Raw genomic sequence first — 57,671 nt, forward strand, 5'->3', positions numbered from 1 at the left:
ATTTTATTTCTGTTTATTTAATCAAAGCCTATTAAAATGGCTGTGCAATCGCTTGCTTGATTTTTACTTAGAAAACGCTTTATTATGAAGAGAATCATGTTTCTTTTGAAATAGATTTTTGGTACTTGAAAGAAGATTTAAAAACAGGTTATAGATCATCATTACCTATGGAAGGAATCAAACTTATGATTTTCTAATAATCTAGTGTCTACTTGTTGAATGCTTCCCTTTTCTGCTATAATAGACCTATGAACAAGCTAATCCAATCAAAGCTGGAACTGCTGCCGACCAGTCCCGGCTGTTACATTCACAAAGACAAAAATGGTACCATTATCTATGTCGGCAAAGCTAAGAATCTTCGCAATCGGGTCCGTTCTTATTTCCGTGGCAGTCATGATACCAAGACGGAGGCTCTGGTTTCTGAGATTGAGGATTTTGAGTTTATTGTCACCGAGTCCAATATTGAGGCTTTGCTTCTGGAAATCAATCTAATCAAGGAAAACCAGCCCAAGTACAATATCATGCTCAAGGACGATAAGTCCTATCCTTTTATTAAGATTACCAATGAGACCTATCCGCGCCTGATTATCACGCGCCAAGTCAAAAAGGACGGCGGACTTTATTTTGGTCCTTACCCCGATGTTGGTGCGGCCAATGAAATCAAGCGTCTCTTAGATCGGCTCTTTCCTTTTCGTAAGTGTACCAATCCGCCTGAAAAGGTCTGCTTTTACTACCATCTGGGACAGTGCAAGGCCCACACTATTTGTCAGGTAGACAGCCAGTATTTCAAAGAGCTGGCTCAGGAGGTCGCGGCTTTTCTCAAAGGACAAGATGACCAGATTATTGAGGATTTACGGGGGAAAATGGCTGGCGCTGCGCAAGCTATGGAGTTTGAAAAAGCAGCTGAGTACCGCGACTTGATTCAGTCCATTGGCACGCTGCGAACCAAGCAGCGGGTTATGGCTAAGGATTTACAGAATCGGGATGTCTTTGGTTACTATGTAGATAAGGGCTGGATGTGTGTACAGGTCTTCTTTGTCCGCCAGGGTAAGCTAATCGAGCGTGATGTCAACCTTTTTCCCTATTACAATGATCCTGATGAGGATTTTTTGACCTATGTTGGCCAGTTCTATCAGGAAAAATCCCACCTCAAGCCCAATGAAATTTTGATTCCGGCAGATATTGACGAAGAAGCTGTCCAAGCCATGGTGGATACCAAGGTGCTTAAGCCCCAGCGAGGCGAGAAGAAGCAGTTGGTCAATCTCGCTATCAAAAACGCCCGAGTCAGTCTCCAGCAGAAATTCGACCTTTTGGAGAAATCTATTGAAAAGACCCAAGGTGCTATTGAGAATCTAGGGCAGCTCCTTAACATTCCGACACCTGTTCGTATTGAGTCTTTTGATAACTCCAACATCATGGGGACCAGTCCTGTATCGGCTATGGTGGTCTTTGTCAATGGTAAACCAAGCAAGAAGGATTATCGCAAATATAAGATCAAGACTGTCGTAGGACCTGATGACTACGCCAGTATGCGTGAGGTCATCAAGCGGCGCTATAGTCGGGTGATTCGGGATGGACTGACTCCGCCTGATCTGATTGTCATTGACGGTGGACAGGGCCAGGTCAATGTCGCTAAAGAAGTGATTCAGGAGCAGTTGGGATTGGATATTCCCATCGCTGGACTGCAAAAAAATGACAAGCACCAGACTCATGAATTGCTCTTTGGTGACCCTCTTCAGGTTGTAGAATTATCTCGCAATTCGCAGGAGTTTTTCCTACTCCAGCGTATCCAAGATGAGGTCCACCGCTTTGCAATTACCTTCCACCGCCAGCTCCGGTCTAAGAATTCCTTCTCATCGCAGCTAGATGGCATTGAAGGTTTGGGACCAAAACGCAAGCAGAATCTTATGAAACACTTCAAATCTCTAACCAAGATTAAAGAAGCCAGTGTCGACCAAATCGTCGAAGTCGGCGTACCACGAGCAGTGGCAGAGGCAGTGCGGGAGAAGTTGAATCCAGTAGACCAGCAGAAAACATCCTTGTCAGAAGTAGCAGAGCCACAGGTGGATTTAGAATAGACAAATCTCATATGAGGACTGTGTATGCAGAATTTCTTTAATAATTAGGAAAAAATTAACAGAAATGGATGGACTATTATAATGCCTATAATGTTTGACAATAAAATAATTTTATATTATAATATGTCTATTCTTTATTAATAGGAGACAGTAATGAGAAAAATTATTACAGCTAGTGTAGCGCTTTTATCAGTTATAACTTTAGCAGCATGTTCTGGAAAAACAACATCAGATTCTTCTGAAAAAGCTTCAAGTTCTGTAGAAAAAACATCTACTTCAAAGAGTAAATCAAGTAGCTCTGAAACTTCATCAAAAACAGCTAGTTCAGATGCAGAAATCCCAGAAATTGTTCTTTTGACAGATGAAGAAATCGACAATGCTAAAACAATTGGTGACATGAAAGCCCTCTTTAGTAAGTTGATTGATAATTATAAAAAGTACATTGATGAAATTGGGAGCAAAGTACCAGAGGCTGGGAAAGAAGCATACAATCAACAAGTAGAACCAGCAATTCAGTCTATGGAAACTTCAAGAGAGACATTTAATGAAACCCTTTCAAGTGTTGGTTCAGATGATACAGAAGTTCCAGAACAAAATCGTGCTTTATTTGCTCAGCAATTGAAAACAGGACGTGATGCCATGAAGAAGGCGATTGAGGGCGCTTATAAAGCTCTTGCTCCACTTACGTCAGCTCAGTAATATCTACAAAGTAGGTGACTATCACCTACTTTTTTTATTCCTAAAATTTAAAATCAATCGAAGAAAGAGTATTTGAGAGAAAGCCTAAAATATTCATAACAGTTACGGTGTAAAGTTTCTCCCAGTGAAAAAACTCCTGCAAACTCTTACAAAATATGATAAAATGAAGCTAGTATATTAAGAAAAGGATGCGACTTATGAAATTTCTAGAACTCAATAAAAAGCGTCATGCGACCAAACATTTCAACGACAAACCTGTGGATCCAAAGGATGTTCGCACAGCCATTGAAATTGCAACTTTGGCACCCAGTGCTCACAATAGCCAGCCATGGAAGTTCGTTGTAGTGCGGGAGCGGAATCAGGCTCTAGCAGAGACAGCTTTTGGTGGAAATGTGGACCAGATTAAGGAAGCGCCAGTGACCATTGCCCTCTTTACTGATACTGATTTGACCAAGCGGGCTCGCAAGATTGCACGTGTTGCTGGAGTTAAGAATTTCTCTGATGAGCAGCTCCAATTCTATATGCAAAATCTGCCAGCTGAGTTTGCTCGCTATAGTGAACAGCAAAAGAGCGATTATTTATCTCTCAATGCTGGTCTGGTGGCCATGAATCTTGTTCTGGCTCTGACTGACCAAGGTATCGGCTCTAACATCATCTTAGGTTTCGATAAATCTAAGGTTAATGAGGTTTTGGAAATTGATGAGCGTTTTCGTCCGGAACTCTTAATTACGGTTGGTTATACTAATGAAAAACTAGAACCTAGTTATCGTTTGCCAGTTGATGAAATCATCGAGAAACGTTGATATAAACGTATTTACGATTTAATTCATAATAGAAATGATTTAAATCGAATTATAGATTGAGGTGAAATAATGACAATTGATTTTAAAGCAGAAGTTGAAAAACGAAGAGAAGATCTCTTAGCTGACTTGTTCAGTCTTTTAGAAATCAACTCAGAGCGGGACGATTCCAAGGCAGACAAGGAACATCCTTTTGGACCTGGTCCTGTTCAAGCTCTGCATAAGTTTTTAGAAATTGCTGAACGCGATGGTTATGAAACGAAGAATGTGGACAATTATGCTGGTCACTTTACTTTTGGTGAGGGTACGGAAGAACTTGGGATTTTTGCCCACATGGATGTAGTCCCTGCCGGGAGTGGCTGGAATACAGATCCTTACAAACCTGAAATTATTGATGGTAAGCTTTATGCGCGTGGTTCGTCTGATGATAAAGGTCCAACTATGGCTTGTTACTATGGTTTGAAAATCATCAAAGACTTGGGCTTGCCAGTATCTAAGCGCGTGCGCTTTGTGGTGGGGACAGACGAGGAATCCGGTTGGCAAGACATGGACTATTATTTCAAGCATGTTGGTTTGCCTGAGCCAGACTTTGGTTTCTCACCAGATGCGGAATTTCCAATCATTAATGGTGAAAAAGGGAATATCACAGAATATCTCCACTTTGGTAACAGTAATGATGGCAGCTTTAAACTCAAGAGCTTCACTGGAGGACTTCGTGAGAATATGGTGCCAGAATCAGCGACAGCCATTTTTACAGCGCCAATTTATGCAGCGGAATTGGATGTCAAATTACAAGACTTTGCTGCTGCCCACAAGGTTTCAGCTAGTCTGAAAGAAAATGGCGACGCTCTTGAAGTGACAGTCATTGGGAAATCAGCTCATGGTTCTACACCAGAGGACGGTATCAACGGAGCAACCTATTTAGCTCTCTTCCTTAACCAATTTGACTTTGGTGGTGACGCCAAAGCTTATCTGGAAGTTGCAGCTCAAGTTCTGCACGAGGACTTTGCAGGTGAGAAGTTAGGAATTGCTTATACAGATGCTAAAATGGGTGCTCTCAGCATGAATGCTGGTGTTTTCCATTTTGACAGTGCCAAGGCTGACAATACCATTGCTCTGAACATCCGTTACCCTCAGGGTATTGATCCGAAAACAATTCAGGCCGGTCTTGAAAAAGTTACTGGTGTTGTGTCTGTGAGCTTGTCTGAACACGGACACACTCCACACTATGTTCCAGCAGATGATGAATTGGTAGCAACTCTTTTGAGTGTTTATGAAAAACAAACAGGTCTCAAAGGGCATGAGCAAGTCATTGGTGGTGGAACCTTTGGCCGTCTTTTGAAGCGCGGTGTGGCTTTTGGGGCTATGTTCCCAGACTATGTCAACACTATGCACCAAGCCAATGAATTTACAGATGTAGAAGACCTTTTCCGTGCTGCGGCCATTTACGCGGAGGCTATCTACGAGCTAATCAAATAAAAAAAGAAGAACTCGTTTGGCCTTGCTGGATGAGTTTCTTTGCAAGGAGTTGTCATGCAAACAATAGAGGATATTGCCAAAGCCATCATGACCGATCCAGAAAATCAAGAATTTACGGAGCAGGGAATCAAGCCACTTTTTGCGGCACCAAAAAATGCTCGGATTAACATTATTGGTCAAGCGCCGGGGCTGAAAACTCAGCAGGCAGGGCTTTACTGGAAGGACAAGAGTGGTGACCGGCTGAGAGAATGGCTGGGTGTCGATGAAGAGATTTTTTATCATTCTGGCTATTTTGCGGTTTTGCCCATGGATTTTTATTTTCCGGGGCATGGGAAGTCTGGAGATTTACCACCTCGTAAGGGCTTTGCCGAAAAGTGGCATCAGCCGATTTTAGAGCTTTTGCCAGATATTGAGCTGACCATTTTGATTGGTCAGTATGCACAGAAATACTATCTGCATCAAACAGGAAATATCAAGCTGACCGAGACGGTTCAGCATTATCAAGATTACCTGCCTGACTTTTTTCCTTTGGTTCACCCATCGCCCCGCAACCAAATCTGGATGGCTAAAAATCCTTGGTTTGCAGAGCAGGTTGTGCCAGACTTGCAAAAATTGGTGAAAAATATCATGGAGAAATGAGGTAAGAAGCATGGATGCATATCAACAAGTAGCTAACAAGTTGCAAGAGTTGGGGATCACCTTTGATGTGGTGGAGCACCCTCCTGCATTTACGACAGAGCAGGCAGATAGGTATATTGAAGGCATGGAAGGTGTTCGGACCAAGTCCATGTTCTTGACCAATAAGAAGAAAACTCAGTATTATCTTCTAATTATGGATGACAAGAAGAGTCTGGACATGGATTTGTTTAAAGAGCTGGTTTCAGCCAACCGTATTCGCATGGCTTCAGCAGATTCTCTCTTTGAAAAAATGCAGCTGCCACCAGGAACTGTATCACCTTTTGGTCTGCTTAACAATGAGGAGAAGGACATCCATGTTTATTTCGATAAAGAGATCATCGACGAAGAACGCATGACTTTTCATCCTAATACCAATGAAAAGACCATCTTTGTCTCTACAACAGATTTGTTTAAATTCTTGCAAGATTTAGGTTATTCTTACCAAGTTCTTGAGCTTTAACTAACTGTTTTGCTGTGATAGAGGAGCAATATCTAGCTGCTCTTTCGGGTGGTCGAACCTAGCGAATTGGTATCACTCGTTTTCTAGAGTCTTGTCCCTCTATCCTGAACTTGGATGAAGGACGTATTCAACAACTTGTTTCCTATCAGGAGATTCTCCAACAGCCGGCTGATGGATTTTGTAAAAGAACTATTAGAACTTGCAGGAGTAGCTGACTGATTTTTTGATAAGTCTAAGCTTAGAATGCTAAACTTTGTAGAAAGCGAGGTGATTCTATGGAAACGATGAAAGCTATAGTCATTTACGAAGCGGGTGGCCCAGAAAAGCTTCTGCTGGAAGAAAGACCGATTCCAGAACTTCAAGAAGGCTGGACCTTGGTCAAGGTCAGAGGGTTTGGGATTAACCGATCGGAGATTTTTACTCGTGAGGGTTTATCGCCTAGTGTCACTTTCCCTCGGATTTTAGGCATTGAGTGTGTTGGCCAAGTTGCCGAGACGACTCGAGCAGATTTAAAGATTGGCCAGAAAGTGGTTTCCATCATGGGAGAAATGGGGCGAGCTTTTGACGGTTCTTATGCTGAGTATGTCCTTCTGCCGAACGATCAAATTTATACAGTTGAGACCAATCTGACCTGGACTGAGCTGGCAGCAGTGCCAGAAACCTATTATACTGCTCTAGGCTCCATGAAAAATCTGCGCATTGAGCCCAATGACAAGATTTTGGTTCGGGCTGCCACTAGCGGTGTCGGTTTGGCCTTCGCTCGTCTGGTCAAGGCACAGTTTCCAGACACACATATCGTGGGCTCGGTCAATAGCGGTTCTAAACAATTTCTGCTCAAACACCAAGCCTACGACGATATTATCATAGACCAGGATGGCCGACTGGAAACAGAGGATAAGTTTGATAAAATCCTTGAGTTGGTTGGTCCAGCAACTGTCAAGGATTCTTTTGACCATATCGCTGAGGGGGGGATTATCTGTGTGACCGGACTCTTGGGAGGTCAGTGGGAGCTGGATGATTTCAACCCAATTGAAGAAATTAAAAACAACAGTTTTCTGACAAGTTTTCACTCTGCTCATGTGAGCCAAGACTTGATGGATGAATTATTTGACTATATTGACCGCTATCAGGTCAATGTTACACCAAGGCGTGTCTTCTCCCTAGAGCAAGTGCCTAAAGCTCATGCTTTTATAGAGGGGACGGCAGGTTTTGGAAAAATTGTGATTATGAATGAATAGGAGAAAAATGATGCAAAAAATTAGTGCGAAAGATTTATATGACAAATTGCAGGCAGAAGAACTGCAGTTGATTGATGTTCGCGAGGTGGACGAATTCACAGCTGGACATGTCTCTGGGGCTCAGAATCTGCCTCTCAGCACCCTGCCTGAAAATTATGGAAAATTAGATAAACAAATCCCCTACCATATCATCTGTCAAAAAGGCGGACGCTCAGCTCGTGCCTGCGAATTTTTGGAAGCTAAGGGTTACCAAGTAACCAATGTCGAAGGAGGAGTGGAAGCTTTTCCTGCTAAATTGACGATATGACAAGCGATTAAGAAGAGCAAATGCCGGAATAGATTGAATTTCCGGCCCTTTTTTTGTATACTATAGTAGTATAATAATTTATAGATAGGAGATCTTTTATGTCAAAACAAGATTGGCTTGAATATTTTGAGGCCGTTAATGGACGCTCGGCTACAGAGGAAGAAATTGCCCAAGCATTGGCTGCCGGGGAATTTGTTGAAGCTGAACAGGTAAGTGCGGAGCAAGCCTCTAGTGAAGCTAGTCCGGCTTCATCAAGCTTTGAACAGCCGCAAAATTTCCAACAGCCTTTTGCTCAGCAGACTTCTCAACAATATCAAGAAGTTCCTCAGCAACAAGCAAATTCAAATCAATTTGCTAATCAGGGACAAGCTTATCAGCAACAAGGATTTCAGCAAGCGAACCCCTTTGCTGGACAGCCTCAGTCTTTTGGTCCGCAAGCTTATCAGAACAACCCGCAGCAAGGACAGTTCAATTCACAAGTACCTCAACAAGGACCACAGGCTTATTACAGTCAGCAACCTCCTCAACCCAGCGAGTTTTCTAAAACAATGAAAGGTTTCTGGGCTTGGCTTGTTTCAGCTTGGAAATCACCGACATCTGAAGTTGAGAGCAGTAAGGTGAATGGCTACCTATCTCTAGGTTTGACAGTGTTCTTTTTTGCTATTGTCGCAAATTCCAACGTTTACAGTATCATCAATATGTTTAGGGTATACAGTCTTAGTTTGTATGATGTTGTTCCGTCTCTTAATTTCAAAGTCTTTTTTGTTTCCCTGATAGCAGCGGCTCTCTTCCTTTTTTCTATTATTTTAGGTGGTTTTGTTGTGAAGCGTTTGGTCTATCAGGATGGAAGTTTTACCTTTAATAAGGCTTTTGATTGGTACGGCCGACTGTATGCTATAGTTCTTCCGTTTATTGCTATTTCAGCTCTATTTGCTCTACTAGGAGTCATTCAATTGTCCCTTTTATTCACATGGATTGGAATTTTGTTAATTGGAGTTGGAGCGACCTTTGCTTTGATTTATTCCAAGACAAACAACTCTATGGATCCTTTTTATAAATATCTATTGGCCATTATTATCAATGGTGTGATTACAATTATCTTCTCTTTCATCGCTTTTTCTCTACTAGCTAGTATCGCAATGATGTAATCTTGGAGGAGATTTATGGCAACAAAAGAAAAATGGGTTGATCTCTTTGAAAAAGTAATTGGTCGAAAACCAACTGCAAGTGAGTTCCAAGCTGGCAAACAATCTAACTTTGATCCAAAAAAGATTAAGGAGATTGCAGGCGAAGTAGAGGAAGCAACCACAGAAACTTCGTCAGTAGAAAATACTACTGATGAAGCTTCTGAGAATCAAGATATTGTTCAGGAGACACCTTCTGAAGATTCTGTCACAGAAGAATCGGTTCAACCATCTTCCCACCAAGATGATAAGCAAAGCTCATTTGAATCTAGCCAATATGAAGAGCTTCGTAAGAATTGGCTGCAAGCTTTTGAAAATAATATTGGTCGAAAACCTACCAAAGAAGAATTTGCAGAAGCTAAGAGTCAAGGATTCTCTAACTTGCCTATTCGGTCTGAACTGCTCGACTCGCAATTACCACAGAAACCGGTAAAAAAGGCTAAAAAGAGAATATCAAAGAAGCAAGCAATCATGATTGGGGCTCCAACCCTTTTAGTTGCCGCTTTGATTGGGGCTTTCTTCTATCTAAACTCTATAACTGGAGTTAAAGTGGTCACAGACCATTTTGCAAAAGCCGTCTCTAGTAAAGACTTCGATGAAGTGGCAAGTCTTCTTTCTACTCAATCCGATAAGTGGACGCGTGCTGAAGCAAGAGCATTGGTTGAGCACCTAGAGAGCCAAAAAATCAATCTCGAAACTGAGCTAGATAACATTGTTGAGTCAAATGGCAAATCTGCTTATATTGATGACAATAATAATAAGATTTTAGGTGTTACTGAAAAGAGTAAGAAATTTGGTATTTTCCAGGAATATCAAATGGTTTCCTATCCAGTCAAAGTTAAAGTCAATACAAATTTGGATAATGCTACCATTAAACCTGGTGAGAAAAAAACTATTACTCTTAAGAAAAATACAGACACTGAATTGGGTGAATATCACTTTATCAAACAAGACTTTACTCTCAAAGGTAAGACGGATGTTGGAGATGTAGAAAGTAAGGTTCAGCTTGATTTAGCCACGGCTAAGGATAATGAAATCAAACTGGATCTCAAGTCTGAAAAGAAACAGCTAAAAATTACGATGCCTTCTGAAACTTCAAAAGCAACAGATATTAAAATCGTTGTTAATGGTAAAGAAAGTGGTAGCAGTTTGACCCCTGAGTTGCAGCTTGTTCCTTATCAAGAGCTTGAAATTTATGCCAAGTTTACTATCTTTGATACTACCTTTACTACCAATAAAGAGACAGTGATTGTGGAAGATGATACCACGAATGTGAAATTATCGCTTCCTAAGGAAGTGGTTTCTAAAATTAGAGAAAAGAACGAAGAAGCGAAAAAGGTTGAGGCTCAAAAGGCAAAAGTCTCTACTTTCCTTAATGACTACCGCAGTGCTGTTTTTAGCTCTGTTTCTAACAGGAGCAACAACTATTCTCAATACTACGATACCTCTAGTGCAGTATATCGAGAAATGGTTGAGTGGACCACTGGTGGTGGTGTTAAGAAAGCGAAAATTAACTATTATGAGCCAGGAGCTTTGGATATCCGCGAAATCAAGGAAGAAAATGGTTCCTATATCGTGACAACATATGAGGACTATACGGTCCACTATACCGATAACACTCCAAATAGTGTAAATCGTAAAAATAAGACTTATTACTTGAAACCTAGCGGGGATTCTTTTGTAATCTATAATCTTGAAGTTTCAGAAGGTTGATATTATGACAATGAAATACAGTAAACTAATTTTTCTTGCGGCATCTGTTCTTGTTCTAGGCGCGTGTTCGTCTGGTAAAGACACTACTGGAGATAGCTCTGATAAACAAGCGGCTAGCTCAACTAGTACAGTTAAGAAACAAGATGCGGAAAAAGATAAAAACTCTAGCCAAGATACGGCAACATCTTCAGATAGCACTGATACTAAAAAGGAGCAAAATCACGAGGCCAAAACTCTTGATCAAAATGTTTCCTATAACGGTAGCTACTACAGTGTCAAAGGGAAATATGATGAGATTCTTCTTGTCAACAAACACTACCCTTTGTCTCCTTCCTATAACCCAGGTGAGAATGCGACTGCTAAAGCAGAATTGCTCAAACTGATTGCAGACATGCAGGCACAAGGCTATGCAATTAGCGACCAATACAGTGGTTTCCGTAGCTATGATACTCAGACAGAACTCTATCAAAATTATGTCAATCAGGATGGTAAGGCAGCTGCAGACCGCTATTCAGCTCGGCCAGGCTACAGCGAGCACCAGACTGGTTTGGCATTTGACTTGATTGACAAGAATGGTAATCTCGTACAAGAAGCTGGAGCAAGTCAGTGGCTTTTAGACAACGCCTATAAATACGGTTTTATCGTTCGCTATCTAGAGGGTAAGGAAGGTTCAACTGGCTATATGCCTGAAAGCTGGCATCTGCGCTATATTGGTCAAGAAGCCAAGGAAATTGTTCAATCAGGCAAATCTTTAGAAGAATATTTCGGCATTACTGGTGGAGGCTATGAAGATCAGTAGTCACATCATCCATTAGAAGGAGGAAGAAAATGAAATTTTTTGTTACCAATCCCAATAATGATTTTGCAGAAACACCTGTGCAAGAAGAAGGCAGAATCATCCATCATCTTCATCTTGCCAAAGGAAAAGAAGTACCAGAGCACAGTGCTGATGCACTGGTAACGGTTGTTTGTTTGTCGGGAGATGTAAGCTTTTCCGCTGGAGAACAAACCGTGCGGCTAGTGGCAGGTTCCTTTTTGACGATGGAGCCCAATGAGCCACACAGCTTGGTCGGGGAGGAAGATAGCCACCTCTTAGTTATCAAACAACTAAAATATTAATAAATTCAAAATACTAGAAGCTGGAATAAATGCTTCTAGTATTTTTTACTACTTTTTAACACTTATTCATTTCTGTAAATAAAAACCCATAAGAAAGGGATTCATAAACAGATTCTTTGATTCTTAAAACAAACTTAAGATAAGCTTAAAAAAGGCTTAAGATAAGCTTAAAATAAACTTAAATAAAAAATCGAAATGAGAGGGTGAGAAGTTTTTATAAATAAACAATAAAAATAATTTACACTATGTAAACCAAATTATAAACATTTTTCTATTGTTTTAGTTCATTAAAAATAAGATTTTATAGATATTTAAAGCTAAAAAATAGAAAAATAAACAAAAAGACGAACTATAAAAAATTACCCATAAAAATAATTTACACCTTGTTAACTAAAATGCTTGCATTCAAAAATTTCTTGTGCTATAATTCGTCTTGAGGGTGAGATATGCATAAAAAAGTATTTTCAAGCATATTGACTTCTTTGTTTCTAAATCAAATGTTATAAAAACATTTATGTGCAACCTTTAATCAGGTGGATTCACTAACTAGTGATTCGTTTTTTTGCGTTTGATAATGATGGAGTAGTCAACTGTCGGCTGACAGTATTTTCGTGAAATTCTTTTTTATGAAGTTGTGCACAAAAAATAAATTCCCCCCACAAAAAATAAAGTGATGTTGGTCACTTTGGAGGTTTAATTAATATGAACAATCGTTTCAGACTCTTATCAAGATCTGTTGTAGCGGCTGCGGCTATTATTCCAGCAATTGCTGTTGCGAATAATGCTCAGGCTCAAGATTATGGCTATAACTACTATCAACCAGGTTATAATTACTGGAATAGTGGTTACAACAATTATAACTATGGTTATAACAACTATAATTACCGTAACAACCGCAACTACCGTTACAACAATTACAACTATGGTTACAATAATTATAACTATGGTTACAATAACTACAATTATGGCTATAATAACTATAACTATGGTTACAATGGCTATAATTATGACTATGGTTATAATAACTATTATCCAGGCTATAACAACTGGAATTATAACTATAGCAACAACTACGGATATAATGGTTGGAATAACTACAACAATCTAGCAAATGATGAGAACTATATTTACTGGAATGGTAACCATTACTACCGTATGACAGATGGTTCTTACCGTATCTATCGTGATGGTGAGTGGAAGCCACTGACAAATACTAACAATAACAGCACATCCAATAACAATCTGGAAAACGATCCACATTATCGTTATGAAAATGGTTATCATTACTATGTATTGGATAATGGCGACTATTACTACTATCAAAATGGTAAGTGGGTATTTGTTAAGGATTCTACTGATAACGCAACTAATCCAACAACTCCAAGTCAGCCGGAAGAACCAAAACCAGAAGTTCCAACTCCGACTCCAGCGGAACCAGAACAACCAACGCCAGCTCCTACTGATAAACCAGATGAGCCTACTACACCAGCAGAACCAAAACCAGAGGTACCAAGTGTTGATTTGCCAGAAAATCCTCCAATTAACGGTGCAGAAGGTGATCTCAATCCATTTGCTCCGAAACCAGAGCAACCAGCAGAACCAAAACCAGAAACTCCAACAACACCTGCTGTACCAGAGACTCCTGGCTTGGTAACAACTGATAAACCAAGTGAAGATCAAATCCCGCCATATGTTGAAAAACCAGCAGAAGGTCTGGAACATTTGACATGGGCACCGAATGGACGAGCTCCAAAAATTATCTACCCAACTGGAAAACCAGGTGACAAGGCTCTTGAGTCAGATCCTAACTATTACTTTGATGGTTCTACCCATTATTACCGTATACCATCTGACTCAGAAGCGAATGGCTACTCTCCATATTGGAAATGGTTTGGTGACAAATGGAAACTTCAAGGTATGACTGATCCAAACGATCCAGCTCTTGATCCTAAACTTCACGAAAACACTGCAGATGATGAATACATGTACAGTGATAAAGACTCTAGCGTGAAATTGTACTCAACTAACCTAGTGACAACTGCTAAAGCAGGTCAACCGCTGCCATTCAAGAACGTTGAAGAGTTCAAAAACTACGTTATCGAAAAGATGAATCCTAAGTTCCTTGATAACGCAGGATGGGATGCTAAGGTTGAGTGGGAAATCGAAGATCCAGAAATCTTTGAGAAAACCAAAGAAGACCCATATGCTAAGGATTATGTCTTGATTGCAAACCTTAAGAGTGGTGTTGAGGACAAGAAATACAGTGATGTAGAATTTGGTTATGTTAAGTTTGTTTACCGTGTTGAAGCAACAAACGATACAAACTATGACTATGTTTCAAAAGCTAAAGAAGCTTTCGCTAAAATCAATGAAGAGCGTAAAGCTCAAGGCTTGAAAGAGTTGACTTGGTCAGAAGACATTTATCAAAATCAAGCACTTCCAAAAGTAAATGAAATCTCACGTCAATACGATAGCTCAGGCTTTGTTGGACGTCGTGATGAAGATCCATCTGTTGTCGTTAAGAAATGGGCTAACAGCGGTCTGAGAGAATTGCTTCTTGATCCTAACGTAACTGAAGGTGCAGTAGCGACAGTTGTAGACGGAAACGGTGTTTACTACTGGGCTTACAGCTATAAATAATAAGAATAAGGAATTTTATTCTTAAACATCTGTGTTCTTAATCTTTGGTTGCATATAAACCACACTCCAAAAGTTAGATTTTAATCGTCTGACTTTTGGAGTTTTTTTGTTGAATTAACTAGGAAGCAAAAGTGGCGGTTGTGCACAGATTTTAAAGTTCAAAAAAGGCGAAAAGAAATTTTTGAGTACAAAAAAAGCACCGATTGGTGCTTATGATTATTTGAGACCGTATTTTTTGTTGAAACGATCCACACGTCCATCTGCTTGAGTGAACTTTTGACGTCCAGTGTAGAATGGGTGTGAGTCTGATGAAATTTCTACACGGATCAATGGGTAAGTTTCCCCTTCGAATTCAACTGTTTCGTTTGAACGCTTAGTTGAACCACTAAGGAACTGGTAGCCGGTAGAAGTGTCCATGAAGACAACTGGGCGGTATTCTGGATGAATATCTTTTCTCATTTTACAAAAATTTCCTTTCTGCCATGGTCTCTTTGCGAGCCATAGATTAGTTACTTTGATAGTTTATCAAATTCTGATTGATTTGACAAGACTTTTAGACTAATTTCTTACTTTTTTGCCAATTCTTTCATCTCGGTGTAGATTTGCTCTATTTCTTCTTTAGAAAATGCATTGGCTCCGCTGGCTAGTGGATGTCCTCCGCCATGATGATTTTTAGCAATACCGTTGATAGGAATAACCTTGCTGCGCATGCGGACACGGTAGTGACCATCTGGCTGCTCAACAAAGATAGCCCACAGACCGACTTCTTCAATTCGTCCAGGTGCCCCGACGATGGCTGCTGTATCAGCATCGGTCAGTTGATAGGCTTGTAAAACTTCCTGAGGCAGAATGACCCGCGCAGTCCCATTTTTATCTATTTCCAACTGCTCATAGACATAGCCCTGCAGTTTAGCTACTTGTCGGCTGATAGAGTCCATTTTGCGAGACAAGGTTGATAAGTCGAAATCGTACTGGCGAAGCTTGGCAGCTACTTCGAATGTGCGGGCGCTCGTAGAAGGATAAAGGAAGCGGCCGGTGTCGCCAATGATACCAGCATAGAGGAGTTCTGCAGCTTCCTTGCTCAAGTCTAAGTTATTTTCAAAGGCAAAGAGAGCAATCATCTCACTGGCACTGCTAGAGCTTGTATCAACTAGAGAAATATCTCCGTAAACCTCATCATCAGGATGATGGTCGATTTTGATGAGGGAGTCGCCTGTCGTGTAGCGTTGGTCGTCAATGCGGGCTGTATTAGCAGTGTCACAGACGATGACTAGGGCCTCTTGGTATTCTTCGTCTGCAACTTGGTTCATTTGCGCCAACCACATGAGATTAGGCTCATCGTAGCCTGGCGCTTTGATTGTTTTTTCTGGGAAATGGTACTGAAGCAGCTTTTGTAGTCCGACCTGACTGCCAAGAGCATCAGGATCTGGCCGCATATGGCGGTGGATGATAATAGTATCGTATTCTTTGATCTTACTTAAAATATCATGATAAAGAGTCATAAATAACCTCGTCAACTTTCTTTACCCATTGTAGCATAAGAGTTTTTATTTTTAAAATAAAAAAGATATGATATAATGAGAGCAGATTAGAATTTGGAGGAAACTATGACCTTAGCGAAAATTGTATTTGCCAGCATGACTGGAAACACCGAGGAAATTGCTGATATTGTGGCGGATAAGCTAAGAGACCTGGATGTAGAAGTTGAAGTGGACGAGTGCACCACTGTCGATGCAGAAGATTTCTTGGAAGCAGATATTGCGATTGTGGCGACCTATACCTATGGTGATGGTGAGCTGCCTGATGAGATGATGGACTTCTACGAAGACTTGTCTGGTTTGGATTTGTCTGACAAGGTCTACGGAGTGGTCGGGTCGGGCGATACTTTCTATGACGAATTCTGCAAGGCTGTCGATGACTTTGATTCTGTCTTTGCTGCTACAGGAGCGGTGAAGGGTGCAGAAAGCGTTAAAGTAGACCTATCTGCAGAAGATGATGATATTGCGCGCTTAGAAGCTTTTGCAGAAGGCTTGGTTAGTAAAGTTTAAAGTGATAAATAGAGGAAACGGCTGCGGCCGTTTTTTTTGTGCGAAAGTGTTATTTTCTGACAATTCTCATGATTAGGAGTATAATGTAAGTAAGCGCTATCCATCAGATAAAGGAGGAGTCCCTATGAAAGAACGCGACTATGCCTTTGGCTTTCATGACGATGTCAAGCCGCTCTTTTCGACTGGTAAAGGCCTGACAGAAGAAGTGGTTCGAGAAATTTCAGAAATCAAGAATGAGCCCCAGTGGATGCTGGACTATCGTCTGCGATCCTTGGAACTCTTTCATAAGCTGCCTATGCCCGACTTTGGCCCTGATTTGTCAGGGATTCGCTTTGATGATGTTATCTACTATCAGAAGCTAAGCGGAGATCGGGCTCGCAGTTGGGATGAAGTCCCAGAAGAGATTAAGAAAACCTTTGACCGCTTGGGAATTCCAGAAGCCGAGAAGAGCTTTCTATCTGGAGCTGTGGCTCAGTATGAATCTGAAGTGGTTTACCACAATATGAAGGAAGAGTTTGCCAAGCTGGGGATTATCTTCACTGACACGGATACGGCTGTTCAGGAATATCCGGACTTGGTCAAGCAGTATTTTGGTACTGTGATTTCAAATGCTGAGCATAAATTTTCTGCGCTTAATAGTGCAGTTTGGTCCGGCGGCACCTTTATCTATGTGCCAAAGAACGTTCAGTGTCAAGTTCCTGTTCAGACCTATTTTCGAATCAATGGTGAAAATGCCGGCCAGTTTGAGCGCTCCTTGATGATTATCGAGGAGGGTGGCTCTATCCAGTATATCGAGGGCTGTACAGCACCGACTTACACAAGCAATAGTCTTCATGCGGCAAATGTCGAAATCATTGTCAAAAAGGATGCCTTTTTCCGCTATACAACCATTCAAAACTGGTCGGACAATGTCTATAACCTCGTAACCGAGCGGGGGATTGTTGAGGAGGGTGGCACCTTAGAGTGGATTGATGGGAACTTAGGCAGTAAGGTCAATATGAAATATCCTTGTAGCATTCTTAATGGCCGCAATGCAAGGACTTCTGTCCTCTCTATGTCATTTGCAAATTATGGCCAGCACTTGGATGCGGGTTGTAAGGTATTTCATAATGCACCCAAGACTTCCAGTACCTTAATTTCTAAATCAGTGGCTAAGGATGGTGGAAAGACAGACTATCGTGGTCAGGTCCGCTTTGGCAAGAATAGTGCAGGCTCCAAATCTCATATCGAGTGTGATACCATTCTGATGGATGGTGAGTCCAGTTCTGACACCATTCCTTTTAATGAAATCCATAATTCCAATGTTGCGCTAGAGCATGAAGCCAAGGTTTCCAAAGTATCTGAGGACCAGCTCTATTATCTGATGAGCCGAGGAATCAGCGAAGAAGAAGCCACAGCTATGATTATCAATGGATTTATGGAACCTATTACCAAAGAACTTCCAATGGAATACGCCGTCGAACTCAACCAACTCATCAACATGAGTATGGAAGGATCGGTTGGTTAAAAAGGTCCAGTGGACCTTTTTAATCTGCTGATGAGAACTCGCGAAAGAGAGTTCCCTTTAATAAGGCCCGGGGGACTGTTTTAGGTTGCGGATAATCACTCGGTTAAGCGAGTGCTCTTTAATAAGGTTTGGGGAACCTTTTTAATCTGTAGATAGGGGCTCGCCTTTGCAATTCCTCCTTAATCCGAGGTCCTTGAGACCTTTTTATTTAGAATTGAACTAGAAAATTTTACTATTTTTTGTTATGATAGATAGAATACAAGGAGGAAGTAGATGACGTTAGAAGAAATCAGACAGGAAATTGATCAAGTGGATGATGCGATTGTTGCCTTACTAGAGCAACGCATGAATCTGGTTGGCCAAGTCGTGGCTTTAAAAAAATTAACGGGCACAGCAGTCTTGGATAGCAAGAGAGAAGATGTGATTTTTGCCAGAGTTGCGGATAAGGTTGAAAACAAAGACTACAAGGAAACTGTTATTGCGACTTTTTCTGACATTTTAAAACGTTCACGTGAATTTCAGAATAAAAATATCTAATGAAAGAAGTACAGAACTCGATAGCTGTGGCTTTATCTGCAATGGCAGGCGGTTGGCTACGTTACCAAGTAGCGCTCTTATCAGTTTTTGCTGATTCATTTCCGCTGGCTACCTTATTGGTCAATTATTTGGGAACTTTTTTGCTAGTCTATATTATCAAGGGGTATCTTAGCAGTAAAGTTAAGTCTCAGCGCCTAATTCTAGCGCTTTCGACCGGTTTTTGCGGAGGTTTGACGACTTTTTCTGGTCTTCTGCTAGACAGTATCAAACTAGCAGATTCAGGACGCTATATGGAGCTTCTTATCTATCTAGTCTTAAGTGTAGGTGGTGGCCTTGCAATCGCTCTATGGGCTGGAAAGCAGGTGAAGCCATGATGTGGGCGATGTTAATCTGCTGCGGCGCTGGCGCTCTTTTGCGTTATGTTTTCTCCAAGGTCAATAGCAGAACATCTCTGCCGCTTGGGACTTTATTGGCAAACTTGCTAGGTGCTTTTCTCATTGGTTATTTTTATAATCATATAGAAGACAAGCAGCTTTATGTGATTTTGGCAACAGGCTTCTGTGGTGGTCTGACGACCTTTTCCACCTTGAATGATGAGCTGGCAGATCTCTTTTCGGAGCGAAAGAAATTTGTTCTCTACTTGGCTTTGACCTATATTCTTGGATTTTTAGCCATTCTTTTGGGAATTTTCATTTAAACATCTTTACATTTTTAGAAATTTTGATATAATATAGTTTGTGCCTAATGGAAGCACAAAAAACGGCTAATCCGCTGCGGTCATGAACCTTAAGATTAGTAAGATAGGAGTAGAAAAAATGAATCCATTAATCCAAAGCTTGACTGAAGGTCAACTTCGTACTGACATCCCTGCATTCCGTCCTGGTGACACTGTCCGCGTTCACGCAAAAGTTGTCGAAGGAACTCGCGAACGTATCCAGATCTTTGAAGGTGTGGTTATCGCTCGTAAAGGTGCGGGTATCTCAGAAACTTACACCGTTCGTAAAATCTCTAACGGTATCGGTGTTGAACGTACTTTCCCAATCCACACTCCACGTGTTGACAAGATTGAAGTCGTTCGTTACGGTAAAGTCCGTCGTGCTAAATTGTACTACCTTCGTGCATTGCAAGGTAAGGCAGCGCGTATCAAAGAAATTCGCCGTTAATCTTAGAAAGACTCTGTCGTTGGGCAGAGTTTTTCTCTAAGTCCCCTTAGTTCAATGGATATAACAACTCCCTCCTAAGGAGTAGTTGCTGGTTCGATTCCGGCAGGGGACATTCTAAAAGCCTGACTAAGGCTTTTTTCAATACTCTCAGGAGGAAAAGAGATGGCTTATTACTTTATTGGTGGTCTGGGATGCAATGTTTATTACCCACAAGACTTTTTAACAGCTCTAGAGCTCCCTATTGTATATCTGGATTTATATTGTCAAGAAATTCGCCAAGAAGCAGACTTGGAAGAGTGGTTTGCTCTGCAAGTTGATTTGACTCAAGAAATGACTCTGATTGCACATTCTCTAGGTGCTGATTTCGCGGTCTATCTAGCTTCTGTCTTTCCTTCTGTTAAGAAATTAATTCTGCTGGATGGTGGCTACTTAAACCTAGACAAAATATGTAATCTGGAAGAAGAGATAGCAGATGCTCTTGCCTATTTGGAGAAAACTTCCTATAGCAGTATTGAGGAAGCTGTTTCTTTGGAGCGAGACGAGGCAAAACATTGGTCAGAGAATTGTTCTAAAGCTGTCAAAGTCAATCTTGTCTTTAATAAAAAGGCTCAGGTATGGAAGTTGGAAATTTCTCAGCAAATTGTGAAGAACTTGCTGACGCTGAGAGGACTTATGTACGGACGTTTATCTAAACTTAGCGACCGCCAAATCCATTTATTTATTCCTCAGAAAACCGAATCGGATCCGAGTTGGAAAGTTCAGGCTTTACAAGGATTGCCTGCTTATGTTCAGCTGGCAGAGGTTAAAGATTGTGGACACAATATCTATGGAGACAATCCTTTGGGGCTGGCTAAGATGGTAAGGTCTGTTTTAGATTGAGAGTTATAATACTCTTTTTTATTTAAAACGATAATTAATGACTTTAAAGAATGAAACATTGCATTTGAAAAGAGACCTAAATTTTAGGTCTCTTGTTCTCTATTTCCCAAAGCAAAATTGGTTAGGTATGCTTTATTTTTACTCTAGTTGTTTGATGATTTGGCTTTTTCTATAATCGCGTCAATATCAGCAGTTCCAGAAACTCCAAATTTTGCATAGACGTCATTAACTGGACCAGGATCAACATCAATGCTATTGATATTTCTACCCTCTGATGTGATAGACATATATTGTCCATCGGTTCTAATCATTACCCAAAGGCCTTGCGAAGCGAATAGATAGCCATCATCTTTCTTCACGACTTTACCGATTTCAGGAAAAGTGATAAAAGCACCTTCGGAAGTAATAGAAACTTCCTTGCCATCTACTATAGTAGAGCTTGAGCTGCTGTTAGTGCTTGGAATGCTGCTGGAGTCAGAAGATGAACTGGATGAGGAAGAGCTATCAGATTTACTAGATGATTTAGAACTGACCTTACTGCTAGAGGATGATTTTCTGGAAGTTTTAGTCTTATCACTCGATTGAGCTGGCTTCTTTGATTGAGATTGGGCACAAGCAGCCAAACTTAATAGACTAGCTGCTAGTAAGAATACTTGAAAGGTTTTTTTCATGGAGAATCTCCTTTTTGATATGATAGAATCATTTTATATGAATTTGAAGATCTTAGCAATAGTTTTAATTAGAGTGCAATGGAACTTGATGGAATGAGGAACAGTAGTTCAAGTATAAGTTTGGAAATGACAGGTATTTATCGTTTCTCTATTTCCCCAAGCAAAATTGGCTGAAGAGTTGGGTGATAAGCTCGTCTGGTGCGGCGTCACCAGTGATTTCGCCGAGGATTTCCCAGGTGCGGGTCATATCGACTTGGAGAAGATCTACCGGCATACCCATTTCCAAGCCTTGGTTGACGGCTTGCAGACTTTCTAGGGCTTTTTCAATCAAGGAGATATGGCGGGCGTTGGACAGGTAGGTGGCGTCTTGTTCAACGATACCAGCATTTTCAAAGAAGAGTTGATTGATGCGTTCTTCAATTTTATCGATATTTTGATTGTGAAGGACAGAAATCTTGATGACATCAGTTGGCAGCAGGTCCAGCTCAATCTTTTCTTCAAGGTCAGTCTTGTTAAGCAGGACGATGCGATTACTGTCCTGGCTGATTTCCAGCAATTGTCTGTCTTGGTCTGTCAGAGGCTCGCTGGCATTGAGAACTAAGAGGACCAAGTCGGCTTCATGCAGGGCTTTTTTAGAGCGCTCAACTCCAATCTGTTCTACAAGGTCATCGGTTTCTCGAATTCCTGCAGTATCGATGAGCTTGAGCGGCACGCCCTTGATATTGACATACTCCTCGATCACATCACGGGTCGTCCCCTCAATATCAGTCACAATGGCCTTGTCCTCGCGCAGGAGATTGTTGAGCAGGCTGGACTTGCCAACATTAGGCCGGCCGATGATAGCAGTGGAAATACCTTCGCGTAAAATCTTACCTCGTCGTGCAGTATTGAGGAGATTACTCAGCAGAGTCTCGAATTCAGCTGTTTTTTCTCGCATAAGCTGGGTCGTCATCTCTTCCACGTCATCGTATTCAGGATAGTCAATATTGACCTCGACCTGAGCCAGTGTGTTGAGGATTTCCTGACGAGTATTGTTGATAAGGTTGGAGAGGGAGCCATCTAGCTGCTTGACAGCGTTATTCATAGCTTTATCAGTTTTGGCGCGGATGATGTCCATGACAGCCTCAGCCTGAGTCAAATCCACGCGCCCATTGAGAAAGGCCCGCTTGGTAAACTCACCAGGTTCAGCCATTCTAGCGCCCTCGCGGATAGCCAACTGCAGGATTTCATTCGTGACCGCAATCCCGCCGTGGGTGTTAATCTCAATGATATCCTCGCGCGTGAAGGTCTTGGGAGAGCGCATAGCACCAACCATGACCTCGTCCAAAATTTCCTGATTTTGAGGGTCAACGATATGGCCATAGTTGAGTGTGTGACTTTCTACTTTGCTTAGATTTTTCCCTTTGAAGATCTTTTGGGCAATAGCAAAGCTGTCAGTCCCGCTTAGTCTGACGATACCGATGGCTCCTTCGCCAAGAGGTGTAGAAATCGCAGCGATTGTATCAAATTCTCTGGTAATCATACTGTATTTTTCCTTGTGTTTTAAAATCAATTAATCTAATTGTAACGCAAAAATCAAGGAGGAGCAAGGCTTTCGATTATCAAGCAGAGTAAATGAATTTTAAGTCTGGTAAAGAAAACACTTTCATGTTAGTGAGAATCATGATATAATAAAAGTAGTGTGATTTGAGGAGGTGCTATGGAAAATCTAAAGAAACTGGCAGGAATCAAGGCTGCTGAATTTGTCCAAAGCGGGATGATAGTTGGTCTCGGGACGGGTTCGACCGCTTATTATTTTGTCGAAGAAATTGGCCGTCGTATAAAAGAAGAAGGACTACAGATTACAGCTGTGACGACTTCCAGTGTCACTAGCAAACAGGCGGAAGGTTTAGGTATTCCGCTCAAATCCATTGATGAAGTTGACTTTGTTGATGTGACAGTTGATGGTGCTGATGAGGTTGACGCCACTTTTAACGGTATCAAGGGCGGTGGTGGCGCACTTCTCATGGAGAAAGTCGTAGCGGTGCCTACCAAGCACTATATCTGGGTAGTCGATGAAAGCAAGATGGTAGAGAAGCTAGGTGCCTTCAAGCTACCAGTAGAAGTTGTTCAGTACGGTGCTGAGCAGCTCTTTCGTCGCTTTGAACGTGCGGGCTATAACCCAGCCTTTCGTCAGAAGGACGGTCAGCGTTTTGTTACAGACATGCAGAATTTCATTATCGACTTAGATTTAGGTGTGATTGAAAATCCAGTCGAGTTTGCGCAAGAACTAGATCATGTAGTGGGCGTAGTGGAGCATGGACTGTTTAATCAAATGGTAGACAAGGTCATTGTTGCTGGAAAATCGGGTCTTCAAGTTTTAGAGGCCAATAAATAGAAAGAGGTGTTTTATGCCAAAATTTAATCGTATTCACTTGGTAGTCATGGACTCAGTTGGTATCGGTGCTGCACCAGATGCTAATAATTTTGTCAATGCAGGGGTACCAGATGGTGCTTCAGATACTCTGGGACATATTTCCAAAACGGTAGGGCTGAATGTGCCAAATATGGCTAAAATCGGTCTAGGAAATATCGAGCGTCCTGTTCCTTTGAAGACAGTTCCTCAAGAAGAAAATCCTAGTGGTTACTATACCAAGCTGGAAGAAGTATCACTCGGAAAAGACACGATGACAGGACACTGGGAAATCATGGGTCTCAATATTACTGAGCCTTTTGATACTTTCTGGAATGGCTTCCCAGAAGAAATCCTGACTCAGATTGAAGAGTTTTCTGGTCGCAAGGTCATTCGTGAGGCTAACAAGCCTTACTCTGGTACAGCAGTTATTGATGACTTTGGTCCTCGTCAGATGGAAACAGGCGAGCTGATTATCTATACCTCTGCTGACCCAGTATTGCAAATTGCAGCACACGAAGAAGTGATTCCTTTGGAAGAGCTCTATCGTATCTGTAAATTCGCCCGCTCTATTACCTTGGAACGCCCTGCGCTTCTAGGACGTATCATCGCTCGTCCTTATGTAGGTGAGCCAGGCAACTTCACTCGTACAGCCAACCGTCACGATTATGCAGTGTCTCCGTTTAATCCAACTGTTCTTGATAAGCTCAATGAAGCTGGAATTGCTACCTATTCTGTTGGTAAGATTAATGATATCTTCAACGGCGCTGGAATCAATCATGATATGGGCCACAATAAGTCTAACAATCATGGTGTAGATACCTTGGTCAAAGCCTTGAAAGACGAAAACTTCAAAGAAGGTTTCTCATTTACTAACCTAGTAGACTTTGATGCTCTTTATGGTCACCGCCGTGATCCACATGGCTACCGTGACTGTTTGGAAGAGTTTGATGCTCGCATCCCAGAAATCATTGAAAACATGCGTGAAGATGATTTGCTCATGATTACTGCTGACCATGGTAATGACCCGACCTATGCCGGAACTGACCACACTCGTGAGTACATCCCGCTTTTGATCTTCGGAAAATCGCTGAGCGGTCATGGTCATATTCCTGTCGGACGCTTTGCGGATATCTCAGCTACCGTTGCTGAAAACTTTGGAGTGGACAAGGCGATGATTGGTCAAAGCTTCTTGGACAAATTGGTATAAGCATTATAAGAGAGTGAGGAAAATGTTTTATGACAAGCTTATCAGAAAAAATCAAAGCAACAGCGGCTTTTTTGAAAGAAAAAGGTATGACAGAGCCTGAGTTTGGTCTGATTTTGGGATCTGGTTTGGGAGAATTGGCTGAAGAAATCGAAAATTCCGTTAGTCTTGACTATGCGGATATTCCAAACTGGGGCCGCTCAACTGTTGTTGGCCACGCTGGGAAATTAGTCTATGGAGACTTGGCAGGACGGAAAGTCTTGGCGCTGCAAGGCCGTTTCCACTTCTATGAAGGAAATCCTTTAGACATCGTTACCTTCCCAGTGCGTGTGATGAAGGCTCTTGGTGCGACAGGTGTCATTGTGACCAATGCTGCTGGCGGTATTGGCTATGGCCCTGGTACACTGATGGCCATCACTGACCACATCAATATGACTGGTCAAAATCCTTTGATTGGTGAAAACTTGGATGAATTTGGTCCACGTTTCCCTGATATGTCTAAATCTTACACTCCAGAATACCGTACCGTCGCTCACAAAGTTGCGGATAAGCTTGGTATCAAGCTGGATGAGGGTGTCTATATCGGTGTAACTGGACCGACTTATGAAACACCAGCAGAAATCCGCGCTTATAAGACGCTTGGGGCGGATGCAGTCGGCATGTCTACTGTTCCTGAAGTGATTGTAGCAGCACATTCTGGATTGAAAGTCCTTGGAATTTCATGCATTACAAACTTTGCTGCTGGGTTCCAAGAAGAGCTTAATCATGAGGAAGTGGTTGAAGTAACAGAACGTGTCAAGGGTGATTTCAAACGACTGCTTAAAGAAACACTTGCTGAATTGTAAAAAAATACTGAAAGGCGGAGTGTCTGGGTTGGTAATTAAACCCGAGCCAGCCTTTCTATCTAGCTGATAAAATCATTAAACTAAAGAAAGGTAGAGTGTGTTCAGATTTGAACACGAGCGAAAAACTATCTTTCAAATAAATACAGAAAGGAAGGGCGTCTGAGTTTGAATTGAACTCGGGCTAGTCTTTCTATGAAATATTAAAAATAAGAAAGAAAGGAATTGAACCCACCCTAAAAGCGGTGGGAAAAAGATAGTTGGTCTTGCGAGCATCGCTCACTGCGGCCATCTCCTATTTTCCCTTTGCTTTTGACGGGTTTGGTATCTTAACTATGTCTATTCATATTTCTGCTAAGCCAGGTGAAATTGCTGATAAAATTCTTCTTCCAGGGGATCCGCTTCGGGCGAAATTTATTGCGGAGAATTTTTTAGAAGGCGCTGTTTGCTTCAATGAAGTCCGCAATATGTTCGGCTACACTGGTACTTATAAAGGCGAGCGTGTTTCTGTTATGGGGACAGGGATGGGAATGCCATCAATCTCAATCTATGCGCGTGAGCTGATTGTTGACTACGGTGTGAAAAAGCTGATACGTGTGGGAACTGCTGGATCACTGAATGCGGATGTTCATGTCCGTGAATTGGTTTTGGCGCAGGCGGCTGCAACCAACTCCAACATTATCCGCAACGACTGGCCACAGTATGATTTTCCACAAATCGCTAGCTTTGATTTGTTAGATAAGGCTTACCATATCGCCAAAGAACTTGGTATGACTACGCACGTTGGAAACGTCTTGTCGTCTGATGTCTTTTATTCAAACTACTTTGAAAAGAACATCGAGCTTGGTAAATGGGGCGTTAAGGCTGTGGAAATGGAAGCAGCTGCTCTTTACTACTTGGCAGCTCAGCACCATGTGGACGCTCTTGCTATCATGACCATTTCTGACAGCTTGGTCAATCCTGAAGAGGATACGACAGCAGAAGAACGCCAAAATACCTTCACCGATATGATGAAGGTTGGTTTGGAAACCTTGATTGCAGAAGCATGAAAGTAGATGTCAAAGAAGCCATTCTCTTTGCTATTTCCCGCTATGACTATGCTTATGCCCATAAACTAGCTGAGCGAGCAGGAAGCGGTGTCCAGTCTGACTTGGTCCTTCTTCTTGAGGCTTTAGCGGAGCGAAGAGAGCTCAACATCCAATCTATGATGAATCTAAAGTTGGAAATCACTGGGTCTAACCTAGCTGATTTTCAGCTTTTTTGCCATGAAGATGAAGCGGATGAGCAGCTGGTCAATTACCTTTATGATCTGGAAGCCAAGTTGAGAAATGAGCAGCTGATTGACTTTATCCGAGCTGTTAGTCCAGCTATTTATCGGATTTTTATGCGGCTGATTCGCATGCAAATACCAGATATTGAGAGCTATATTCATAATTCGCGAGGGGCTAGTTACGACCGTTGGAAGTTTGAAAAGATGCGAAATTCTGATAATCCTGACCTGCAAAATTTTCATGCAGAAAGCACGGTCAATTCTTCTAGTTTGACGGAGCTGATTTTGCAGTTGCATTTTCCTGAATCTGTCAAAGAATCAGCACAGCAGCTAAGAGAGTTAGAAAAGTCAGTCCGCAATCCGTTGGCACATCTTATCAAGCCTTTCGATGAGGAAGAATTGCACAGGACGACAGGTTTTTCGTCTCAGCACTTTATGGAGCTTCTGGTTGATTTGGCGCAGGAGACAGGCATTGTCTACCAGAGGGAACCTTTTTACTTCGACCGAGCGAATGAGCTCATAGAAAGTCTCTTATAAGGAGTAGCAGGATGGATAAAATTACAAGGCTGCAAGAATTGATAGATCAAAGCCGGGATATCGTCTTTTTCGGTGGGGCGGGTGTTTCGACGGAGTCCAATATTCCGGACTTCCGCAGTTCAGATGGGATATACAGTGTCAAGCTGGGACGGCATTTTACAGCGGAGCAGCTGGTTTCTCACACTATGTTTGAGCGCTATCCGCAGGAGTTTTTTGACTTTTACAAGAAGTACCTGCTCTATCCGGATGCCAAGCCCAATGCTGCTCATGTCTACTTGGCAGACTTGGAGAAGACGGGCAAGCTCAAGGCTGTAGTGACTCAAAATATCGATAGTTTGCATGAAATGGCCGGTTCAAAGAAGGTTCTCAAGCTACATGGCAGTGCGGATAGAAATTACTGTCTGAATTGTCAGCGATTCTATGATTTGGACAGCTTTCTGGCTCTGCACGGTACCATTCCTCGCTGCCTTGACTGTGGCGGTATTGTCAAGCCAGATGTGACTCTCTATGAAGAACCTCTAGATATAGAAGTTTTCCAGCAGGCTGCCCAAGCAATCCAGCAAGCAGACCTGCTGATAATCGGCGGCACTTCCTTAGTCGTCTATCCCGCAGCCAGCCTTATCCAGTACTTTGCAGGTAAGCATCTGGTTGTCATCAACAAGACCAGCATCCCTCAAGACAGCCAGGCAGACTTAGTGATTGAGGGCAAGATTGGAGAAGTGTTGGGGAAGTTGAAACAATAGAAAAAACACCTGAGATAGCTTTTTCAGGTGTTTTTTGCAGTTTATTTATCAAATTGTACTTCCTCAATCAGATACTCAATAAAGCGTTCTCCCATTTTGGATAGGCTAGCTTTTTCGTGCTGGATGTAAACCAGTTCAATCGGATCATCAATGTCCAGTGGGATTGACACGATATTATCTCCGTTGAGGTTGCTGTTGAGGATACCGGTTGCAATTGTGTAGCCGTCTAAACCAATCAAAAGGTTAAAGAGGGTCGCACGGTCGCTGACGACGATAGATTTTTTATGGTGCTCCTGAGAAAGAATTTCCTCTGAAAAGTAGAAGGAGTTGTGGGTCCCCTGGTCGTAGCTGAGGTAAGGGAAGTTTTCTAAGTCAGATAATTGAACCAGTTTTTTCTTGGCCAACGGATTGGACTTGCTGACAAAGATATGGGGCTGCGCTGTGAAGAGATGAGTCGCAATCAGATGATTGTCGTCCAGCATCTTGGATAGGACATCTCGGTTGTAGCTATTGAGAAAGAGGACGCCGATTTCGCTGCGGAAGTTTTTTACATCGTCAATGATCTCCCAAGTCCGAGTTTCCCGCAAAAAGAGCTCGTATTTCTCCATATCGCTTTTTTTAAGCAGGGAGACAAAGGCATTGACCACAAAGGCATAGTGCTGAGCAGAAACGCTGAAAAGCTCTCGGTGGGCGACAGGGTTTTTGTATCGCTCCTCTAGAAGCTGCGTCTGCTCAACTACCTGCCGGGCATAAGAAAGAAACTCCATGCCGTCCTTGGTCAAGGTAATTCCTTTGGGATTGCGAATGAAAATCTCGATGCCCATTTCATTTTCCAAATCTCGCACAGCATTGGACAAACTAGGCTGAGTAATGAAAAGTTGCTTGGCAGCCTCATTCATGCTACCAGTCTCGACGATTTTGATAATATAATGTAACTGTTGAATTCTCATAGGACTATTTTATCACAAACTGGGGATTTTTTCCCGATAAATCAATGAAAGCTAGCATGGTTTTATAATTGAATTTATTAAATGGATAGATAGCCAAAGAAATTCTATTGAAGACAGTGACATTTTTAATCTTTATTCTTTTCGGAATTATAGAGAGATTTTATCCATTCTTTTATAATGAAGCAGATTTTGCAATTTCAAGTTATTCGTGATATGATGATTTTTAGACTGTAAAAGGAGTAGTTATGAAGAGAAAAGAAGATTCTTTTGAAGATATTGCTTTTGAGTTAGAGAAGGAGACATCCAAGTCTAAGTTCTTACCATTCGTTCTATTAGCCATTATTGGCTTTTCTATCGTTGGAGCAATATTTTTAATGCTTTCCATACCGGAAAAAGCTAAATCTAAGCAACCGGTGAGCCAGTCAAGTCAGATTATTTCACCATCAAAAGAATTAGAGGATAAGGAGACTGAAGTAAAAAAATTCGCTGAAAGCCTTATCGTTTCTCCAGAAAAAAGCGGTCCCTTTCTTTGGACGGTTGACAAGGCAGTTTCTCTACACATGGACAAAGATAAAGGTGGAGTCGTCTTGGAAGATGTTTTAAAAGAATTTGGAAAACCTGTTGAAGTTGGTTCATGGATTGACTTTTCATCAAATAATGAAATTCAAAAGCATATTCGTCTTTTTTGGAAAGAGAAGAATGGTGCTCTTGGCTATGTTTCTTTAACATTTGCTGAATTTGATGGTGTTTATAAGCTCATTTCCAAGTACCATTCTAACCTTGCAAGTGATGAAATTAAGGTGGATCAAAATCCTAATAGAGACTTTTTATGGACGCAAGAATATATTGATAGTCTTGTTATTGGTGCTAGAGAAGGTACTGACAAAGGTACGGCTTATAATGAGATCGTTTCAAATGTTGGCTTACCTCTATATCAGACGATTTTGGGAGAGGATAAACAACTTCAAATGCGGGTTACTTATAACAATCCAAGGGGATGGAGATCTCCAGATGAATTGAAAACTGTTAATTTAGAATTTTATAAGCAAGAAGATGGAACATGGCGTTTGGTTTCTAAACAAAGCCAGTAAACTAAAATAAAAAAGACAGAGGAGATAATCTTGAGAAGGAGTAGCAAGAAAAAACATGATGCCAATTCATTTAGAGATATCAAAAGAGAACTTTATAAACAACAAAAGATAAAAAGAGAAGAACTTAGCATGATGGCCATACAGGAGGAGAAAAAAAGGATTAATTCGGCCTTTATTCTTCTTTGTTTGACCTTGTCATTTGCTTTGTTCTTTGGCTTCTATTATTTTTCTCAAAAGGTTCCTAGAGCCAACCTTAAGTACAAATATAATAAGACGGTCTCGTCAGTTAGTAGAGAAAGCTCTACTACTCAGCAATATGATGAAGAGCCAGAAATAAATCAAGATCAAAAGGAACTGAAAAAGAAAATTGTTGAGGAAGATGAAAAAAAGTTTGTTTTTAATTGGACATTAGACAATTTTGTAGAACTCAAAATAGCAAAAGTTGGGGGGTGGAAAAATAATCCGACTTTGGAAGAGGTTATTACGAAATATGGTAAGGGTTCAAATGTAAGTTTTACCGAAAATGGATTGACACTAACTTATAAGACAAGAATTGTAGATGTTCCTAGATATGGTTCATCAGGACATCCTCAGGAAATCAGTTTGGGTTTTTATGACCCCGATTCCAATGGAAAAAAGTACTATTTAATAACCAAAACGGCAGTTTACTTGGATGACATTCATAACCTACCTGCTACCAAAAATGAGTTTGTTTTTAAGTGGAAGCCAGAAGATATGGATACATTAACAGTAGGTGATAGTCAATATGGAAAAGGTGGAATGACATATCAAGAAGTTGTTGGGCGATTTGGACTGCCTTCAGATATTAATTTTTCTGGAAGCGATACAGATTATAGCCCATTATCTTTACAGGTGAATTATTTTAATATTCATCGTCCACCTGCTGAACGAAAATCGGATAGGGTGTCTTTGATTTTCAAGAGACAGGAGGATGGCAGCTTTTGTCTTGCAGATGCAAGAAGTGAATTTGACAAGAGCTGGTAATACTTCGATTCATTAGTGACATGAAAATTCTGATATTTTTATGCCTTGACATTCCTCGTCTCTAACGATATAATGTTTACAATTTAACCTTTAATCAAGTCCAGTGAGGCTGCAAGGTGAGAAAAACGGTATAAGAGGCAATTGGCTGCCTTGTTTTTGCAAAACCTTGCTGCGGCGAGGTTTTTTTCTTGTAGAAAGTGAGGTTGTCATGGTTAGTGATAGTTGTAAAAAGAGATTTGGCAAGATTATGCTGGAGCAGATGGAGCTGCTTGAGCAAGTAGAGATTGCGCCTAATATTTTTTCTATGCTCCTAAAGGGCAAAATGGTCAGCCAGATGCAGGCTGGGCAGTTTTTACATATTCGGGTACCAGATGACAGCAAGCTTTTGCGCCGGCCTATCTCAATCGCAGAAATTGACCGAGATAATCTGATTTGTCGCATCATCTACCGGATAGAAGGTGGCGGGACGGCTATTTTTTCTCAACTTCCTGTTGGTTCTTATCTTGATGTTATGGGGCCTCAGGGCAATGGCTTTGATTTGAGCCCTGCAAGGGCAGGTGACCACGCTTTGATTATCGGTGGTGGGATTGGTGTCCCTCCTCTGCTTGAGGTTGCTAAAGAGTTGCATGCCAAGGGAGCTCAAGTGACAGCTGTACTGGGATTTGCTGACAAATCTGCTGTCATTTTGGAAGCAGAAATGAAAAAATACGCCGAAGTCATTGTTACGACGAATAATGGTTCTTATGGTCGCAAAGGCTATGTATCAGCAGTTGTGGATGAGTTGTCCCAAGACTATGCGGCTGTCTATTCCTGTGGAGCGCCAGCCATGCTCCAGTATGTCGATCGTAAGTTTCAGGACCATCCGCATGCTTATCTCTCCATGGAGTCTCGTATGGCTTGTGGTATGGGCGCTTGCTATGCCTGCGTAGTTCATGTTGCTGGTCAGGGCGAGTCAGTCAATAAGCGAGTTTGTGAAGACGGCCCGGTCTTTGAGACGGGCACGGTTATTGTCTAGGAGGTGAAAGAATGAGTGACCAACGTTTAAGAGTTTCCTTGCCAGGCTTGGACCTGAAAAATCCAATTATTCCAGCATCTGGCTGCTTTGGCTTCGGTCAAGAATATGCCAAGTACTATGACCTGGACTTGCTGGGTTCTATCATGATAAAGGCTACGACTTTGAACCCCCGCTTTGGCAATCCCACTCCGCGGGTTGCAGAAACGCCAGCTGGTATGCTCAATGCCATTGGCCTGCAAAATCCAGGTGTTGAGGTTGTTCTAGCTGAAAAACTGCCCTGGCTGCAAAAGCATTATCCCTACCTTCCAATCATCGCTAATGTAGCGGGCTTTTCCAATCAAGAATATGCCACAGTGGCTGGTAAAATTTCCCAAGCTCCTAATGTCAAGGCTATCGAGCTCAATATTTCCTGCCCTAATGTTGACCATGGAAATGCTGGCCTTTTGATTGGCCAAGTTCCAGAGCTGGCTTTCGAAGCAACCAAGGCAGCAGTAGAGACTTCTGCTGTACCTGTCTATGTCAAACTAACTCCAAGTGTGGCAGATATCACTCAGGTAGCTAAGGCTGTTGAAGACGCAGGTGCTGCTGGTTTTACTATGATTAATACCTTAGTAGGTATGCGATTTGACTTGAAGTCGCGCAAGCCTATTATAGCTAATGGCACTGGTGGCATGTCTGGTCCGGCTGTCTTTCCGGTAGCTCTCAAGCTGATCCGTCAAGTGGCGCAGGCAAGCAAACTTCCTATCATTGGTATGGGGGGAGTTGATTCTGCGGAGGCTGCTCTGGAGATGTTTATAGCAGGCGCTTCAGCCATTGGAGTGGGAACTGCCAATTTCACAGATCCATATGCCTGCCCGACCATCATTGAAGACTTGCCAAAGGTTATGGATAAATACGGTATCGAAAGTCTTGAAAGCTTACGAAAAGAAGTTCGAGAGAATTTGCTTTAAAGTTACATTTTTACTTGACAATCCTGCTGTGAAATTATAGAATGAACTAAATATAACCTTTAAAGAAGTCCAGAGAGGCTACTAAGGTACATACGTTTGAATGGCAACTACTGCCACATTTTCGTGTAACCTTGCTCTCGGGCAAGGTTTTTCTATGTCTTTGGGCCTAACGTTACAGTTGGTTTTGAGATAGGATTGCCTAGCAGACTTCTTTGAAGATAATAATTTAAAAGGAGATTTTCCCCTCATGCGTGAAGAACGGCCTATTATCGCCCTCGACTTTCCATCTTTTGACGATGTCAAAGATTTCTTGGAGCATTTTCCGGAAGATGAAAAACTCTATGTCAAAATCGGCATGGAATTCTTCTATGCCATTGGTCCAGAAATCGTTCATTATCTGAAAGGTCTTGGACACAGCATTTTCTTGGATCTGAAACTGCACGACATTCCCAATACGGTCCGCTCAGCCATGTCTGTCTTAGGTACTTTTGGTATTGACATGGTCACGGTCCATGCAGCAGGCGGTGTGGAGATGATGAGCGAAGCCAAGAAGGTCTTGGGGGATAAGGCTAAGTTGGTTGCGGTGACCCAGCTGACCTCGACCAGTGAGGAAGATATGCGTGATTGCCAAAACATCCAGACCACGGTTCAGGAGTCTGTTGTCAATTACGCTCGGAAGGCTAAAGAAGCTGGTTTAGATGGCGTAGTTTGCTCAGCTCAAGAAGTCGAACTGATAAAAGCAGCAACTGCAAATGACTTTCTCTGTGTGACGCCGGGTATTCGGCCAGCTGGATCAGAAATTGGCGACCAAAAGCGGGTCATGACACCGCAGGAAGCCCATCAAATCGGCAGTGATTATATTGTAGTAGGTCGTCCAATTATCCAAGCTGAGAATCCTTGGGATGCTTATCACGAGATCAAGAAGCAGTGGAATAGCTAGGCTAAGCAAAAACAAGGAATTCGAATTAAATCGTTTGTCAAAATTAATAGCATCATAAAATTTCAAATTTATAAGGAGTAAAAAATGACTTTAGCAAAAGAGATTGCGCGTGATTTATTGAAAATCAAAGCTGTGTATTTGAAGCCGGAAGAGCCTTTTACATGGGCGTCGGGCATCAAGTCACCTATATATACGGATAACCGTGTGACCTTGGCTTATCCAGAAACTCGGACCTTGATAGAGGATGGTTTCGTTGAAAAGATTCGGGCGGAATTTCCAGATGTAGAAGTCATTGCTGGAACTGCGACAGCAGGTATTCCTCACGGAGCCATTATCGCTGATAAGATGAACCTGCCATTTGCCTATATCCGCAGCAAACCAAAAGATCACGGAGCAGGCAATCAAATCGAAGGTCGCGTAGCGCCTGGGCAGAAGATGGTTGTCATTGAGGACTTAATCTCGACTGGAGGTTCGGTCTTGGATGCTATCGCTGCCGCTAAACGTGAAGGTGCGGATGTGGTTGGAGCAGCGGCTATCTTTACCTATGAGCTGCCAAAGGCAGAAAAGAACTTCGATGAAGCAGGTGTCAAATTGGTGACCCTTTCTAACTATACAGAGCTAATCACTCTAGCTGAAGCAGAAGGGTATGTCAGTCCTGAGGGCTTGTCCTTGCTTGAGAAATTTAAGCATGACCAAGAGAATTGGCAGGCCTAGACCGAATAGAAATAAAATGATCTGACTCTTATTCAGGTCATTTTTCAGTAAAACGTCCTTGTCTTGCCTTTAAAAATGGCTTAAAGTCTCGGTGTTTGGTATAATAGAGCTATGTCTAAGATTTATCATCTATCCTTTTCGATATTACAGAAAGTGTTGCTGATTACAGCTGTTCACTGGTTTCTGATTGCCATCTGGCATGTTGCAGAGCTGAATAGTATAGCTATGATTGCTTTTGCCGGCTTGGCTTATCTGGCCTATCGCTATCGGCATTTGCTAGAAAAAGCTTATCATTGGCTGATGAAGCATAAACTTCTTATTATGTTAGCTGCCTTTATTTTTCAGCTGATTATGCTCTTTTCGGCAGAGCTTTTGATTAGGCGTGACGCAGCTGTGGTCTTTACAGGGGCTTTCAAAACTCTGAAAGAAAGCTCCATTTCCAGCTATCTGACCCGGAATCCTAACAATGTCTCACTATTTCTCTACGAGCGTTTTTTCTTTAATGTATTTGGAGAATCTGGTCTATGGGTCATGCAGGCCTTAAATATTGTTTATACTAACGTAACGGCCTTGATTCTCTATAAGGGTTGCCAAAAGTATTTTTCCCAAAAGGCTGCAGATGCTGTCTTTAGTCTTTATGTGCTTTTACTGGGCTTTTCTCCTTATTTCTTTTCAATGTATACCGATATTCCGCCCCTGCCTTTCATCAGTTTGCAGATTTTCCTAGTTTTGGGATTGCTGAAGGGAGAGGAATCTAGCCGACAGCTGGTTTGGCGCAGTATTTTGCTTGGGCTGATGACTAGTCTGGCTTTCTTCTTTAGACCAACAGTAATGATTTTGCTGATAGCTGTCTTCGGAGTCCTCTTTTTTAAAAAGAATTGGAAGAAGTTCTTTCTGACACTAGTCGTTTTTGCTTGCAGTTTTGCGATTAGCTATGCCCCGCTGCATTACTGGTCCAAGCACCAGACGGAAGTGCCGATTATGGAGGGAGAGGGATTGGCAAAAGGTCCTTTGCTCTTTATTAATCTAGGTCTGACCTTCAATGGCCACAATCAGGAAGATATGAAAGAAGGGCTCTTGCAGTATATTGAGCCTGATAAGCAATATGACTATAACAATGGCATGTTTGCCAAGGAATATGTTATCAAGGAAATCAAGCGGCGCTTAAGCGATTATAATCCTTTGACTTTTGCTCATCATCTCTTCCACAAGCAGTCTCTGACTGTAGCTGAAGGTGATTTGGGCTGGCTCTACCGCAGTGTCGAAAATGAAAAGACGCCTTATATATCGCCTTTTTACCAAGATACGAAAGATAATCCTTTAACTCAGTTTGTCCGTGACTTCTTCCTGAACACTGACAAGTCAGAATTTGTCTATTTCTCGCTGTCCAAGCAGGTGGTTTGGATTGTCATGGCAGCAGGACTTGTTTTTGCGCTTTGGAAATATCGATCCAGTGACGAACTGAATTTTCTAACCTTAGCTGTTTTTGGCGGCCTGCTTTTTCTGCAGATTTTTGAGGGAGGAAAGACCCGTTATTTGATTCAGTTTTTGCCACAGATTCTGATTCTGTCTGCTATGGGCTTATCTCAGTACCCACAAGTCCTAAGGAAGTTTCGTTTTTGGACTAGAAAGAAGGAGTCTTTAGAATGAAAAGACCTGTTCCTATCTATGAACCGCTTTATACCTTGAAACCTATTGCCGAGAATATCTGGATTGTCGACGGTGATTTGATTGAGATGGATGCGGTTCTGACACAGTTGCCCTTTTCCACCCGAATGACTGTCATCAAGTTAGCAAATGGCCAGCTCTGGTGTCATTCACCAATCCAACCAAATCAAGCCTTGTTTGACCAGTTGGACGCTTTGGGACCAGTTGCGCATCTTGTTTCACCTAATAAGATTCACTATGCCTATATAGCTGACTGGAAGAAGCGTTATCCTGAGGCAATTGCTTGGTCTAGCCCAGGAGTGGAAGAGAGAGCAGCCAAGCAGAAAATACCAGTCTCTTTTGATGAAAAGCTGACAGATGAGGCTCCAGAAGCTTGGGCAGGTCAGATAGATCAGTTGGTTTTCAAGGGAAGTACTTATATTGAGGAAGTTGTCTTTTTTCATAAGGACAGTCAAACCTTGATTTTGACAGATTTGATTGAGAATTTTGAAACAGAGCATTTTCCAAGTCAGATTCGCGGCAAGGCTTATAAATTAGTTCGTGTTGCAGCTCCGGATGGCCAGACGCCTATTGACTACCGTATGACCTTTATCGGTCATCAAAAAGAAGCCAAAGAATGTCTAGAGCAGATGCTAGCTTGGCAACCGGAAAAAATCATCCTAGCCCACGGTTCTTGTTTTCTGGAAAATGGCAGAGCAGAACTCAGAAGAGCACTTAGGTGGATAAGATAAGAGAATTTTATCGTAGGAAATGAGAGGAGACATATATGCAGCATTCAGCTTGGCACGCTTTGATTAAGGAGCAATTGCCGGAAGGTTATTTTTCAAAAATCAATCATTTTTTAGATGAAGTGTATGCTTCGGGGACCATTTACCCACCTCGGGAAAAGGTGTTTAATGCGATTCAGACGACAGATTTAGCAGATGTTAAGGTAGTTATTTTGGGGCAGGATCCCTACCACGGACCGAGACAGGCACAAGGCTTGAGTTTCTCTGTACCTGATGACATTCCAGCTCCGCCTTCTTTGCAGAATATTCTTAAAGAACTTGCAGACGATATTGGAGTGAAGGAGTCGCATGATTTGACTTCCTGGGCTCAGCAAGGTGTTCTCTTGCTCAATGCTGGGCTGACTGTGCCTGCTGGCCAGGCCAATGCGCATGCCGGCTTAATCTGGGAGCCTTTTACAGATGCTATTATCAAAGTAGTCAATGAAAAGTCTCATCCAGTTGTCTTTATCCTATGGGGTTCTTACGCCCGTAAGAAAAAAGCCTTGATTAGTAATTCCCAACATTTGATTATCGAGTCAGCTCACCCAAGTCCGCTGTCAGCTTACCGTGGTTTCTTTGGCAGCAAACCTTTTTCACGTACCAATGATTTCTTAGTGGCTAAGGGCTTGGAACCTATTGATTGGTTAGCTTAGGAGGTAGTATGGTTCAGTTAGCAACGATTTGTTATATCGATAATGGCCGGGAGTTTCTCATGCTGCACCGCAACAAAAAGCCCAATGATGTTCATGCTGGGAAGTGGATTGGTGTCGGTGGCAAGCTAGAGCGAGGAGAAACCCCGCAGGAATGCGCTGCACGCGAGATTCTAGAGGAAACAGGACTAAAGGCTAAACCTGTTCTCAAAGGCGTTATTACTTTTCCGGAGTTTACTCCCGACTTGGACTGGTACACCTATGTTTTTAAGGTGACTGAGTTTGAGGGTGAACTGATTGAATGCAACGAAGGGACTTTGGAATGGGTGCCCTATGACCAGGTTTTATCTAAACCAACCTGGGAAGGCGATCATACTTTTGTTGAGTGGCTTTTAGAAGACAAGCCTTTCTTTTCTGCAAAGTTTGTTTATGACGGAGATAAGCTATTGGATACGCAGGTGGACTTTTACGAATAAGGAGATAAGATGATGCTATTAATCAAAAACGGACGAGTTATGGATCCTAAGACTGGTTTTGACCAAATTACTGACCTCTTGGTCGAGGGGAAGAAAATTGTCAAAATCGGTCAAGATTTGCAGGCAGAAGGAGCAAAAGTTATTGACACGAGTGGTTTGGTTGTGGCTCCAGGTTTGGTGGATATACACGTTCATTTTCGGGAGCCGGGCCAGACTCATAAGGAAGATATTCACACGGGGGCCTTGGCAGCAGCAGCAGGTGGTTTTACGACCGTTGTAATGATGGCCAATACCAATCCGACCATTTCTACAGTTGAAACTCTGAAAGAAGTACTGGAGTCGGCTAGTCGGGAAAATATCCATATCAAGTCGGTTGCAACAATTACAGAGAATTTTGATGGACAGCATCTGACAGATTTTCAAGGTCTCTTGGCAGCTGGTGCAGTAGGTTTTTCTGATGACGGTATTCCACTGACCAACGCTGGCATTGTCCGCCAGGCGCTCGTAGAAGCACGTAAAAATGACACCTTTATCAGCTTGCACGAGGAAGATCCCAATCTCAACGGCATACTCGGTTTTAACGAGCATATTGCTAAAGAGCATTTTCATATCTGCGGCGCGACAGGTGTGGCAGAGTACAGCATGGTTGCTCGCGATGTCATGATTGCTTATGATGCAAAGGCTCATGTGCATATCCAGCATTTGTCCAAGGCTGAGAGTGTAAAGGTTGTGGAATTCGCTCAGAAGCTAGGCGCTCAAGTCACTGCTGAAGCAGCACCTCAGCACTTCTCTAAGACAGAAGCTTTGCTATTGACCAAGGGTAGTAATGCTAAGATGAATCCGCCTCTGCGCTTAGAATCGGACCGTCTGGCGGTTATTGAGGGGCTCAAATCAGGTATCATTTCTGTCATTGCGACGGACCATGCTCCACATCATGCTGACGAGAAAAATGTAGCCGATATCACTCAGGCGCCTTCTGGTATGACTGGGCTTGAGACTTCGCTTTCTCTGGGACTGACCTACTTGGTAGAGGCTGGTCATCTGAGCTTGATGGAGCTTTTGGAGAAAATGACATTTAATCCAGCTCAGTTGTATGGTTTTGATGCTGGATTCATCGCTCAGGATGGTCCTGCTGATTTGACAATATTTGATCCAGAAGCAGATAGACTTGTGACTGACCACTTTGCCTCCAAGGCAGCCAATTCACCTTTTGTTGGTGAAAAGCTTAAAGGCCAAGTGAAGTTTACTATCTGTGATGGGGAAGTTGTCTTTAAAGGATAATGCAGATTAGACTCTGATGAATTTCAGGGTCTTTTTTAACACAGAAAATTTTCTAGTAATTTTCTGAAAAACCGAATGTTTGTTAAAATAGTAGTGGTTTAGTTCCTTTTTAAGCAAAAAAGATGTATAATATAACAAAATACTAAAGAGGAGTGTTCGTTATATGAAGAAGAAATTTTTCATCTTACCTGTTCTATCAACGGTGCTTTTGGCACCTGCTTTTTTGGCCCATCAAGTCTCTGCAGAAGAGGCTCAGGCTAGTCCAGAGCCAGCAAAGGCTGAGTTGACCAATCAGCCAGCTGCTGAGACAGCTTCTGAAGTGCAACCAACTGCTCCAGCAGCTTCAGCAGAAGAAAAGCCAGCAGCAGATAGTCAGAATACAGCTGCTCCGGCTGGTCCAGCTGCGACAGAAGCCGCTGCAGCACCAGCCCAGTCTGAAAATCTACCAGAGGCTACGATTCTCCATACCAACGATGTGCACGGTCGCATTGTAGAGGAAAAAGGCGTTATCGGTGATGCTAAGCTGGCTACTGTTATCAAGGAAGAGCGCGCTAAAAATCCTAAAGTGCTAGTTGTGGATGCGGGTGATGCCTTCCAGGGGCTGCCAATTTCCAATAGCTCAAAAGGTGAAGAACGAGCGAAAATCCTCAATGAAATAGGCTACGATGCTATGGCAGTCGGAAACCATGAGTTTGACTTTGGTCTAGATGAGGCAAAGAAATACAAGGAAATTCTTAAATTCCCACTCCTAAGTTCCAATACCTACGCTAATAATGCTCGAGTTTTCCAAGCATCTACTATTGTAGACAAGGATCCAGCGGTTGAGGGAGATGAGTTTGTGGTAATCGGTGTGACAACACCTGAAACTGCTACAAAAACTCACCCTAAAAACATCCAAGGTGTTACCTTCACTGATCCAATCACAGAGGTTAATCGAGTTATTGACGAAATTGAAGCACGCGCAGCAGCAGAAGGAAAGAACTACAAAAACTACGTTGTTCTAGCTCACTTGGGTGTTGACACGACAACTCCGACTGAGTGGCGCGGTTCAACCTTGGCTGAAGCTCTTTCTAAAAATCCTAAGCTCAAAGGCAAGCGCGTAACCGTTATTGACGGCCACTCCCACACAGTAGAGTCTACGACTTATGGCGATAATGTCACCTACAACCAGACCGGTAGCTACCTACACAATATCGGTAAAGTGACTTTCAAGGCCAATCAGCTTCTGGGAAATCCTCAGCAAATTCCTGCTGAAACAGCTAAAAAAGTCGCTCCAGACCCAGTTGTAGCAGACATGGTCAGCAAGATTAAAGCCAGGTACGACGCTGATAATGCCAAGGTTATCGTGGCAAACAGCCCAGTAGAGCTTAATGGTGACCGTGAAAATGTCCGTGTTCGGGAAACCAATCTGGGTAATGTCGTAGCGGATGCTCTCTACGATTATGGTCAAACTGGCTTTGCCAATAAAACAGACTTAGCTGTTACTAACGGAGGCGGTCTGCGCGAAACTATTGCCAAAGACAAGCCAATCACCAAGGGAGATGTTATCGCCGTATTGCCTTTTGGGAATACTATTTCTCAAATCAAGGTTACTGGTCAAAATATTGCAGATATGTTTGCCAAATCTCTAGGCTCTATTCTCCAGGAGAAAGATGGTAAACCTGTGCTGGATGAGAACGGCCAACCCTTGCTAGAACCAAGCGGTGGTTACCTGCAAATCTCAGGAGCTAAAGTCTACTACGACACCACTCTGCCAGCTGATCAGCGTGTCCTCCACATTGAGATTAAGAACAAAGAAACGGGTGTTTATGAGCCTCTTGATCCAAATAAGACTTACTATCTGACGACTAATGACTTCTTGGCTGCTGGTGGTGACGGCTATACCATGCTGGGCGGCCCTCGCGAGGAAGGTCCATCTATGGATGTGGCTTTCGCAGACTATCTGGCAAAAGCTGATTTGACAGCCTATGCGGTTATCAATCCAAACTCACGTGCTATCTCTATTTCATCCACTAAGGATACAGACGGCGATGGCTACACAGATATTGAGGAAATCAAGCAAGGAACAGATCCAGCTAATGCAGCTTCCTACCCAGCTGGTGCCAAAGCAGCTGATCCTGGAAAACAGGCAGCTCCAATGGCCAACACGCCAAAACAAACCAAGCAAGTAGCAGTTCATGTTGCCAAGACCTTCACTAAGGATCCTGCAGCTAAAGAACTGCCACAGACAGGCAGCGAATCAGCAGTTACCTTGAGCCTAGTTGGTATGGTTTTAGGATTCTTTGGATTGGTAGGAATTAAGAAAAGTCACAAAGAAGACTAGTTAGAAGACACAATAAAACGGAAGTTGTTCACTTCCGTTTTATTTCTTAGTCTCAGGATTTTGATGTGTGATATTCAAACCCCAAGGGATTAAATTTTCTTTTTTCTGTTTGATACGTTGGATATTGTCCTTGTGCCGGAGGATAATAATCAAAGCCAGCGCAATGATAATAAGAGTGAAGAAGAGGTCATAGCTGAGCAGGATAAAGCCGACTAAAGGAAAGAGCAGGGCAGATAGAATAGCGATGACTGCTGAGAGCACGCTTGCCAGAGAAATCATACTGCCTAGATAGAGGATGCTGGCAAAGATGACAATCAGATAGACAAAGAAGGCTGGTGAGAAGCCCAGAACAACCCCTGCACTGGTTGCCACGGCCTTGCCGCCCTTAAAGCCAGCAAAGATAGGAAAGGTATGGCCAATCACAGCCAAGAGGCCAAAGACAAGCGGCGAAACTCCCTCAATATGCAAAAAGAAAGGCAGCAGGGTCGCTGCAGTTCCTTTGAGAAAGTCGATCGCAAAAGTAGCCGTCCCCGCGGTCTTTCCCAAAATGCGGAAAGTATTGGTCGTTCCGGTATTGCCGCTGCCGTATTCTCGCAGGTTCTTCTTAAAGAAAATTTGCCCAATCCAAAGCCCAGTCGGAATAGAGCCCAGTAAATATGCTAGTATTAATCCAATTATCGTGTTCAACATGATTTTATTATACCATTATTTCGCTTTCTTACAATAGAAAAGGATAGAATTTATAGCAGGAAATGTCTACTCGGATATTGGATTCTTCTTCGTGTGAAATCAGTCCTCATCAGCAGTTTTTTCAAAAAAATCTTTGCAATATTTGCCAAAAACTTGTAAGATAGAAAAGATGAATCATTAGGAGGTTCTTGTGGCAAAAAAGGAAATTAATATTAACAATTATAATGACGATGCTATTCAGGTATTAGAAGGGTTGGACGCGGTCCGCAAACGTCCGGGGATGTATATTGGCTCAACCGACGGAGCGGGACTCCACCATCTGGTCTGGGAGATTGTGGACAATGCTGTCGATGAAGCCCTGTCAGGCTTTGGTGACCGAATTGATGTGACGATAAACAAAGACGGCAGTCTGACTGTCGCAGACCACGGACGCGGGATGCCAGTCGGCAAGCACGCTATGGGCATTCCCACGGTTGAGGTCATCTTCACCGTTCTCCACGCCGGAGGTAAGTTCGGTCAAGGTGGTTATAAGACCTCAGGTGGTCTCCACGGTGTAGGTTCCTCCGTTGTCAATGCCCTATCTAGCTGGTTGGAAGTGGAAATCACGCGGGATGGGACTGTTTACAAGCAGCGCTTTGAAAATGGCGGAAAACCAGTCACTACGCTCAAGAAAATCGGCACTGCACCTAAGTCTAAGTCTGGGACCAAAGTCACCTTCATGCCGGACGATACGATTTTTTCAACGACAGACTTCAAGTACAACACTATTGCTGAGCGGCTTAAGGAATCAGCCTTCCTGCTCAAGAATGTCCGACTGTCACTGAGCGATGCGCGGACTGGCGAAGAAGTAGAGTTTCACTATGAAAACGGGGTTGAAGACTTTGTCAGCTATCTCAATGAAGACAAGGAAACCCTGACTCCTGTCCTCTATTTTGAGGGCGAGGAGAGCGGCTTCCAAGTTCAGGTGGCTCTCCAGTACAACGACGGCTACGCCGATAATATCCTGTCCTTTGTCAATAACGTCCGCACCAAGGACGGCGGTACCCACGAGACAGGGCTCAAGACCGCTATCACCAAGGCCATGAACGACTATGCCAGAAAGACCGGCCTGCTCAAGGAAAAGGACAAGAATCTGGAAGGCTCGGACTACCGCGAGGGTCTAGCTGCTGTCCTATCCATCCTGGTCCCTGAAGCTCACCTGCAGTTTGAAGGCCAGACCAAGGACAAGCTGGGCAGTCCTTTGGCTCGTCCGGCCGTGGACTCCATTGTCTCTGACAAGCTGACCTTCTTCCTCTTGGAAAATGGTGAGCTGGCATCTAATCTTATCCGCAAGGCTATCAAGGCCAGAGATGCCAGGGAAGCAGCCCGCAAGGCGCGTGACGAAAGCCGCAACGGCAAGAAGAATAAGAAAGACAAGGGCTTGCTCTCTGGTAAGCTGACTCCGGCCCAGTCTAAGAATCCAGCCAAGAACGAACTCTATCTGGTCGAGGGAGACTCTGCCGGTGGCTCTGCCAAGCAAGGCCGTGACCGTAAGTTCCAAGCTATCCTGCCTCTACGCGGTAAGGTTATCAATACTGCTAAGGCTAAGATGGCTGACATTCTCAAGAACGAAGAAATCAACACCATGATCTACACGATTGGAGCGGGTGTTGGAACAGACTTTACCCTTGAGGATGCCAACTATGACAAGATCATCATCATGACCGATGCGGACACCGACGGTGCCCATATCCAGACCTTGCTGCTGACCTTTTTCTATCGCTATATGCGCCCGCTGGTCGAGGCTGGCCGCGTCTATATCGCCCTGCCGCCTCTCTACAAGATGTCCAAGGGCAAGGGCAAGAGCGAAGTCGTCGAGTATGCCTGGACCGATGGCGAACTGGATGACCTGCGCCGCAAGTTTGGCAAGGGTGCAATGCTTCAGCGCTACAAAGGGCTCGGTGAAATGAACGCCGACCAGCTCTGGGAGACGACCATGAATCCCGATACCCGCACCCTCATCCGTGTCACCATCGAAGACTTGGCCCGCGCCGAACGTCGTGTCAATGTCCTCATGGGCGACAAGGTCGAACCACGCCGCAAGTGGATTGAGGATAATGTCAAGTTTACGCTTGAAGAAGCGACCGCTTTTTAAAATAGTATGGGAGATATTATGACAAGACAAAATTATTTTGAGCTTATTCAGAATATGAGATTTAATGCTAAGAAGGAAATGGATATTGTAAGAAAAATACTGCATGAAGATATTTATATAGAGAATCATAAAACGAATCTGCAGACATTTTTTTCTGATAGATACAAAGAGTATTATCCAGTGGAGAAGAAAGGACAGTATGTTACATTTGAAGAAAAATTTACAGCTATTTCCCAATATTATACCAGTGTTGATTACCTTTATACTGCTTTTGAATTTATTATTGATTTATATTCAGAAATAAGAAATAAAGATAAATTTGCAAAAAACTACGTGACATCTAAAGAACTTAAAAAAACAGAGGATTCTGGCTGGATTCCTGAAGATGATAATGAGTTTGAAATTTGGAAAGAAACTATAAAGCATACTTCTCTAATGGATCAATACGAAAAATTATGTGAAAGATTAGAGTATTCTTTAGATAAAACAAATCATGAACTGATTACTTTAGAAAATGGTGACAAGATCATTGTTGAAAAGAATGCCTATGCCTCGGAAGTTTCTCAGATTATATCTGAAACTAGTATTGAAGATGCGATAAAGGTTTTAGAATATAATCATTTTTCAAATAAGAGAAATATTCAGCGTAAGAAAGAGATACTTCTTTCTTTAGCAGGCTATTTGGAGCCATATCTCAAGGAGTTTAAACGACCTAAAGGACTATCTGATGAATCAAAAGTCATTTATAATGAATTAAAAGAAGTATTACGACTAAATAAGGATAGAACAAAAATTATTGCTTTTGATATGCTCTCTGAGATGTATAACAAAGGAGGGCTAAGACATAACAACGATGAGCAATATCATCTCAATATGAATGATGAGGAATTGGAACAATGGTATGATAAAATATATACTTCAACCTTGTTTGTGATTCTCAGCCTGGAAATGGGAAAAAATTTATCTAAGTTAAATGAATTAAAAAAGAAATGACTTCATTCTATACGAAGAATTACTTTCCCTAGCTCTAAAACAAGAAATTTCACATGAAGAATTTCTTGTTTCAGAGTAAAAAACCAAATCACACATGTGTGATTTGCATTTTTAGAGCAAAAGCCGAACGTTTACATGTGTTCTGAGCGGTTTTGGAGTAAAAGATTAAAAAACACATGAAGAAAGAGGAGTTTTATGAAAAAAGAATATGGAATTACTAGTTTAACTGTACGCAATTTAGAAAACAACGAATTTTTCCAGCTCATGTCCGAGAGTCGGAGCGAGGTTGCGGCATTTATCAAGGAAAATAAGGTGGATGGCATTTACACGACCAAGCTGGATGAGATGGACAAACTTCTGGAACAGCTACAGGGCGGGCTTCATCAGACCAAGTCCAGCAAGCTGGTGGCTAGTCTGGATCAGGCTGACCGCGAGCGCGATGATGCCTTGGGTACGCTCCAGTCTTTGGTTCGGGCCTTTGCGCGGGTCAAGGACGCAGCGACCAAGGAAGCTTATGAGCCCCTGTCTCAGCTCCTGAAAAACTACACCGGTCTAGCTGCAACAAGCTTGGAAAAGGAGACCGAGGGAATCAACCACCTACTCCAAGAGCTGAAAAAGCCAGCCTACCAGACGGCACTGGCTAAGCTTCATCTGGAAGCCCATGTCGACAGTCTGGCAGCTGCTCAGAAGGCCTTTGAAAAGGTCTACAAGGAACGATTGACTGAGCTCAAGGGCAAGACACCGAGTCAGAATAAGAACGTTCGCCTCAAGCTGCAAGAAATCTATGATTTTCTAGTGGACTTCACTGCGATCATTGCCTACGCTTATCCTGAAAGAACTCACGTGGTCAATCTCCGCGACCACCTCAATACCATCCGCAGCCGCTACAAAAAACGCAAACCAGCTAAGAAAGTGAAAGAAGAAGTGGCGGAGAGCAACTAGAATATAACTAAATTTGAGTTGAAAAATTGTTAGTGGTCGCATCGGATTTGAAAGGAGTAGAAAATGATAATCAGACCTGCAAGCACAAAAGATTGTCAAGCTATTTATGGCCTTTATCAAACTGAAAAATGGATGTCTTTTACAGAGGAAAAAGTGACATCACTATTTTCAACAAATCTGTCTCATTACGTGGTAGTTGAAGAGAACCAGAAAATCCTTGGTTTTGCCCGCTACTTGACAGATGAAGTCATGACGACCTTTTTAGCTGAGATTATCATTGATAAATCCTATCGCGGAAAAGGATTGGGACGGCAGCTGATTGAGGAGATCCACAAAAAATATCCTTTGACACGGATTGAACTCATATCTGAAGTAGATGGATTTTATCAGACAGTAGGTTTTAAGCCTGTTGGTACAGGATTTAGAAAATCTGAATGAGAGGAGACAGCCAATGACGCTTGACAATAAACTGGGTCTGACGGATTCGCTTGAACTGGCCAAGATGGTTATGCGACGGAGGCTGCCCAAGCCTGTCTAGACTTTGCTTTTCAGCAAGCTGGCTTGTCAGAAGTTTACTCTTTTACATCCTTACTCAATCTCTCTTCGCAAAAAGTCATGCAAAAGCTAGGCATGGAATTTGTCAAAGAATTTGATAATGAAAAAGTTCTAGCAGACAGTCCGCTTTATAGACATGTCCTCTACAGAATCGAAAGTTTTCACTGAAAAGGCAGGTATTCCCATGAGAACTGAACCCGAAATGCTAGATTTGATTTTGCAAACCGCAAAAGCGCTACAGGTCGAGGCTGTTGCTATGTCCGGCTCGCGGACAAACCCAAAGGCTCCCAAGGATGAGTTCCAAGACTATGATGTGGTCTACATTGTGGAGGATTTGGATGGCATGGTGGCTGACCTTGCTTGGTTGGAAAAGTTTGGCAAGCGCATGATTGAGCAGCATGTCCTAGTAGACCATCGCCGCCTCTATCTCATGCTCTTTGAAGATGGCAATCGGATAGATTTGACCCTTTGCCCAAAGGAGCACATCAAAGAGTGGGTGGATAACGAAGCAGATTTCACGGTGCTGGATGACCCACAGGGGCTGTTTGCTCCTTATGCACCTACACCCAAGCGCTATTGGACGGCACCAGCCAGTGCGATTGACTTTGATAAATCTTGCAATGAATTCTGGTGGGTGTCAGCTTATGTAGTCAAGGGCATTCATCGAAACCACCTCGTCTATGCGACGGATCATCTGTATGGAATCTGCCAGCAAGAATTGCTCAAGCTGTTAGCTTGGCAAGTGGCAGCAGAAAAGGGAACGGTCGATGTTGGCAAGAACTACAAGTACCTCTTTCAGCATTTTCCTGCTGAAAAAGAGAAAGAATTTACAGCCTTGCTTGATTTTTCTGACCAGAAAAAAATCACCAAGTCTCTCTTAGCTACCATGCACTTTTTCCACAAAGAGGCACAAGCTTTCTCTCTCAAAACCGGCTTCCACTATGACAAAGCAACTGCAGAGAAGATGATTGAGTATGCTGAAGATAAATTAAGATAGAACTATGAGAAGGAATTAGTGGCTTTGAATTATAAAAGTTTAGATTGGAACTATAGTTATGAAATATCAAAAAATAATTATTGAAAAAGATTTTTTGCCTAGTAGAAGAGTAGAATCAGAGTTCAAAGAATTCACTTATGGAGGGAAAAAATACTTCAAACCTCATCTAATTTTCGCTAGAAATGGGATGGGGAAAACGACGCTTGCAAATGAGATTGATGAAAAAAGCAATGTTGAAGAAAATGAATCAATTTTTTATAATTCTAGAAATCGACCATATCAAATAACCAATGGCGATGTTATTTATACATTAAAAACAGGAGATGATTATAGATTTACAAATATAGGAAATAATGCTATTTTTATTGCAGATGAAAATGTTGCTGATGATGTAAAAATTATAGATATGGAAATAGATAGACTCAATTATGAGCTAGAAGAAAGTGTAAAATCACTTTTAAGATACGGAGGAACAAACAAAAATCCTGATACGATGCTTGTAAGAGAGTTACCAATATCTCTTGCAGTTGGAAGTTTTAACAAAGCAAAAAGAAGGATTATTATTCATGATTCTCCACTAGGAATATTAAAAAAATTATCAAGTTTTATTTCTTCTTCTAGCAAAGAATACAACATCGAGAAAAAGGTTGTCCTTGAGAAGCTAAAAAAAGGTATCGAAAATATGCTTCATAGAGAAGATGTGAGGGTGAAACTTGATTTTATTGATGGACTATATGATATCTTTGCTCTTCAAGGCATAAACTATGTAGTTGCTAAAGAATTGATTGACCCGCTTAAGGATAAAACAATATACGGTAAAAAAATTTCCAATTTATCAGATTTAATATTGGATTTGGAAGATATTCTAATAACTTTAGAAAAATTAAAGAACAAACTTCTTGAACAAATCACCTTAGAAAATTCTAATTGCTTAAATATAGATTTTTCTACAATCTTTTTTGACTCTCAACGCTTGAGAATTGATGGTAAAGGAATGATTTATACTAGGGGGCAGCCAATCCTCTTCCCGAGGTTATCCACTGCTGAAAAAAATATAGTTACCTTGGTTTACTCTTTCTTTGAATTAGAGAAGAAAATAAAGGACAAAGAACCGGAATCATTATTAGTTGTTATTGACGATCCTATTTCTAGTACAGACTATTCAAATAAAGTGGGACTGTATACTTTTTTTAGGAATAAAGTTGAAACCCTTACTAATGCTTATAGCGAGACTCAATTTATTATCTGCACACATGATGAAGAAGTTTATTATCATTTTTTCACAATATTTAATGATTTAAAATGCTATAAAAAAAATACTCTATGTCTGGAACTTACCTATGAGGGTTTAATTGAAAGAGAGAAGGAATATAATTTCTATAGACAACAAATTAACAGTATTTATAAATACGCTCTTGGTTTAGAACCTAAACTTAGTCTATACATTGGGAACACAATGAGACGTGTTCTGGAGGCATATTCCACTTTCAATTATAGCTTAGGTCCCAGCGAAATAGCTACTGATCAAGAAATACTTTCAAAAATTCAGGACGAAACTGAAAGAGAGTTCTTCAAAGCTTACATGTATCGTTTAATTCTAAATTCAGATAGCCATGCAAGTGATAGAGTCAGACGATCATCATCTAATTTTAGTGAAATGTTTTCTGTTGAAGAAAAGACACGAACTGCTCAATTATTATTAGGGTTCTTATATAGATTGGACCCTGTTCATATAGAAAAAATGATTGATTTAAAACAACTTACAGATGAATATGAAAAGAAAATCAATAAGTGGAGTGGTCATAAAAAGAAGTGTGAAGAAAGACTAAGTGAACAAAAGAATAACATTGAAGGTATAAAAAATAGCAAACAATTTACAGATGATGAAAAAGCACAAAAAATTCTGGAACGAACTGATGAGTACAATATGAAACAACACGAAATAGAATGCTTGTCGGACCGTATAGAAGCATGTAAAACAGGAAAAGAAATGTTGAAAGATGGACTTGGTCCAAGTATTGAATTCTGGTTAAAATCAATAAAATAGTAAATGAAATCATTAAACATCAATTTTTCTAAAGAAAGGAGTTGTTCATTCCCTAATGCTTTGCGAAAAATCCTTATTACTAATTAAGCAATAAATCTTAAACACTTTAAACTACAGAAAGGATTGTTTGGTTACTTATAGTAACTGAACACGGGACTAATTTCTTAGGAAAAAAGATAAATCGCTTGGGGTTCATCGAACCCTGCATCGATTTCCTATTTTTCTACAGAAATTTTCGGCAAGCCGAAACGTCCCTTTGTATCTTATGTCCAATATTCAAAACATGTCCCTTGAGGACATCATGGGAGAGCGCTTTGGTCGCTACTCCAAATATATCATTCAAGAGCGGGCCTTGCCGGACATTCGCGATGGCTTGAAGCCTGTGCAGCGCCGTATTCTTTATTCGATGAACAAGGACGGCAACACCTTTGACAAGGGATACCGCAAGTCTGCCAAGTCTGTCGGAAACATCATGGGGAATTTCCACCCCCACGGTGACAGCTCCATCTACGATGCCATGGTTCGTATGTCTCAGGATTGGAAAAACCGTGAGATTCTCGTTGAGATGCACGGAAACAACGGTTCCATGGACGGTGATCCACCGGCGGCTATGCGTTATACTGAGGCGCGGCTGTCTGAGATGGCTGGCTATCTTTTGCAGGATATCGAGAAAGATACCGTTCCTTTTGCTTGGAACTTTGACGATACTGAGAAGGAGCCGACTGTTCTGCCGGCAACCTTTCCTAACCTCTTGGTCAATGGAGCAACTGGGATTTCCGCTGGTTATGCGACTGATATTCCACCTCATAATCTAGCGGAAGTCATTGATGCGGTTATCTATATGATTGACCATCCGTCTGCCAAGGTGGACAAACTCATGGAGTTTCTGCCTGGTCCAGACTTCCCGACAGGAGCTATTGTCCAAGGCCGAGATGAGATTAAGAAAGCTTATGAGACTGGAAAAGGTCGCGTCGTGGTGCGCTCCAGAACTGAGATTGAAAAGCTGAAGGGCGGAAAAGAGCAAATCGTCATCACCGAGATTCCTTACGAGATTAATAAGGCTGTCTTGGTCAAAAAGATTGACGATGTGCGGGTCAATAACAAGGTGGCCGGCATTGCTGAGGTGCGGGACGAATCCGACCGTGACGGTCTTCGCATTGCCATTGAGCTCAAGAAAGACGCTAATACTGAGCTAATTCTCAACTACCTTTTCAAGTACACTGATTTGCAAGTCAATTATAACTTCAACATGGTGGCTATTGACAATTTCACGCCGCGTTTGGTGGGAATTGTGCCAATCTTGACCAGCTACATTGCCCACCGCAAGGAGATTATTCTGGCTCGCAGCCGCTTTGACAAGGCTAAGGCTGAGAAACGGCTCCATATCGTTGAAGGACTGATTCGGGTTCTTTCCATTTTGGACGAGGTAATTGCCCTGATTCGTGCTTCCGAGAATAAAGCTGACGCTAAGGAAAATCTTAAGGTCAGCTATGATTTCACCGAGGAGCAGGCTGAGGCTATCGTCACTCTCCAACTCTACCGTTTGACCAATACAGACGTAGTGGTTCTGGAAGAGGAAGAAGCAGAGCTGCGCGAGAAGATTGCCATGCTGGCGGCCATTATCGGCGATGAGCGCACTATGTATAACCTTATGAAGCGTGAGCTCCGCGATGTCAAGAAGAAGTTTGGCAATCCGCGTCTCAGCGAGTTGCAGGATACGGCAAACGCCATTGAAATTGATACAGCTAGTCTGATTGTTGAGGAAGAGACCTATGTCAGCGTGACTCGTTCTGGTTATATCAAGCGGACCAGTCCGCGTTCCTTCTCAGCATCGACCCTAGAAGAAATGGGCAAGCGTGACGATGACCGACTGATTTTCGTCAGTCCAGCCAAGACGACTCAGCATTTATTGATTTTCACTAGCCTGGGAAATGTCATTTACCGGCCTGTTCATGAGCTGTCAGACATCCGCTGGAAAGAAATCGGAGAACACCTCAGCCAGACTATCAGTAACTTTGATACCAAAGAAGAGGTTATCTATACAGAATTGCTTGACAGCTTTGAAGAGGGGACTTACTTTGCAGCGACCAAGTTAGGTCAAATCAAGCGTGTAGAGCGCAAGGAATTTAGTCCTTGGCGGACCTACAAGTCTAAGTCGCTCAAGTTTGCTAAACTGAAAAATGAAGAAGATCAGGTTATTGCTCTGGCACCGATTAAGCTGGATGATGTTATGCTCGTGACCAAGAATGGCTATGCACTGCGCTTCAATATTGAGGAAGTTCCTGTCATCGGAGCTAAGGCAGCTGGAGTTAAAGCCATCAATCTCAAGAAAGACGATGTCCTAGCGGCAGCCTTTATCGCCAATACTGACTCACTTTACCTCCTGACTCAGCGAGGTTCGCTCAAGCGTATGGCAGTCGCTGATATTCCTGTTACCAGTCGGGCAAATCGCGGTCTTCAAGTTCTGAGAGAGCTTAAGACCAAGCCCCATCGTGTCTTTGCAGCTGGACCAGTCTTTGGCGAAGCAGTGGACTTTGACCTCTTTACTACTGAAGCAGAAGCCAATGAGGAGCAGATTTTGCAGGTGCTTTCCAATAAAGGAACTGCCTATGAGATTAATCTAGCTGATCTCAGCCTGTCTGAGAGAACCAGCAATGGCAGCTTCATTTCTGATACTATTTCAGACGAAGAAGTCTTCTCGGCTTATATCAAGTAATCATCAAACCAGTTCGCACGAGCTGGTTTTTCCAATTTCTAAAAGTTTGATAGTGGCAAAGAAGATTGAATAACAAAATTTTCTGAAAATTGAAAATAATACTTGAAAATATCTTAAAAAGGTGTAAAATAGGGAGTATCTAAAAATGAAGTTTGGAAGAAGAGGAGAAAGACCATGACTGTAAATCTTGACTGGGAAAATCTAGGATTCTCATATATGAAACTACCGTATCGCTATTTAGCTTACTATCGCAATGGCCAGTGGGAAGAAGGAACGTTAACTGAGGACGCTACGCTCCATATTTCTGAGTCGTCTCCTTGCCTTCACTACGGTCAGCAGGCTTTTGAGGGTCTGAAGGCTTATCGAACTAAGGACGGCAGCATTCAACTCTTCCGTCCGGATAAAAATGCGGAGCGTCTGCAACGAACTGCCGACCGCTTACTTATGCCGCAAGTTTCTACAGAAATGTTCGTGGACGCAGTCAAGCAGGTTGTCCGAGCTAATGAAGAATATGTGCCACCTTATGGAACAGGCGGAACCCTTTACATTCGACCGCTCTTGATTGGCGTTGGTGACATTATCGGAGTGAAGCCAGCTGAAGAATACATTTTCACTATCTTTGTAATGCCGGTCGGCAATTACTTCAAGGGCGGTCTGACTCCGACTAACTTCATTGTGTCAGATGACTATGATCGCGCTGCACCGCACGGAACAGGTGCAGCAAAAGTGGGAGGCAATTATGCTGCTAGCTTATTACCAGGAAAGATTGCTAAGGATAAGCATTTTTCAGATGTGATTTATCTGGATCCGGCAACCCATACCAAGATTGAAGAAGTGGGTTCTGCCAATTTCTTTGGTATCACCAAGGATAATGAGTTTGTAACACCGCTCAGTCCGTCTATCTTGCCATCCATCACCAAGTATTCTTTGCTTTATCTGGCAGAGCATAGACTAGGGCTCAAACCGATTGAAGGAGACGTTCCTCTGGCAGACTTGGGTAAATTTACTGAAGCTGGCGCTTGTGGAACAGCTGCAGTCATCTCTCCTATCGGTGGTATCCAGCATGGAGATGATTTCCATGTCTTTTATAGCGAGACTGAAGTCGGTCCAGTCACTCGCAAGTTGTATGACGAATTGACTGGTATCCAATTCGGCGATGTTGAAGCACCAGAAGGTTGGATTGTTAAAGTATAATCTAAAAACTGTCCTTGATTGGGCAGTTTTTTTCTGCAATTCTAGCCTAAGATAGCTTGCGAAGTCAGCCTTTTTCGTGTACAATAGAAATTTGAAAGAGGTAAGTTATGAGTAAAAAAGATAAAAAAATTGAAATTCAAATCACAGATAGCAAAGTGAAAGTCGGAGCAGACCAATTTGACGGTTACAGTCTTGCTATTGGCAAGAAGGTTATTGGAGAGATTGCCGAACTAGATGGCCAGTTTGCAATTATCAAAAATGGAAATGCTGAAAGTTTTTATAAAAAACTTGAAAGAGCCGTGGAAACTTTGATTGAAACCTATAATTTAAGCAAATAGGGCTTGCATTTTCATTGTATCAATGTTATAATAGATAGCGTTGATTGTCGGAGAGATAGCGAAGAGGCTAAACGCGGCGGACTGTAAATCCGCTCCTTCGGGTTCGGGGGTTCGAATCCCTCTCTCTCCATTAGCGTTCATTGTGATGATGATAAAGTGACTTTTGTCAGCGCTCTTTTTGGGGTATAGCCAAGCGGTAAGGCAAGGGACTTTGACTCCCTCATGCGTTGGTTCGAATCCAGCTACCCCAGTTCTTAGGTAATAGATCTGATAAAATAATAAAATGTCTTTAGGTGTTTTATTTCTTTATAGGATGGAAATCGTTAACGATAGATCAATGTCATTTGCGGGTGCTTAGGAAAATAAATAAGTAGTATGTCAAGCGAAAGCTTGATTGTTGGAGGATTTTTTTAGATGAATGAATTTGAAGATTTGCTAAACAGTGTTAGCCAAGTTGAGCCAGGTGACGTCGTTACTGCTGAAGTATTGACTGTTGACGCTAACCAAGCTAATGTTGCAATCGCTGGAACTGGTGTTGAAGGTGTTTTGACTCTTCGTGAGTTGACGAACGACCGCGACGCTGATATCAACGACCTTGTGAAACCAGGTGAAACACTTGAATTGCTTGTTCTTCGTCAAGTAGTAGGTAAAGATACAGACACAGTAACTTACCTGGTATCTAAAAAACGTTTGGAAGCTCGCAAAGCTTGGGACAAATTGGTTGGTCGTGAAGAAGAAGTTGTCACTGTTAAGGGCACTCGTGCTGTTAAAGGTGGACTTTCAGTTGAGTTTGAAGGACTTCGTGGATTTATCCCTGCTTCAATGCTTGATACTCGTTTCGTTCGCAACACTGAGCGTTTTGTAGGTCAAGAGTTTGATGCTAAGATCAAAGAAGTAGATCCAAAAGAAAACCGCTTCATCCTTTCTCGTCGTGAAGTTGTAGAAGCTGAAGCTGCAGCAGCACGTGCTGAAGTCTTTGGTAAGTTGAATGTTGGCGATGTTGTAACTGGTAAAGTTGCTCGCATCACTAGCTTCGGTGCTTTCATTGACCTTGGCGGAGTTGACGGATTGGTTCACTTGACTGAATTGTCACATGAACGCAACGTATCACCTAAGTCTGTTGTATCAGTTGGTGATGAAATTGAAGTGAAAGTTCTTGACTTGAACGAAGAAGAAGGACGCGTATCCCTCTCTCTTAAAGCAACAACACCTGGACCATGGGATGGCGTTGAACAAAAACTTGCTGCTGGCGATGTGATCGAAGGAACTGTAAAACGTTTGACTGATTTTGGTGCTTTCGTTGAAGTATTGCCAGGTATCGATGGATTGGTTCACATTTCACAAATTTCACACAAACGTGTTGAAAGCCCTAAAGATGCCCTTAAGGTTGGTCAAGAAGTGACTGTTAAGGTTCTTGAAGTGAATGCTGCTGATGAGCGTGTTTCACTTTCTATCAAGGCTCTTGAAGAACGCCCAGCTCAAGAAGAAGGACAAAAAGATGAGAAACGTCAATCACGTCCTCGTCGTCCAAAACGTCAAGAAAAACGTGACTTTGAACTTCCAGAAACTCAAACTGGATTCTCAATGGCTGATTTGTTTGGCGATATTGAATTGTAATTAGATAAAAGAAGTTGAGAAATGTCAACTTCTTTTTCTGATTTTCACTTGTATTTTCAAAGAAAATCAGTTATAATGAATTAGTTGCCACCCTTAGTGTAATGGATATCACGCAAGATTCCGGTTCTTGAGATGGGAGTTCGATTCTCTCAGGGTGGATGACTTAAAATTGGACTCTTCGGAGTCTTTTTTTGCTCTTTTTTTGGAGGAACATGCAATGACAGTAAAATTAATCGCCCATACCTTAATCGAGAAAGACGGGAAGTATTTGCTTATCAAACGCTCGAAAATAAAGCGAGGTCGTCCTAATGTCTATCCATCTTATTGGGACATTCCTGGTGGGAGTGTAGAAGAGAATGAACTGCCTAGAGAGGCTGCTCTACGTGAGGCTATGGAGGAGGTTAATCAAAAGATTCGGATTAATAAGATTATCCATGAAGATAGTCAATTCGACTCTAGCAAAGATACTGTCTTTACACGCCTAGTTTATGCTGGCGAAATTTTGGCAGAGCGCGATATTATATTGGATGCGGAAGAGCATACAGACTTTGTCTGGATTTCTTCTTTAGAAGACATAGAGAGTGATCTCGTTGTGCCTTATTTGATTGATGTTTTTACTGACAAATCTGTATAAAGCAACAAAAAACATCCCCTTTTATCAGGAGATGTTTTTTTATAATTAGTTTTTAGATGCTTCTTGGAATTCAGGATTCTTCCATGCTTCATCAATAATTGCTTGCAATTCTTTAGCAGAAGCTTGCATTTTTTGAGTTTCAGCATCGTTCAATGGGATGTTTACTGGACGTACGATACCGTGAGCACCAACGATAGCAGGCTGACCAATGAAGACATTTTCAACACCATATTGGCCTTCTTGGAAGACTGACAAAGGCAATACAGCATTTTCATCGTCAAGGATAGCTTTTGTGATACGAGCCAAAGCAACCGCGATACCGTAGTAAGTTGCACCTTTTTTGTTGATGATAGAGTAAGCTGCATCACGAACGGAGATGAAAAGATCAACCAAGTCTTGTTCATTCAAGTCACGGTTAGCTTGCAACCATTGCTCCAATTTCACACCTGCAACGTTAGCATGTGACCAAACGGCAAATTCAGAGTCACCATGCTCACCCATGATGTAGGCATGGACAGAACGAGCATCGATACCAATCTTTTCGGCAAGAGCTTGACGGAAGCGAGCTGAGTCAAGTGAAGTACCTGAACCGATAACGCGCTCTTTAGGGAAACCAGAGAATTTCCATGTAGAGTATGTCAAAACGTCCACTGGGTTAGCAGCAACGAGGAAGATACCGTTAAAGCCTGATTCTACGACTTGAGTAACGATAGATTTGTTGATAGCCAAGTTTTTACCAACAAGGTCAAGACGAGTTTCACCTGGTTTTTGAGGTGCACCTGCAGTGATAACA

At 42.2% G+C, this 57,671-nt stretch carries 55 protein-coding genes, 4 tRNA genes and 2 pseudogenes (1 of these 61 running past the window's edge); 54 read left to right on the top strand and 7 right to left on the bottom strand.

Translation table 11 applies throughout. From position 1 onward, the window contains the following. Positions 1-248 precede the first annotated feature (248 nt). The 13 genes from uvrC to HMPREF1150_RS0111330 all read left to right on the top strand — a co-directional run bounded on the left by uvrC (position 249) and on the right by HMPREF1150_RS0111330 (position 14,395). Positions 249-2,078 (top strand): excinuclease ABC subunit UvrC, encoded by a 1,830-nt coding sequence (gene uvrC / locus HMPREF1150_RS02010; protein ID WP_009660386.1) that lies wholly within the window; start codon positions 249-251, stop codon positions 2,076-2,078. A gap of 153 nt (positions 2,079-2,231) precedes the next feature. Next, on the top strand, positions 2,232-2,777 hold the full coding sequence (locus tag HMPREF1150_RS02005; RefSeq protein WP_009660462.1) for a hypothetical protein: 546 nt from the start codon (positions 2,232-2,234) through the stop codon (positions 2,775-2,777). Between the two features lie 197 nt (positions 2,778-2,974). Beyond that, positions 2,975-3,580: a nitroreductase family protein gene (locus tag HMPREF1150_RS02000; protein WP_009660278.1), complete on the top strand. Its 606-nt coding sequence runs from the start codon at positions 2,975-2,977 to the stop codon at positions 3,578-3,580. A 69-nt stretch (positions 3,581-3,649) separates the two neighbouring features. After that, positions 3,650-5,056: a dipeptidase PepV gene (gene pepV / locus HMPREF1150_RS01995; protein ID WP_009660331.1), complete on the top strand. Its 1,407-nt coding sequence runs from the start codon at positions 3,650-3,652 to the stop codon at positions 5,054-5,056. A gap of 54 nt (positions 5,057-5,110) precedes the next feature. Next, positions 5,111-5,695: a uracil-DNA glycosylase family protein gene (locus HMPREF1150_RS01990; RefSeq protein ID WP_009660471.1), complete on the top strand. Its 585-nt coding sequence runs from the start codon at positions 5,111-5,113 to the stop codon at positions 5,693-5,695. Positions 5,696-5,705: 10 nt separating this feature from the next. Further along, the gene (locus HMPREF1150_RS01985) at positions 5,706-6,194 is read left to right on the top strand and encodes a prolyl-tRNA synthetase associated domain-containing protein (protein ID WP_009660430.1); all 489 of its coding nucleotides are present in this window, start codon (positions 5,706-5,708) and stop codon (positions 6,192-6,194) included. 275 nt (positions 6,195-6,469) lie between these two features. Continuing rightward, a complete protein-coding gene (locus HMPREF1150_RS01980; RefSeq protein ID WP_009660345.1) occupies positions 6,470-7,432 on the top strand; it encodes a zinc-binding alcohol dehydrogenase family protein in 963 nt (320 codons plus the stop codon). Further along, positions 7,425-7,739 (top strand): rhodanese-like domain-containing protein, encoded by a 315-nt coding sequence (locus HMPREF1150_RS01975; protein WP_083842683.1) that lies wholly within the window; start codon positions 7,425-7,427, stop codon positions 7,737-7,739. Before HMPREF1150_RS01980 ends, HMPREF1150_RS01975 begins: the two co-directional genes overlap by 8 nt. A 98-nt stretch (positions 7,740-7,837) precedes the next feature. Beyond that, on the top strand, positions 7,838-8,887 hold the full coding sequence (locus HMPREF1150_RS01970; RefSeq protein ID WP_009660531.1) for a DUF6574 domain-containing protein: 1,050 nt from the start codon (positions 7,838-7,840) through the stop codon (positions 8,885-8,887). Between the two features lie 15 nt (positions 8,888-8,902). Continuing rightward, complete coding sequence (locus HMPREF1150_RS01965) at positions 8,903-10,636, top strand: hypothetical protein (RefSeq protein ID WP_009660320.1); 1,734 nt, start codon at positions 8,903-8,905, stop codon at positions 10,634-10,636. A 10-nt stretch (positions 10,637-10,646) separates the two neighbouring features. After that, positions 10,647-11,435: an LD-carboxypeptidase LdcB/DacB gene (gene ldcB, locus HMPREF1150_RS01960; protein WP_032905784.1), complete on the top strand. Its 789-nt coding sequence runs from the start codon at positions 10,647-10,649 to the stop codon at positions 11,433-11,435. A 29-nt stretch (positions 11,436-11,464) separates the two neighbouring features. Next, positions 11,465-11,755, top strand: coding sequence for a cupin domain-containing protein (locus HMPREF1150_RS01955; RefSeq protein ID WP_002895366.1), 291 nt, complete (start codon positions 11,465-11,467; stop codon positions 11,753-11,755). Between the two features lie 702 nt (positions 11,756-12,457). After that, positions 12,458-14,395 carry a hypothetical protein gene (locus HMPREF1150_RS0111330; protein ID WP_009660367.1) on the top strand — a complete coding sequence of 646 codons (1,938 nt, stop codon included), beginning with the start codon at positions 12,458-12,460 and terminating at the stop codon, positions 14,393-14,395. A 216-nt stretch (positions 14,396-14,611) separates the two neighbouring features. Here the strand turns inward: HMPREF1150_RS0111330 and HMPREF1150_RS01950 are convergent, their stop codons facing one another. Continuing rightward, on the bottom strand, positions 14,612-14,854 hold the full coding sequence (locus HMPREF1150_RS01950) for a type B 50S ribosomal protein L31 (protein ID WP_002895374.1): 243 nt from the start codon (positions 14,852-14,854) through the stop codon (positions 14,612-14,614). A 107-nt stretch (positions 14,855-14,961) separates the two neighbouring features. Next, entirely contained in the window at positions 14,962-15,897 is a 936-nt protein-coding gene (locus tag HMPREF1150_RS01945; RefSeq protein ID WP_009660461.1) for a bifunctional oligoribonuclease/PAP phosphatase NrnA, read from the bottom strand. Positions 15,898-16,002: 105 nt separating this feature from the next. On the opposite strand from HMPREF1150_RS01945, the gene HMPREF1150_RS01940 reads away from it, so the two are divergent. From HMPREF1150_RS01940 to HMPREF1150_RS01905, 8 genes are all read left to right on the top strand, one after another. Then, on the top strand, positions 16,003-16,443 hold the full coding sequence (locus HMPREF1150_RS01940) for a flavodoxin (protein ID WP_009660326.1): 441 nt from the start codon (positions 16,003-16,005) through the stop codon (positions 16,441-16,443). A gap of 124 nt (positions 16,444-16,567) precedes the next feature. Beyond that, positions 16,568-17,950, top strand: coding sequence for a Fe-S cluster assembly protein SufB (gene sufB, locus HMPREF1150_RS01935; protein WP_009660429.1), 1,383 nt, complete (start codon positions 16,568-16,570; stop codon positions 17,948-17,950). A 273-nt stretch (positions 17,951-18,223) separates the two neighbouring features. Next, positions 18,224-18,487, top strand: coding sequence for a chorismate mutase (locus HMPREF1150_RS01930; RefSeq protein WP_002933578.1), 264 nt, complete (start codon positions 18,224-18,226; stop codon positions 18,485-18,487). Beyond that, the gene (crcB, locus tag HMPREF1150_RS01925) at positions 18,487-18,861 is read left to right on the top strand and encodes a fluoride efflux transporter CrcB (RefSeq protein WP_009660343.1); all 375 of its coding nucleotides are present in this window, start codon (positions 18,487-18,489) and stop codon (positions 18,859-18,861) included. The genes HMPREF1150_RS01930 and crcB (HMPREF1150_RS01925) overlap by 1 nt, the downstream gene beginning before the upstream one ends. After that, positions 18,858-19,184 (top strand): fluoride efflux transporter CrcB, encoded by a 327-nt coding sequence (gene crcB, locus HMPREF1150_RS01920; RefSeq protein ID WP_009660274.1) that lies wholly within the window; start codon positions 18,858-18,860, stop codon positions 19,182-19,184. The genes crcB (HMPREF1150_RS01925) and crcB (HMPREF1150_RS01920) overlap by 4 nt, the downstream gene beginning before the upstream one ends. Positions 19,185-19,302: 118 nt before the next feature. Then, positions 19,303-19,650 (top strand): 50S ribosomal protein L19, encoded by a 348-nt coding sequence (rplS, locus tag HMPREF1150_RS01915; protein ID WP_009660455.1) that lies wholly within the window; start codon positions 19,303-19,305, stop codon positions 19,648-19,650. A 40-nt stretch (positions 19,651-19,690) separates the two neighbouring features. Further along, positions 19,691-19,762: transfer RNA gene (locus HMPREF1150_RS01910), tRNA-Arg, on the top strand. Positions 19,763-19,812: 50 nt separating this feature from the next. Then, positions 19,813-20,529, top strand: a complete 717-nt coding sequence (locus tag HMPREF1150_RS01905) for an alpha/beta hydrolase (protein WP_009660404.1) — start codon at positions 19,813-19,815, stop codon at positions 20,527-20,529. Positions 20,530-20,672: 143 nt separating this feature from the next. On the opposite strand, the gene HMPREF1150_RS01900 is transcribed toward HMPREF1150_RS01905, so the two are convergent. Beyond that, on the bottom strand, positions 20,673-21,200 hold the full coding sequence (locus HMPREF1150_RS01900; RefSeq protein WP_009660273.1) for a hypothetical protein: 528 nt from the start codon (positions 21,198-21,200) through the stop codon (positions 20,673-20,675). A gap of 148 nt (positions 21,201-21,348) precedes the next feature. After that, complete coding sequence (gene mnmE, locus HMPREF1150_RS01895) at positions 21,349-22,722, bottom strand: tRNA uridine-5-carboxymethylaminomethyl(34) synthesis GTPase MnmE (RefSeq protein ID WP_009660380.1); 1,374 nt, start codon at positions 22,720-22,722, stop codon at positions 21,349-21,351. A 177-nt stretch (positions 22,723-22,899) separates the two neighbouring features. Between mnmE and rpiA the strand changes: the two genes are divergently transcribed. The 6 genes from rpiA to HMPREF1150_RS01865 all read left to right on the top strand — a co-directional run bounded on the left by rpiA (position 22,900) and on the right by HMPREF1150_RS01865 (position 28,191). Beyond that, entirely contained in the window at positions 22,900-23,577 is a 678-nt protein-coding gene (gene rpiA, locus HMPREF1150_RS01890) for a ribose-5-phosphate isomerase RpiA (RefSeq protein ID WP_009660444.1), read from the top strand. Positions 23,578-23,590: 13 nt separating this feature from the next. Then, complete coding sequence (locus HMPREF1150_RS01885; RefSeq protein ID WP_009660502.1) at positions 23,591-24,802, top strand: phosphopentomutase; 1,212 nt, start codon at positions 23,591-23,593, stop codon at positions 24,800-24,802. A gap of 29 nt (positions 24,803-24,831) precedes the next feature. Continuing rightward, entirely contained in the window at positions 24,832-25,644 is an 813-nt protein-coding gene (locus HMPREF1150_RS01880; RefSeq protein ID WP_009660298.1) for a purine-nucleoside phosphorylase, read from the top strand. Positions 25,645-25,976: 332 nt separating this feature from the next. Further along, on the top strand, positions 25,977-26,690 hold the full coding sequence (deoD, locus tag HMPREF1150_RS01875) for a purine-nucleoside phosphorylase (protein WP_032905788.1): 714 nt from the start codon (positions 25,977-25,979) through the stop codon (positions 26,688-26,690). After that, on the top strand, positions 26,687-27,448 hold the full coding sequence (locus tag HMPREF1150_RS01870; protein ID WP_009660348.1) for a hypothetical protein: 762 nt from the start codon (positions 26,687-26,689) through the stop codon (positions 27,446-27,448). The genes deoD and HMPREF1150_RS01870 overlap by 4 nt, the downstream gene beginning before the upstream one ends. Positions 27,449-27,459: 11 nt before the next feature. Continuing rightward, the gene (locus tag HMPREF1150_RS01865) at positions 27,460-28,191 is read left to right on the top strand and encodes an NAD-dependent protein deacylase (protein WP_009660289.1); all 732 of its coding nucleotides are present in this window, start codon (positions 27,460-27,462) and stop codon (positions 28,189-28,191) included. A gap of 41 nt (positions 28,192-28,232) precedes the next feature. On the opposite strand, the gene HMPREF1150_RS01860 is transcribed toward HMPREF1150_RS01865, so the two are convergent. Continuing rightward, positions 28,233-29,141, bottom strand: coding sequence for a LysR family transcriptional regulator (locus HMPREF1150_RS01860; RefSeq protein WP_002895403.1), 909 nt, complete (start codon positions 29,139-29,141; stop codon positions 28,233-28,235). 245 nt (positions 29,142-29,386) lie between these two features. Here HMPREF1150_RS01860 and HMPREF1150_RS01855 point away from each other — a divergent pair, with 245 nt between their 5' ends. From HMPREF1150_RS01855 to nt5e, 12 genes are all read left to right on the top strand, one after another. After that, complete coding sequence (locus HMPREF1150_RS01855) at positions 29,387-30,232, top strand: hypothetical protein (protein ID WP_009660347.1); 846 nt, start codon at positions 29,387-29,389, stop codon at positions 30,230-30,232. A 30-nt stretch (positions 30,233-30,262) separates the two neighbouring features. Continuing rightward, positions 30,263-31,237 carry a hypothetical protein gene (locus HMPREF1150_RS01850; RefSeq protein ID WP_009660428.1) on the top strand — a complete coding sequence of 325 codons (975 nt, stop codon included), beginning with the start codon at positions 30,263-30,265 and terminating at the stop codon, positions 31,235-31,237. Positions 31,238-31,340: 103 nt separating this feature from the next. Further along, entirely contained in the window at positions 31,341-32,252 is a 912-nt protein-coding gene (locus HMPREF1150_RS01845; protein ID WP_198002706.1) for a dihydroorotate dehydrogenase electron transfer subunit, read from the top strand. 11 nt (positions 32,253-32,263) lie between these two features. Then, positions 32,264-33,202: a dihydroorotate dehydrogenase gene (locus HMPREF1150_RS01840; protein ID WP_009660384.1), complete on the top strand. Its 939-nt coding sequence runs from the start codon at positions 32,264-32,266 to the stop codon at positions 33,200-33,202. A 247-nt stretch (positions 33,203-33,449) separates the two neighbouring features. After that, a complete protein-coding gene (pyrF, locus tag HMPREF1150_RS01835) occupies positions 33,450-34,142 on the top strand; it encodes an orotidine-5'-phosphate decarboxylase (RefSeq protein ID WP_002930580.1) in 693 nt (230 codons plus the stop codon). A gap of 84 nt (positions 34,143-34,226) precedes the next feature. Further along, positions 34,227-34,856, top strand: a complete 630-nt coding sequence (pyrE, locus tag HMPREF1150_RS01830) for an orotate phosphoribosyltransferase (RefSeq protein ID WP_009660524.1) — start codon at positions 34,227-34,229, stop codon at positions 34,854-34,856. 111 nt (positions 34,857-34,967) lie between these two features. Beyond that, a complete protein-coding gene (locus tag HMPREF1150_RS01825; protein ID WP_009660470.1) occupies positions 34,968-36,506 on the top strand; it encodes a glycosyltransferase family 39 protein in 1,539 nt (512 codons plus the stop codon). Next, positions 36,503-37,255, top strand: coding sequence for a DUF4336 domain-containing protein (locus HMPREF1150_RS01820; protein WP_009660522.1), 753 nt, complete (start codon positions 36,503-36,505; stop codon positions 37,253-37,255). Before HMPREF1150_RS01825 ends, HMPREF1150_RS01820 begins: the two co-directional genes overlap by 4 nt. 35 nt (positions 37,256-37,290) lie before the next feature. Then, entirely contained in the window at positions 37,291-37,944 is a 654-nt protein-coding gene (locus HMPREF1150_RS01815; protein ID WP_009660309.1) for a uracil-DNA glycosylase, read from the top strand. A gap of 8 nt (positions 37,945-37,952) precedes the next feature. Further along, positions 37,953-38,417 (top strand): 8-oxo-dGTP diphosphatase, encoded by a 465-nt coding sequence (locus HMPREF1150_RS01810; protein ID WP_002900284.1) that lies wholly within the window; start codon positions 37,953-37,955, stop codon positions 38,415-38,417. A gap of 12 nt (positions 38,418-38,429) precedes the next feature. Next, the gene (locus HMPREF1150_RS01805) at positions 38,430-39,698 is read left to right on the top strand and encodes a dihydroorotase (RefSeq protein ID WP_032905790.1); all 1,269 of its coding nucleotides are present in this window, start codon (positions 38,430-38,432) and stop codon (positions 39,696-39,698) included. A gap of 163 nt (positions 39,699-39,861) precedes the next feature. Further along, the gene (gene nt5e, locus HMPREF1150_RS01800; protein ID WP_009660490.1) at positions 39,862-42,021 is read left to right on the top strand and encodes a cell surface ecto-5'-nucleotidase Nt5e; all 2,160 of its coding nucleotides are present in this window, start codon (positions 39,862-39,864) and stop codon (positions 42,019-42,021) included. Positions 42,022-42,060: 39 nt separating this feature from the next. Here the strand turns inward: nt5e and plsY are convergent, their stop codons facing one another. After that, positions 42,061-42,711, bottom strand: coding sequence for a glycerol-3-phosphate 1-O-acyltransferase PlsY (gene plsY, locus HMPREF1150_RS01795; RefSeq protein ID WP_009660442.1), 651 nt, complete (start codon positions 42,709-42,711; stop codon positions 42,061-42,063). A gap of 190 nt (positions 42,712-42,901) precedes the next feature. On the opposite strand from plsY, the gene parE reads away from it, so the two are divergent. The 15 genes and pseudogenes from parE to HMPREF1150_RS01725 all read left to right on the top strand — a co-directional run bounded on the left by parE (position 42,902) and on the right by HMPREF1150_RS01725 (position 56,878). Further along, on the top strand, positions 42,902-44,845 hold the full coding sequence (parE, locus tag HMPREF1150_RS01790; protein ID WP_009660365.1) for a DNA topoisomerase IV subunit B: 1,944 nt from the start codon (positions 42,902-42,904) through the stop codon (positions 44,843-44,845). A gap of 18 nt (positions 44,846-44,863) precedes the next feature. Further along, positions 44,864-45,838 carry a hypothetical protein gene (locus HMPREF1150_RS01785; protein WP_009660294.1) on the top strand — a complete coding sequence of 325 codons (975 nt, stop codon included), beginning with the start codon at positions 44,864-44,866 and terminating at the stop codon, positions 45,836-45,838. Between the two features lie 195 nt (positions 45,839-46,033). Beyond that, positions 46,034-46,780: a DUF6261 family protein gene (locus tag HMPREF1150_RS01780; RefSeq protein ID WP_009660449.1), complete on the top strand. Its 747-nt coding sequence runs from the start codon at positions 46,034-46,036 to the stop codon at positions 46,778-46,780. Positions 46,781-46,843: 63 nt separating this feature from the next. Further along, the gene (locus HMPREF1150_RS01775; protein ID WP_009660485.1) at positions 46,844-47,218 is read left to right on the top strand and encodes a GNAT family N-acetyltransferase; all 375 of its coding nucleotides are present in this window, start codon (positions 46,844-46,846) and stop codon (positions 47,216-47,218) included. Positions 47,219-47,284: 66 nt separating this feature from the next. Beyond that, positions 47,285-47,503: pseudogene (locus HMPREF1150_RS12175) on the top strand (GNAT family N-acetyltransferase); the annotation flags it as partial. A gap of 16 nt (positions 47,504-47,519) precedes the next feature. Continuing rightward, positions 47,520-48,332: an aminoglycoside 6-adenylyltransferase gene (locus tag HMPREF1150_RS01770; RefSeq protein ID WP_032905792.1), complete on the top strand. Its 813-nt coding sequence runs from the start codon at positions 47,520-47,522 to the stop codon at positions 48,330-48,332. A 58-nt stretch (positions 48,333-48,390) separates the two neighbouring features. Continuing rightward, positions 48,391-50,379, top strand: a complete 1,989-nt coding sequence (locus tag HMPREF1150_RS01765; protein ID WP_009660272.1) for an AAA family ATPase — start codon at positions 48,391-48,393, stop codon at positions 50,377-50,379. A 265-nt stretch (positions 50,380-50,644) separates the two neighbouring features. Further along, the gene (parC, locus tag HMPREF1150_RS01760) at positions 50,645-53,095 is read left to right on the top strand and encodes a DNA topoisomerase IV subunit A (RefSeq protein ID WP_009660290.1); all 2,451 of its coding nucleotides are present in this window, start codon (positions 50,645-50,647) and stop codon (positions 53,093-53,095) included. 168 nt (positions 53,096-53,263) lie between these two features. Next, positions 53,264-54,289: pseudogene (locus tag HMPREF1150_RS01755) on the top strand (branched-chain amino acid aminotransferase); the annotation flags it as partial. A 107-nt stretch (positions 54,290-54,396) separates the two neighbouring features. Then, a complete protein-coding gene (locus HMPREF1150_RS01750; protein WP_002895433.1) occupies positions 54,397-54,627 on the top strand; it encodes a DUF2969 domain-containing protein in 231 nt (76 codons plus the stop codon). Positions 54,628-54,676: 49 nt separating this feature from the next. Then, a tRNA-Tyr gene (locus HMPREF1150_RS01745) sits at positions 54,677-54,757 on the top strand. A 49-nt stretch (positions 54,758-54,806) separates the two neighbouring features. Further along, positions 54,807-54,878: transfer RNA gene (locus HMPREF1150_RS01740), tRNA-Gln, on the top strand. Positions 54,879-55,041: 163 nt separating this feature from the next. Then, positions 55,042-56,244 carry a 30S ribosomal protein S1 gene (rpsA, locus tag HMPREF1150_RS01735; RefSeq protein ID WP_002909688.1) on the top strand — a complete coding sequence of 401 codons (1,203 nt, stop codon included), beginning with the start codon at positions 55,042-55,044 and terminating at the stop codon, positions 56,242-56,244. A gap of 87 nt (positions 56,245-56,331) precedes the next feature. Then, positions 56,332-56,403 (top strand) — tRNA-Arg (locus tag HMPREF1150_RS01730). Between the two features lie 58 nt (positions 56,404-56,461). Further along, the gene (locus HMPREF1150_RS01725; RefSeq protein ID WP_009660441.1) at positions 56,462-56,878 is read left to right on the top strand and encodes an NUDIX hydrolase; all 417 of its coding nucleotides are present in this window, start codon (positions 56,462-56,464) and stop codon (positions 56,876-56,878) included. A gap of 45 nt (positions 56,879-56,923) precedes the next feature. Here the strand turns inward: HMPREF1150_RS01725 and HMPREF1150_RS01720 are convergent, their stop codons facing one another. Beyond that, positions 56,924-57,671, bottom strand: the 3' portion of a protein-coding gene (locus tag HMPREF1150_RS01720; protein ID WP_009660370.1) for an L-lactate dehydrogenase. 239 nt of this gene lie beyond the right edge of the window; 748 of the gene's 987 nt are visible here — the last part of the coding sequence; the start codon falls outside the window, past its right edge — the gene reads right to left on this strand; the stop codon is at positions 56,924-56,926.

Origin of the sequence: Streptococcus sp. AS14, assembly GCF_000286495.1 — a bacterium.
GTDB lineage: Bacteria > Bacillota > Bacilli > Lactobacillales > Streptococcaceae > Streptococcus > Streptococcus sanguinis_P.

Coding starts and splice junctions, on each gene's coding strand:
- uvrC (WP_009660386.1), top strand. CDS start 249: ATGAACAAGCTAATCCAATCAAAGCTGGAACTGCTGCCGACCAGTCCC.
- HMPREF1150_RS02005 (WP_009660462.1), top strand. CDS start 2,232: ATGAGAAAAATTATTACAGCTAGTGTAGCGCTTTTATCAGTTATAACT.
- HMPREF1150_RS02000 (WP_009660278.1), top strand. CDS start 2,975: ATGAAATTTCTAGAACTCAATAAAAAGCGTCATGCGACCAAACATTTC.
- pepV (WP_009660331.1), top strand. CDS start 3,650: ATGACAATTGATTTTAAAGCAGAAGTTGAAAAACGAAGAGAAGATCTC.
- HMPREF1150_RS01990 (WP_009660471.1), top strand. CDS start 5,111: ATGCAAACAATAGAGGATATTGCCAAAGCCATCATGACCGATCCAGAA.
- HMPREF1150_RS01985 (WP_009660430.1), top strand. CDS start 5,706: ATGGATGCATATCAACAAGTAGCTAACAAGTTGCAAGAGTTGGGGATC.
- HMPREF1150_RS01980 (WP_009660345.1), top strand. CDS start 6,470: ATGGAAACGATGAAAGCTATAGTCATTTACGAAGCGGGTGGCCCAGAA.
- HMPREF1150_RS01975 (WP_083842683.1), top strand. CDS start 7,425: ATGAATAGGAGAAAAATGATGCAAAAAATTAGTGCGAAAGATTTATAT.
- HMPREF1150_RS01970 (WP_009660531.1), top strand. CDS start 7,838: ATGTCAAAACAAGATTGGCTTGAATATTTTGAGGCCGTTAATGGACGC.
- HMPREF1150_RS01965 (WP_009660320.1), top strand. CDS start 8,903: ATGGCAACAAAAGAAAAATGGGTTGATCTCTTTGAAAAAGTAATTGGT.
- ldcB (WP_032905784.1), top strand. CDS start 10,647: ATGAAATACAGTAAACTAATTTTTCTTGCGGCATCTGTTCTTGTTCTA.
- HMPREF1150_RS01955 (WP_002895366.1), top strand. CDS start 11,465: ATGAAATTTTTTGTTACCAATCCCAATAATGATTTTGCAGAAACACCT.
- HMPREF1150_RS0111330 (WP_009660367.1), top strand. CDS start 12,458: ATGAACAATCGTTTCAGACTCTTATCAAGATCTGTTGTAGCGGCTGCG.
- HMPREF1150_RS01950 (WP_002895374.1), bottom strand. CDS start 14,854: ATGAGAAAAGATATTCATCCAGAATACCGCCCAGTTGTCTTCATGGAC.
- HMPREF1150_RS01945 (WP_009660461.1), bottom strand. CDS start 15,897: ATGACTCTTTATCATGATATTTTAAGTAAGATCAAAGAATACGATACT.
- HMPREF1150_RS01940 (WP_009660326.1), top strand. CDS start 16,003: ATGACCTTAGCGAAAATTGTATTTGCCAGCATGACTGGAAACACCGAG.
- sufB (WP_009660429.1), top strand. CDS start 16,568: ATGAAAGAACGCGACTATGCCTTTGGCTTTCATGACGATGTCAAGCCG.
- HMPREF1150_RS01930 (WP_002933578.1), top strand. CDS start 18,224: ATGACGTTAGAAGAAATCAGACAGGAAATTGATCAAGTGGATGATGCG.
- crcB (WP_009660343.1), top strand. CDS start 18,487: ATGAAAGAAGTACAGAACTCGATAGCTGTGGCTTTATCTGCAATGGCA.
- crcB (WP_009660274.1), top strand. CDS start 18,858: ATGATGTGGGCGATGTTAATCTGCTGCGGCGCTGGCGCTCTTTTGCGT.
- rplS (WP_009660455.1), top strand. CDS start 19,303: ATGAATCCATTAATCCAAAGCTTGACTGAAGGTCAACTTCGTACTGAC.
- HMPREF1150_RS01905 (WP_009660404.1), top strand. CDS start 19,813: ATGGCTTATTACTTTATTGGTGGTCTGGGATGCAATGTTTATTACCCA.
- HMPREF1150_RS01900 (WP_009660273.1), bottom strand. CDS start 21,200: ATGAAAAAAACCTTTCAAGTATTCTTACTAGCAGCTAGTCTATTAAGT.
- mnmE (WP_009660380.1), bottom strand. CDS start 22,722: ATGATTACCAGAGAATTTGATACAATCGCTGCGATTTCTACACCTCTT.
- rpiA (WP_009660444.1), top strand. CDS start 22,900: ATGGAAAATCTAAAGAAACTGGCAGGAATCAAGGCTGCTGAATTTGTC.
- HMPREF1150_RS01885 (WP_009660502.1), top strand. CDS start 23,591: ATGCCAAAATTTAATCGTATTCACTTGGTAGTCATGGACTCAGTTGGT.
- HMPREF1150_RS01880 (WP_009660298.1), top strand. CDS start 24,832: ATGACAAGCTTATCAGAAAAAATCAAAGCAACAGCGGCTTTTTTGAAA.
- deoD (WP_032905788.1), top strand. CDS start 25,977: ATGTCTATTCATATTTCTGCTAAGCCAGGTGAAATTGCTGATAAAATT.
- HMPREF1150_RS01870 (WP_009660348.1), top strand. CDS start 26,687: ATGAAAGTAGATGTCAAAGAAGCCATTCTCTTTGCTATTTCCCGCTAT.
- HMPREF1150_RS01865 (WP_009660289.1), top strand. CDS start 27,460: ATGGATAAAATTACAAGGCTGCAAGAATTGATAGATCAAAGCCGGGAT.
- HMPREF1150_RS01860 (WP_002895403.1), bottom strand. CDS start 29,141: ATGAGAATTCAACAGTTACATTATATTATCAAAATCGTCGAGACTGGT.
- HMPREF1150_RS01855 (WP_009660347.1), top strand. CDS start 29,387: ATGAAGAGAAAAGAAGATTCTTTTGAAGATATTGCTTTTGAGTTAGAG.
- HMPREF1150_RS01840 (WP_009660384.1), top strand. CDS start 32,264: ATGAGTGACCAACGTTTAAGAGTTTCCTTGCCAGGCTTGGACCTGAAA.
- pyrF (WP_002930580.1), top strand. CDS start 33,450: ATGCGTGAAGAACGGCCTATTATCGCCCTCGACTTTCCATCTTTTGAC.
- pyrE (WP_009660524.1), top strand. CDS start 34,227: ATGACTTTAGCAAAAGAGATTGCGCGTGATTTATTGAAAATCAAAGCT.
- HMPREF1150_RS01825 (WP_009660470.1), top strand. CDS start 34,968: ATGTCTAAGATTTATCATCTATCCTTTTCGATATTACAGAAAGTGTTG.
- HMPREF1150_RS01820 (WP_009660522.1), top strand. CDS start 36,503: ATGAAAAGACCTGTTCCTATCTATGAACCGCTTTATACCTTGAAACCT.
- HMPREF1150_RS01815 (WP_009660309.1), top strand. CDS start 37,291: ATGCAGCATTCAGCTTGGCACGCTTTGATTAAGGAGCAATTGCCGGAA.
- HMPREF1150_RS01810 (WP_002900284.1), top strand. CDS start 37,953: ATGGTTCAGTTAGCAACGATTTGTTATATCGATAATGGCCGGGAGTTT.
- HMPREF1150_RS01805 (WP_032905790.1), top strand. CDS start 38,430: ATGCTATTAATCAAAAACGGACGAGTTATGGATCCTAAGACTGGTTTT.
- nt5e (WP_009660490.1), top strand. CDS start 39,862: ATGAAGAAGAAATTTTTCATCTTACCTGTTCTATCAACGGTGCTTTTG.
- plsY (WP_009660442.1), bottom strand. CDS start 42,711: ATGTTGAACACGATAATTGGATTAATACTAGCATATTTACTGGGCTCT.
- HMPREF1150_RS01785 (WP_009660294.1), top strand. CDS start 44,864: ATGACAAGACAAAATTATTTTGAGCTTATTCAGAATATGAGATTTAAT.
- HMPREF1150_RS01780 (WP_009660449.1), top strand. CDS start 46,034: ATGAAAAAAGAATATGGAATTACTAGTTTAACTGTACGCAATTTAGAA.
- HMPREF1150_RS01775 (WP_009660485.1), top strand. CDS start 46,844: ATGATAATCAGACCTGCAAGCACAAAAGATTGTCAAGCTATTTATGGC.
- HMPREF1150_RS01770 (WP_032905792.1), top strand. CDS start 47,520: ATGAGAACTGAACCCGAAATGCTAGATTTGATTTTGCAAACCGCAAAA.
- HMPREF1150_RS01765 (WP_009660272.1), top strand. CDS start 48,391: ATGAAATATCAAAAAATAATTATTGAAAAAGATTTTTTGCCTAGTAGA.
- parC (WP_009660290.1), top strand. CDS start 50,645: ATGTCCAATATTCAAAACATGTCCCTTGAGGACATCATGGGAGAGCGC.
- HMPREF1150_RS01750 (WP_002895433.1), top strand. CDS start 54,397: ATGAGTAAAAAAGATAAAAAAATTGAAATTCAAATCACAGATAGCAAA.
- rpsA (WP_002909688.1), top strand. CDS start 55,042: ATGAATGAATTTGAAGATTTGCTAAACAGTGTTAGCCAAGTTGAGCCA.
- HMPREF1150_RS01725 (WP_009660441.1), top strand. CDS start 56,462: ATGACAGTAAAATTAATCGCCCATACCTTAATCGAGAAAGACGGGAAG.